Origin of the sequence: Acidovorax sp. (assembly GCF_016783915.1) — a bacterium.
Taxonomy (GTDB): domain Bacteria; phylum Pseudomonadota; class Gammaproteobacteria; order Burkholderiales; family Burkholderiaceae_C; genus Acidovorax.
Genome location: NZ_JADHVT010000003.1, coordinates 1 through 57,671 on the forward strand (window position 1 = coordinate 1; position 57,671 = coordinate 57,671).

Below are 57,671 nucleotides of genomic sequence, written 5' to 3' on the forward strand. Positions count from 1 at the left end.
CCTTCAACATTTGCCGGAACGATGCCGTCACCATAGGTTTTCTCCTGTCGTCCCGGTGGGGGAAGAGATGGGTTCGGTTGCCGGTGAGCGTGTGTAGGCTGCGCAGCAATGCAACGGCCTGGGCAGGCAAAGGGATCAGGTGTTCCTTACGCTTCTTCATCCTCTGCGCGGGGATACGCCATAACGCTTGATCCAAATCGAACTCGCACCATTCGGCCTCGATCACTTCTGATGGGCGGGCCAGGGTCAACCACATGAGGAAGAACGCGGCCTGGATTTGGTAGTAGCCGCCATGGCCTTCCACCGCGTTCAGCAATGCTCCAACCTCCTCGAAAGATAAAGGCCGCTTGTGCTGGGTCTTGTTCGCCGCCACAGCCTTGCGTACTGGGTACACCGGGTCTAGATCGGCGCGTAGTGTGGATACCGCGAGCTCGAACACGGAGGACATGGTTCGCTTGGCTTCGCAGGCCACGCTATTGCCGTTGCGGGAGTTGGCCCGCTCCAGGATGTCAAGAACATGCACGGACTGGACCTGTCGGATTGGCAGCGCTCCCACATGAGGAAACACGACGCGCTCCAGCATATTCAAGCGCCGAGCCTTGGTCACGTCTTGCCAATCTTGCCGTGCCACCCACTCACGGGCAACAGCTTCAAAGGTGTTGGCGTGGTCTACGCCAGTTTTGAGGCGTTCGAGCTTCTTTTGTTGGGCTGGGTGAACGCCTTGGGCAACCAGCTTGCGAGCGGCTTCCATGGCCTCTCTCGCTTCACGAAGGGACAGCTTCGGATAGCTCCCCAGAGCTACGCGGCTCTCCTTGCCAAGAAGACGGTACTTCCAGCGCCAAAGCTTGGCCCCGTTGGGCTTGACCTCCAGATAAAGCGCGTTGCCTGCAGAGAGTTTGTAGGGCGTGCTCTTGGGCTTGGCGGCGCGAAGGGCTGCATCACTGATGCCACGCCGGGCCTGACTTTTGGGGGCATCGGAAACGGCTGCAAAGCCAGCATCCATGCGGGTTTCGAGGTGGTTTGGGGGCATGATTTCTCCTTGGGGAGGGGGCATGCACCGTGCGTGCCCCCAGTCATGCCCCCATATATGGAAAATGCCCCCGAACGATCTAGTTCACCGGCGAACAACTTTCCCTATATCTATCAATGGGTTAGCCAACACCTTCGAACATTGGCGAACCCTGAAGAACAGCTCTTCCTGTTCAGACGTTAAAGAGGAAGTTCAGAACGTCGCCATCCTTGACCACGTATTCCTTGCCTTCGGCGCGCATCTTGCCAGCGTCCTTGGCACCCTGCTCGCCCTTGTAGGCAATGAAGTCCTCGAAGGCAATGGTCTGCGCCCGGATGAAGCCGCGCTCGAAATCGCCGTGGATCACGCCAGCTGCCTGGGGTGCGGTGTCGCCGATGTGGATGGTCCAGGCGCGCACCTCCTTTACGCCTGCGGTGAAATAGGTCTGCAGGCCCAGCAGCTTGAAGGCGCCGCGGATCAGGCGCGCCAGGCCGGGCTCCGTCTGCCCCATCTCGGCCAGAAACATGTCGCGGTCTTCGTCGCTCATCTCGGCCATCTCGGCTTCCATCTTGGCGCAGATGGCCACCACGGGCGCGTTCTGGCTGGCGGCGTAGTCCTTGAGACGATCCAGGAAGGGGTTGTTCTCGAAGCCGTCTTCACTCACGTTGCCCACAAACATGGCGGGCTTGGCCGTGATGAGGCACAGGGACTTGAGCAGGGGCTGCTCTTCCTTGGTGATCTCCACGGAGCGGGCCGGCTTGCCCTCGTTGAGTGCGGCCTGGATGCGGGTGAGCAGCGCCACCAGCTTGGCGGCATCCTTGTCGTTGCCCGACTTGGCAGCCTTGGTGTAGCGGTTGAGCGCCTTCTCGACAGTACCCAGGTCGGCCAGGCACAGCTCGGTCTGGATGACTTCGATGTCGGAGATCGGGTCCACGCGGCCAGCCACGTGGATCACGTTGTCGTCTTCAAAACAGCGCACCACATTCACGATGGCGTCGGTTTCACGGATGTGGGCCAGGAACTGGTTGCCCAGGCCTTCGCCCTGGCTAGCGCCGGCCACCAGGCCGGCAATGTCCACAAACTCGACGATGGCGGGAACGATGCGCTCGGGCGAGATGATCTCGGCCAGCTGCTGAAGGCGGGGATCCGGCACTTCCACCACGCCCACGTTGGGCTCGATGGTGCAGAAGGGATAGTTCTCGGCGGCAATACCAGCCTTGGTCAGCGCGTTGAAAAGGGTGGACTTGCCGACATTGGGCAGGCCCACGATGCCGCATTGGAGGCTCATGGCAGGGCTTTCTGGTGTTCTGGAGACAAACCCCGATTTTACGGGCCCGCCCAGCGCCCACTGCAGATAGCCCGAATCAGGCCGTCATTCAAACCGCAAATCGGCAGCAATGCGTTGCCCCACACGCAGCCACTGTCCTGCGCCGCTGCGCACAATGGCGTTCATGCCGAACGTGATGGCGCCTTCCAGCCGCTTGTCCTGGCGGTAGGTGCGCAGGGTGTCGCCCACCGACGGGTTGCTCTCGGCCGTGGCCGGGTCAATGTCGGGGATGGGGCATCGCGCGCAGGGCTTCACGGGTTGCAGGTGGATGTCGGTGGTGTCATCGCCCTGCACGTGGAGCAGGTCCACACGGTCCTCGTCGTGGGCATCCACCCCTGCCAGCACCACGTTGGGCCGGAACCGCTCGATGCCCACCGCCGCGTGACCACCCGCCGTGAGCCGCGCATTGAGCTCCTGCAGGGATGCCTCGCTGGCCACCAGCAGTGGAAACCCGTCGGCAAACTGGTTGGGGGCCTCCACCCCATTTGTCCATTCCAGGCTGGACAGGCGCTGGTGTTCCGGGTCAAACCGCACCAGGCGGCAGGGTTGACCGAGAAAATCAGTGAACCATTGGGCCGCCACGGCCCCCATGTCCCACGCGGGTACGGTGTCGCGCCAGACGGTCACCGTGGCCGGAGCCTCCACCGCGTCGATCGCCACATGCAGGGCCAGCATGCCGGGGGCACGGAGCACCATTTCATCGCTCTTGAGTTGAGGCCGAATCAGCGCCATGCGTGGCAGGCTGCGCTGGGTAATGAACATGCCCTGCGCATCGACCACCATCCAGGCACGGTCCAGGTCCAGACCCGTCTCTGTCAGCAATGCCTGCTGCACCTCAATGCCCGCACAGGATTTGACGGGGTACACAAACAGCCGCGCAATGATGCCGGACAGATCGGACTCGGAAGGGAAACTCACGCCAGGTGCTCCTGAAGAAGGGTGCCAGAAAGGCCAGACCGCAATTCTGCCCTCTCCTTGCAGGGGGTAAGACCCCTCCTACAATGCCTCTCATGGCCCCAACCTTTGATATCTGTATTCGTGGCGCCGGCATCGTGGGCCGCACCCTGGCGTTGTTGCTGGCGCGGGAACGACTGAAGGTGGCACTGGTCCCAGCCCCGGCCCCACACAGCGCGGCAGCCACAGACGTCAGGGCCTACGCCCTGAATGCCGCGTCGCGCAGCTTGCTCGAATCGCTGCGCAGCTGGCCCGACGCCGAGCACGCCACCGCCGTCAAGCACATGCAGGTGCAGGGCGACCAGGATGGCTGCGTGCATTTTGATGCCACGCCCCAAGGGCTGGAGGCGCTGGCGTGGATCGTGGATGTCCCGGCCCTGGAAGAAAGACTGACACAGGCCGTGCGGTTTCAACCGCTGGTGGAGGTGGTGGATACCCAGGTGGCCGCGCCACTGACCGTCGTGTGCGAAGGCCGCGCCAGCGCTACCCGGGCCGAGTTTGGCGTGCACTTTGACGTGATGCCCTACGCCCAGCACGCCATTGCCACGCGGGTGCGCTGCGAACATCCGCATGGACAGGTGGCACGCCAGTGGTTTTTGCCACAAGGCATCCTGGCTTTTTTGCCGCTGGAGGGAGCCCAGGGGAACTCTGTGGCCGTGGTGTGGTCCGTCCCTGAGGATCGGGTTTCCGCACTGATGGCATTGCCTGCCGACGTTTTTGCCCAGGAACTGCAGACTGCCAGCCAACAGACACTCGGCGAGGCCCACCTTATTGCGGAGCGCGCTACGTGGCCGCTGCAGCTGGCCAAGGCAGACCGATGGTGCGGCGTTGCCTCAACCAGTGGCACTGCTGCACGCAGCTGGGTGCTCGCGGGCGACGCAGCCCACAACGTGCATCCGCTGGCAGGGCAAGGGCTTAACCTGGGCCTGGCCGATGTGGCGGCCTTGGCCGAGGTGCTGCGCACGCGCGACTACTGGCGCAGCGTCGCCGACCTGCGGCTGCTGCGGCGCTACGAACGCCAGCGAAAAGCGGCTCTGGTTGCGATGGGCTTGGCCACCGATGGATTGCAGCAACTGTTTGCGCGCCCGGAGGCGCCCTGGCAGGCGCTGCGCAACTGGGGCATGAAGGGCTTTGAACGCAGCGGCCTGCTGAAGGATTTTGTGGCCCGCCAGGCCATGGGGATGCGCTGAACGCGCAAGTTTGATTGAACGGGAACATGATGAAATTGACCACTGCTTTGCTGACCGTCGTGGCAGCCACCCTGAGCCTGAGCGCCACGGCGCAAGAGGCTGCCATCCGCAAGGCATTGGCCGAGCGCATTCCTCAAATGGACAAGATTGATGAGGTGCGCGCCACGCCCATGAAGGGGCTGTACGAAGTGCGCATCGGTACCGACCTGTTCTACACAGACGCCAAGGGCGACTATGTGATCCAGGGTGAGCTCATCGACTCCAAGGCGCGCCGCAACCTCACCGAAGACCGCATTAGCAAGCTGACCGCCGTCAGCTTTTCGGCCCTCCCCTTGAAAGACGCCGTGACCATCGTGCGGGGGGATGGCAAGCGCAAGGTAGCCGTGTTTGAGGACCCCAACTGCGGCTACTGCAAGCGCTTTGAGCGCGACCTGCAGCAGATCAACAACGTGACGGTGTACCTGTTCCTGTACCCCATCCTGAGCCCGGATTCGGCCGAGAAGTCGCGCAACATATGGTGCGCCAAGGACCAGGCCACCGCATGGCAAGACCAGATGGTGCGTGACAAGCCAGCAGCTGCCGCCAGCTGCGACACCAGCGCGCTGCAGCGCAACCTGGCCTTTGGAAAGAAGCACAAGATCACCGGCACACCCACCTTGATTTTTGCCAATGGCACGCGCGTGCCAGGCGCGATCGGAGCCCAGGAGGTGGAAAAGCGCCTGGCAGAAGCCTCCAGCGACGCCCCAGCCGCCAACTGACCCCCCGCTGACCGACCCACCGACGACCCTGCGCAGCCCTCCCGCTGCACACACCATGCCACTTGCCCGCAAAGCCCCTGCCGCAGACGTTCACTACCGCATCGAACCCACGGACCTGCACGCGCATCTGTTCACGGTGACGCTCACGGTGCGGCGCCCCGCGGCGTCCCAAGAACTGTCGTTGCCGGTCTGGATTCCTGGCAGCTATCTGGTGCGGGAGTTCTCCAAAAATCTGCAGTCCCTGAAGGCCCAACAAGGCCAACGCGCGCTGCAACCAGTCCAGCTGGACAAGCACCGTTGGCAGGTGCAATGCACTGATAACAAGCCCTTGGCACTGACCTACCAGGTGTGTGCCTACGACAGCTCCGTGCGCACTGCCTGGCTGGACGCGTCACGTGGCTTTTTCAACGGCACCAGCCTGTGCCTGCGCGTGCACGGACAGGAGCAACAGCCCCACACGCTAGAGCTGGTGCGCACTGCAGCCACCGCCGCATGGGCAGCCGCCACGGGCTTACGGTCACTGGCGGTGGATAAACAAGGGTTCGGCCTGTATGCAGCGGCCGACTACGATGAACTGGTGGACTGCCCGGTGGAGCTGGGCCACTTCTGGGTCGGGCGCTTCAAAGCCGGTGGCATTGCCCATCAGTTTGTAGTGGCGGGTGCGGCTCCGTCGTTCGATGGCAAGCGCCTGCTGGCCGACACGCAAAAAATTTGTGAAACTGCCATCCGCTTCTGGCACCGCGAAGGCAAAGCGCCTTTCAAAACCTACGTCTTCATGCTCAACGCCGTAGGAGATGGTTATGGCGGGCTGGAACACCGCAACTCCACGGCGCTAATCTGCGGGCGGCGTGACCTGCCGCGTCAGGGCGAGGCAAGGGCCACTGAGGGCTACACCACGCTCCTGGGCCTCATCAGCCACGAATACTTTCACACCTGGAACGTCAAGCGCCTGCGGCCCGCCGAGTTCACGAGCTACGACTACACCCGGGAGAACTACACCGAGCTGCTGTGGTTCTTCGAGGGTTTTACCAGCTACTACGACGACCTGCTGCTGCGCCGCGCGGGGCTGCTGGACGACGCGACATACCTCAAGCTCATCACCAAAACCATCAACCAGGTGCTGCAAACGCCGGGCCGGTCGGTACAAACCGTGGCCCAAGCCAGTTTTGACGCGTGGGTGAAATACTACCGCCAGGACGAGAACACACCCAACGCCACCGTCAGCTACTACACCAAGGGCTCATTGGTGGCTTTGTGCCTGGACCTGGCCCTGCGGCGCGAGGGCAAAGCCACGCTGGACGATGTGATGCGCGCACTGTGGGAGCGCTGCGCGGGCGGCCCGATGACCGAAGCGGACCTGCGCGCCGTGCTCGAGGAGCTGACCGGTCGCCCATTCGACAAGGAACTGGCGCATTGGGTGCACAGCACCGTAGACCTGCCGCTATCGGAGCTTCTGGCAGCCCATGGCGTGGCACTCAAGGCCGACCGGCCACAACTGGCCCAGCGCCTGGGCCTGCGCGTGGCCGAGAACCACAGCGTGCAGATCAAGACCGTCCTGCGAAGCGGAGCCGCAGAGAAGGCGGGCATGTCTGCGGGCGACGAGTGGCTGGGCGTGGAGGTGCAAGGCCAGGGCTGGCGCATCAGCAAACTCGACGACGTCACTTTTTACGCGGGCAACCACACGAGCCTGTACGCACTGATTGCCCGCGACGGGCAACTCATGCGACTGCCATTGGAACTGCCTCCGGCCCAAGCGGCTGGAGTCCGCACCAAAGGCCGACGCAACACCGCCAGCGGATCCATGACCCCAGACACCATCAGCCTGACGGTGACAGACGCCGCAGCGCTAGGTCGCTGGCTGGCCTGACGGCAGCAAAGCACCACCGGCTTGGGTATATTGCAGCAGCTTCCATAACCAACCATAACCCCCAGGAGATTTCATGGCTTACGAAACCATCGAGGTGCGCGTTGAAGCGGACAAGGTCGGCATCATCACCCTCAACCGCCCCAAGCAGCTCAACGCGCTGAACGACCAACTCATGAATGAACTGGGCGCAGCCCTCAAGGCGTTCGACGCTGACGAGAAGATAGGCTGCATGATCGTCACCGGCAGCGAAAAGGCTTTTGCTGCGGGCGCGGACATTGGCGCCATGGCCAAGTACAGTTTTGCCGACACCTACAAGGGCGACTACATCACGCGTAACTGGGAAACCATCCGCTCCATCCGCAAACCCGTCATCGCAGCCGTCAGCGGCTTTGCATTGGGCGGCGGCTGCGAGCTGGCCATGATGTGCGACTTCATCATCGCCGCCGACAACGCCAAATTCGGTCAGCCCGAAATCAAGCTGGGCGTGATCCCTGGTGCCGGTGGCACGCAGCGCCTGCCCCGCGCCGTGGGCAAATCCAAAGCCATGGACATGGCCCTGACAGGCCGCATGATGGACGCAACCGAAGCCGAGCGCGCCGGACTGGTCAGCCGCGTGGTGCCTTACGACAAGCTCATGGACGAGGCGCTGGGCGCCGCCATCATCGTGGCGGGCTTCTCCCAACTGGCCGTGATGGCTGCCAAGGAATCGGTCAACCGCGCCTTCGAGGGCACGCTCGCCGACGGCGTGATGTTCGAGCGCCGCCTGTTCCACGCGCTGTTTGCCACGCAGGACCAGAAGGAAGGCATGGACGCGTTCATGAACAAACGCGCCGCGAACTTCACACACCAATAATTTTTGTTCTATAATTCTGGTTTCCGGTCGTATAGCTCAGTTGGTTAGAGCGCAGCATTCATAATGCTGATGTCGGTGGTTCAAGTCCACCTACGACCACCAAATACAAAAACCCACAGTGCGGCAACCCACTGTGGGTTTTTTCTTTGAGGCGAGCCCCAGAACCTGTTCCTGTGCCCATCGAGGTACGGAGCCACTTGACTTGCCAGAGGGATGTGCCACGCTGGCAACCCCGCCTAGAATTGTGCCTTCAGCCCCTGGATGTAAACCATGAACCGCTGCACCACACACTCTCCCAACCCCTACCCAGCCCATCGTGCGTCCCGCCTCCGGCAGGCTGCACTGCTGGCAGTAGTGGCATGCACGGCACTCTGCGCCGTGGCACCTGCCTCCGCCCAGATACAGCCAGGCCTGGGCCTCTCACGCCCCTTCCCCGAAGCCGCACTGCGTGGCACGCTGAGCATCAACACCACGTCCGAAGCAACACTCAATGGCAAGACCATTCGTATGGCCCCTGGCATGCGTCTGTTCAGCCCACAGAACACCTTGGTCATGGCACATACGGTGCTGGGTCAGTCCTTCAAGGTCAACTACGTGCTGGAGAACAGCACCGGCATGCTGCATTCCGCATGGATCCTGACCGAAGGCGAGGCAGCACAGCCCCGCAAGGGCAGCGACGCCGTCATCACGAACATCACGACCGGCTCGGGCGCCGCTCTGAAGTAACTCCTTTCCGGCGTGGCCGCTTAGCCACTGCGCCGTAGTGACATTCACAGTCTCCGCGCCTTGCAGAGCGCGGTGTTTGCTTGCTCTTTCGCGAAATTGCCATGGCCAAAAAAGTCTTCATCAAAACCTTCGGCTGCCAGATGAACGAGTACGACTCGGACAAGATGGCCGACGTGCTCAACGCAGCCCAGGGCTACGAGCCCACGCAGAACGTGGATGAGGCCGACCTCATCCTCTTCAACACCTGCTCGGTGCGCGAGAAAGCGCAGGAGAAGGTGTTCAGCGACCTGGGCCGCATCAAGCACCTGAAAGCGCGCGGGGTAAAGATTGGCGTGGGCGGCTGCGTGGCCAGCCAGGAGGGCGCCGAGATCATCAAGCGGGCACCTTACGTGGACGTGGTCTTCGGCCCTCAGACCCTGCACCGCCTGCCTGAGATGCTGAACCAGCGCGAGCGCCTGGACAAGCCCCAGGTGGACATCAGCTTCCCCGAAATCGAGAAGTTCGACCATTTGCCGCCCGCACGTGTCGAGGGCGCATCGGCCTTTGTGTCGATCATGGAAGGCTGCAGCAAATACTGCAGCTACTGCGTGGTGCCCTACACCCGTGGCGAAGAGGTGAGCCGCCCGTTTGACGACGTGCTGGTGGAAGTGGCGGGCCTGGCTGACCAGGGCGTCAAGGAAATCACCCTGCTGGGCCAGAACGTGAACGCCTACCTGGGCAAGATGGGGGGCACGGCCGAGATTGCCGACTTTGCGCTGCTGCTTGAATACGTGTCCGACATTCCGGGCATCGAGCGCATCCGCTACACCACCAGCCACCCCAACGAGTTCACGCCCCGTTTGATCGAGGCCTACGCCAAGCTACCCAAGCTGGCCAGCCACCTGCACCTGCCCGTGCAGCATGGCAGCGACCGCATCCTGATGGCCATGAAGCGCGGCTACACCGCTATGGAATACAAAAGCACGGTGCGCAAGCTGCGCGCCATCCGCCCCAACCTGGCCATGAGCAGCGACTTCATCGTGGGCTTCCCCGGCGAGACGGAAGACGACTTCAACAAGATGATGAAGCTGATTGACGACATCCACTTCGACAACAGCTTCAGCTTCATCTTCAGCCCCCGCCCCGGCACCCCGGCGGCGGGCCTGCACGACGACACGCCGCACGACGTGAAGTTGCGCCGCCTACAGCACCTCCAAGGCGTCATCAACGCCAACATCAAGTCCATCAGCGAAAGCCGTGTAGGAACGGTGCAGCGCATTCTGGTCGAAGGCACCTCCAAGCGCGACGCCACGGAGCTGATGGGCCGCACCGAGTGCAACCGCGTGGTCAACTTTGTGGGCCAACCCCGCCTGGTGGGGCAGATGGTCGATGTGACCATCACCGAGGCCAAGGCCTATACCTTGCGCGGCGCGGTGCTGACCCACGAAACCGCCGCACTGGCCGGCTGACGCGCGGGCACAGACACAGCGCGTACCGCCCCACCTGGCTGCAATGCCCACCCCGAGCACACCACCCACGGCACCGCCACCCTCAGAAGGCCTGCTGCATGGCCTCTCTTTCCAGCAACTGTTGCTGCTTGCGTTTGTGCTGATTGCAGTCTTGCTGGGGGTCAGCTCGCTGCGGGCCTTGCACACGCTGGAGCAGCTCATGGTGCTCAGCCGCCATGGCGCTGCCGAGGCCACCGCGCTGACCACGGCCGCGCAAGGCCTGAACCAACGCGGGCAAACCCTGGAGCGTGCGGCGCGGCAGTCCCTGGTGCTGCGCGATGCCCCCCTGCGCCGCAGCTTTGACGACATGGCGGTCGAAGCCATCACCGTGCTCGACCACCTGCAGGCCGCCGGCTTGCCCGCCGCGCAGACCGAGGCGTGGCGCACCCACATGGAGGCCGTCAAAGCCCTGCTGGACGCTCCACCTGACCGCGCTCTCGACAACGAACGCCTGGTCGCCGAAGAGTTTGTGGCCCTGGAGACCTTGCACAGCACCATGGTGCAGACCGTGCAGGACATCAATACCCAACGCAACCAGGCGCTGCAGGACGAGGTGGAGCAAAGCCGCCGCAGTGTGACGCACCAGTTGGTGAGCGCCATTGTGCTGGCGCTGGTGCTGGCGTTGTCGCTGGGCATCTGGCTGGCGCGGCCGTTCAAACGGCTGGAAGGCGCAATCCGTCAGCTGGGCGAAAACCAGCTGGACCAGCCAGTGCTGATCTCCGGCCCGGACGACGTGCGCCGACTGGGCCAGCAGCTGGAGTGGCTGCGACTGAGGCTGCTGGAGCTGGATGCCGACAAGGCGCGGTTCCTGCGCCATGTGTCCCACGAACTCAAGACTCCGCTGGCCGCGCTGCGCGAGGGTGTGGCGCTGCTGCAGGATGGCGTGACAGGCGAACTCACCGTGGGCCAGCGCGAAGTCGCGCAGATCCTGCACCACAACACGCTGCAGCTGCAAGGCGAGATCGAGGCCCTTCTGCGCTTCAACGCAGCCGCCTTCGAAGCGCGCCAGCTGCAGCGGCGTGACACCGACCTGCTGGCCCTGCTGGAGGCCCAGGTCGAGGCCCAGCGGCTCCAGTGGCAGGCCAAGGGCCTGACCGTACGGGTGGAGGGGCCGCCCGTGCGCATGCCCGTCGACGCCGACAAGATCACCTCCGCCGTCAGCAATCTGCTCTCCAACGCCATCCGCTTTTCTCCACCCCAGGGCACAGTGCGGCTGGTACTCTCTCACCCCCCCGGTCAGGTGCGTCTGGATGTCTTTGACCAAGGCCCAGGCGTGGACCAAGTGGACCGTGACCGCGTGTTTGAACCCTTTTACCGGGGTGTTCGCCAGCCGGATGATGCCGTGCGTGGCACCGGCATTGGTCTGTCCATCGTGCAGGAATACGTGCAGGCCCATGGTGGCCAAGTGCGCTTGGTGGAAGAAGGCGCACACTCCATCTTTCGCATCGAACTGCCCCATGCCACCTAGCCCCACCACCCTGCCTTCATACGCCCTGCGGTGGCCGCTGCTTGCGCTGACTGCGCTGCTGGCGGGCTGCGCCAGCACCCCGCCACCACCCGCCCCCGCCAAGCCGCCACCGGTGGCCATGATCATCGCCGTGCCCGTGGCCCCGGCGATTGAAGTGGGTTCCACCGAAACACACGGCACGGAGGCCGACACCAACGCTCCCGTTGCCTTGCTGCTGGCCCAGACAGACCGTGTGCTCAAGCTCCCCCCCGCCGAACTGGCCAAGGAAATTGCCCGGCTCAACGAAGCGGAGGACGGCACAGCCGATACGCCGCTGCTACTGGCCACGGCCCTTGCACAAACGCGCCAGGCGGTGGACACCGCCCGTGCGCTTGGCCTGGTGCAGCGTGTGCTCGGCAACACCAGCGCCGCGGCACAGCCCCTGCACCCCCTGGCCCGGCTGCTGGAGGCGCGGCTGCTGCAACAACGCCGACTGGAGGACCAGCTCGAACGCCAGGCCCAGCAGCTGCGCGACAGCCAACGCCGCAACGACCAGCTCAGCGAACGACTGGAGGCCGTGCGTGCCATCGAGCGCAGCTTGAGCACGCGCCCCACGCCGGCACTGTCACCCTCAGCCCCCGCCGCACCTGCAGCGAGCAATGGCGCAGCGCCGCGGCCCACCCCCTGACCTACTCACCCGTCATGGCCTCTTCCGCCCCCACCGGCGCCGCCCCACCCGCCCGCATCCTGGTGGTGGACGACGACGCCGACATGCTGCGGCTGCTGTCGCTGCGCCTGAACGCGGCCGGGCACGACGTGGTGGCCGTGGGCTCGGCCGAGGCGGCGCTGGCCCAGCTGGACATTGCGCGCCCGCAGCTGGTGCTCAGCGATGTGCGCCTGCCGGGGCGCGACGGCCTGGCACTGTTCGACGAAGTGCGCGCCCGCCACCCCTCACTGCCCGTGATCCTGCTGACCGCTCACGGCACCATCCCCGACGCGGTGGAGGCCACGTCGCGCGGCGTGTTCACTTACCTCACCAAACCTTACGACGGCAAAGAGCTTCTCGAAAAGATTGCGCAGGCCCTGGCGCTCAGCGCCCCAGCCGTTGCGCAGCCGCATGCCAATGACGACTGGCGGGCCGAGATCGTGAGCAGGTCGCACCGCATGACGGACCTGTTGTCCGAGGCGTACATGGTCGCCCAGTCCGACGCCAGCGTGCTGCTGCGCGGCGACAGCGGCTCGGGCAAGGAGCTGCTGGCGCGCGCCATCCACCGTGCCAGCCCGCGTGCGGCTCGCCCGTTTGTGGCGGTCAACTGCGGCGCCATTCCCGAGGCGCTGCTGGAGTCCGAGCTGTTCGGCCACGTCAAAGGCGCCTTCACCGACGCGGTGAGCAACCACAAGGGGCTCTTTCAAGCCGCAGACGGTGGCACCCTGTTGCTGGACGAGATTGGCGACATGCCCCCCTCCCTGCAGGTCAAGCTGCTGCGGGTGCTGCAGGAGCGTGCCGTGCGCCCTGTGGGCGCCAGCCAGGCCACCCCCATCGACGTGCGCATCATCTCGGCCACACACCGGGACCTGGAGGCCGCCATGGCCGCCGCCCAGTTCCGCGAGGACCTGTACTACCGGCTGAACGTGGTGTCGCTGGTGCTGCCCACCCTGGCCGAGCGGCGCGAGGACATTGCGCTGTTGGCCAACCACTTTCTGGACCGCTTGTCCCGCAAATACGACAAGCGCCTGTCGGGCTTTGCGCCCGAGGCGCTCAAGGCCCTGACGACGGCGGCTTGGCCAGGCAACGTGCGCCAGCTCTACAACGTGGTCGAGCAGGTGTGCGCCCTGTCCACCACCCCCCTGGTGCCGCTGACACTGGTGCAGCGCGCGCTGCGCACCCCGTCCACCCAGGTGCTGAGCTTTGCCGAAGCCCGCCAGCGTTTCGAGCGCGAGTACCTGGTGGGCCTGCTCAAGATGACCGACGGCAACGTGGCCGATGCGGCGCGGCTGGCGCAACGCAACCGCACCGAGTTCTACCGCCTGCTGCAAAAGCATGCGCTGACGCCTGGACAGTTCAAGCAGGATGCAGGCGATGCGGACGATGTCGTGGATGAGCGACACGAGTAAGTCCTTGATTCACAGGGTGTTTTGATCAAAGCACCCACCCCTTGTCGCCATCCGGCGACAAAAAGCGGGGGCTGATAGGCCCCCACAGGCCATTGCACAACTGCTTACACGCAGAGGCCACTCCAACCCGTTGATTTCAAAGCATTTTTTACAGCTGGCACAGGGTTTGCCCTATGCCTGGCATGCACGCAGTTTTTCCCTCCTTTTTTCGCCAGATCGGCAGGCGCGCAGGGCCCGCAATAGCCCTGGCCACCGCCCTGCTGGCCGGGGGCGCGCACGCACAGGGCTTTGACTTCGAGAGCGTGACCCGCCTCGCCCGCGACCGCGCCAGCCAACCCTACCGGCCGGTGAGCGACAAGCTCCCAGCCGAACTCGGCCAGCTCAACTACGACCAAGTGCGCGACATCCGCTGGCGCCCCGATCGCGCCCTGTGGCGGGCCGACAAGCTGCCCTTCGAGGCCATGTTCTTCCATTTGGGGCTGTACCAGAAAGAGCCGGTGCTGATCAACGAAGTGACGTCCCAGGGCGTGCGCCACATCCGCTACAGCCGCGCGGACTTCGACTACGGCAAAAACCAGGTGCGGCCTGATGCCTGGGGCGACCTCGGCTTTGCAGGCTTTCGGCTGCACAACCACCTCAACTCCAGCGCCTACAAGGATGAGCTGGTGGTCTTCCAGGGTGCCAGCTACTTTCGCGCGCTGGGTAAAGGCCAGCAGTACGGCCTGTCGGCACGTGGGCTGGCCATCGACACCGTAGGCGGTCGGGGCGAGGAGTTCCCCCGCTTCACCGAGTTCTGGCTGGTCAAGCCCGACACCAATGCTACGCAGGTCACGGTGTACGCGCTGCTCGACTCGCCGCGCGCCACGGGCGCCTACCGCTTTGACATCCAACCGGGCCCGCAGACCACCACCACGGTGCGCAGCCGCATTTTTGTGCGTGCCGCCTCCGGCAAACCGCCCATCGCCACACTGGGCGTTGCGCCGCTGACCAGCATGTTCTTCTTCGGCGAGAACCAGCCGCGCAAGGAGGACTTCCGCCCCGAAGTGCATGACTCCGACGGTCTGATGATCGCCACGGGCGAGGGCGAATGGCTGTGGCGCCCGCTGCAGAACCCGCGGCAGACGCTGGTCACTTCATTCGCCACCAAGAACCCCAAGGGGTTCGGCCTGATGCAACGCGACCGCCAGTGGGCCAGCTACGAGGACGTGGAAGCCCGCTACGAACGCCGCCCGAGCGCCTGGGTGCGCCCGCTGCATGACTGGGGCGCCGGCCGCGTGGAGCTGGTGCAGCTGAACACCCCGGACGAGACCCACGACAACATCGTGGCGTACTGGGTACCCGCCCATATGCCCGCGCCGGGCCAACCCCTCGAATTTGCGTACGAGCTGAGCTGGCAGGGCGAGGAGCAACAGCGCCCACCCAGCGCGTGGGCTACCCAGTCGCGCCGGGGCATGGGCTACACCAAGCTGTCCACCGAGGCGCTGCGCCAGCAGGCGCAATACGTGGTCGATTTCGAGGGCCCGGCTCTGAAGGCCCTGCCCGCAGACGCCACCGTGAAGGCGGTAGTGACCAGCGACGCCAACGGCAAGGTGCTGGAAAACATCGCCTACCGCAACCCCGCCACCGGCGGGTGGCGCATGACCGTTCGCATCCAGCGCCTGCAGGCCGACAAGCCCGTCGAGCTGCGCGCCTTTCTCCAACACGACAACCACGCTGTGAGTGAAACATGGACGCACATCAGTCTTCCCGAGTAAGCCCTCATGACCCCCACGGCACCCACGCACCCACAGGCCCTGCCGTGGTGACGCGGCGCGGCGCGGCCTGCCACCGGTCGGCCCCCAGCCGACGCAGCACGTTGCGCGAAGAGCGCCACCCCAACGCGGTGACGGCACCGCTCGTGCACCGGGGTTCCATGGTGCCCCTGCCCTGGCGCGGGTTCTGGAACAGCCTGGGCACTGCCATGCTGCTGCGCCTCACGGGCCGCACGTCTTCGCAGCCTGCCTCGACCCTGGCTGCACAAGCCCCCACCGAACCCACCGCCACCTGGCAAGGCGCAGCCCAGCGCCGCCGCTGGACGTTTGCGCTGCTCACCGTGCTGGCCACCGCCCTGGCCAGCACCCTGTTTGCCAGCGTGCAACCCGACTATGAAAACGCGTGGCTGGGCTACGGCCAGATTGCGTTGTTTGCGCTGCTGTCCGCTTGGGTGGTGACCGGCTTTTTGACCGGGCTGATGGGCTTTTGGGTGATGTTGCGCGGCGACCGGCATGCGTTGTCGGCACACAGCGTGGCAGATCACGCGATGGCTTCCGACGCCCGCACTGCCATCATCATGCCGATCTGCAACGAAGACGTGGCCACCGTGTTTGCCGGGCTGCGCGCCACCTGCGAGTCGGTGGCTGCCACCGGCCACGGCACCACGTTCGATGTGTTTGTGCTCTCCGACAGCAACGACCCCGCCATTGCCAGCGCCGAGCGCGCCGCCTGGGAAGAGCTGCGCAGCGCCCTGGCGCAGCACAGCCAGCAACCCCAGGTGCAGGTGTACTACCGCCTGCGCACACGCCGCACCCACCGCAAGGCAGGCAACGTGGCCGACTTCTGCCGCCGCTGGGGCAAGGACTACCGCTACATGGTGGTGCTGGACGCCGACAGCGTGATGAGCGGCGACTGCATCGTCTCCATGGCCAAGCTGATGGAAGCCAACCCCACGGCCGGCATCATCCAGACCGCTACGCAGGCCATCGGCCATGTAACGCTGCACGCCCGCGCGCAGCAGTTTGCCTCGCGCGTCACGGGTCGTCTGTTCACTTTGGGCATGCAGTACTGGCAGCTGGGCGAATCGCACTACTGGGGCCACAACGCCATCATCCGCGTGGCACCGTTCATGCAGCACTGCGCGCTAGCGCCCATCCCCGGCAAGGGGGGCCTGGCTGGCGGCATCATGTCGCACGACTTTGTGGAAGCCGCCCTCATGCGCCGCGCGGGCTACCACGTGTGGCTGGTGGGCGACCTGATCGGTAGCTATGAGCAACAGCCGCCTGACCTGCTGGCCGAGCTGCAGCGCGACCGCCGCTGGTGCCAGGGCAACCTGCAAAACGCGCGCCTGATGGCCGAGCCCGGCATCCACGCGGTGCACCGGTCCATGTTCGTCACCGGTGCCATGGCCTATCTGTCGGCACCGCTGTGGCTGGCCTTCATGACTCTCGGCACGGCGCTGTGGCTGTCGGGCGCCAAGCTGGTAGCGGACTGGCACATCCTGCCCGCCGAGCTGCTCGCCCTGTGGGTCTGGACCTTGTGCCTGCTGTTCTTGCCGCGCATCCTGGGCGTGGCCGCGGTGTTCATGCGCCGCGAGCAAAAGCAGTACGGCGGCGCTTTCAGCCTGCTCAAGAGCGCCGTGCTGGAGAGCGTGATGGCCATCCTGCAGGCGCCGGTGCGCATGCTGGCGCATTCGCTGTTTGTGCTGATCGCGTTGACCGGTCTGAAGCTGGAGTGGAAGTCGCCCCCGCGCGAAGCCCATGCCGTGCCCTGGCGCCACGCCGTGCGCCAGCTCGCTCCCATGAGCGCGGTGATCGCCCTGCTGGCTGCGGGCGTGGCGCTGATCGACAGCAGCGCGCTGTTGTGGCTGATGCCCGTGGGCCTGCCGCTGGCGCTGGCGATTCCGCTGGCGGTATGGACAAGCCAGATCGCACTGGGCCGGGCGCTGCGTGCACAGCGACTGCTGCTGATTCCCGAGGAGTCGTGGTCCCCTCCAGTACTGCGCCGTGCCTGGTTGCACGCCAGCCGGCTGGAACGGCCCGTGGCGTTGCAAGCAGCCTGAGGCACCGCGCAGAGCCACCATCCACCGACCCACAAAAAAAGCCGACGCATGTCGGCTTTTTTATTCACTCATATTTTCATAGCACTCCAGGCATATGGTTGTAGCACCTGGTGCCAAAAAGGCTTGAAAACCCTTCAGAAAGGCATCTTGGGCATGCCTCCGCCGCCCATGCCCTTCATGCCGCCCATCTTCTTCATCATCTTCATCAGGCCGCCGCCCTTCATCTTTTTCATCATGCCCTGCATCTGCTCAAACTCCTTGAGCAGGCGGTTGACTTCCTGCACATGCACACCCGCCCCGTTGGCGATGCGCTTCTTGCGCGTGGCCTTGATGAGTTCGGGCTTGCGGCGCTCCAGGGGCGTCATGCTCTGGATGATGCCTTCCTTGCGCTTGATGTCTTTTTCGGCCTTGTCCATATCCAGCGAACCCGCCTTGGCGGTCAGCTGGGAGGGCAGCTTGTCCATCAGGCTCGACAGCCCGCCCATCTGCTTCATCTGCTGGATCTGCGAGAGAAAGTCGTTCAGGTCGAACCCGTCACCGCTCTTGACCTTGGCCGCCAGCTTTTGGGCGGCCTCCATGTCCACCCCGGCCGTCACCTGCTCCACCAGCGCCACGATGTCGCCCATGCCCAGGATGCGGCCCGCATGGCGCTCTGCGTCGAACACTTCCAGGCCGTCGATCTTCTCCGAGACACCGGCAAACTTGATCGGAGCCCCTGTGATCTGGCGCACGGACAGCGCGGCACCGCCGCGCGAGTCGCCGTCCAGCTTGGTGAGCACGATACCGGTGAGCGGCAGCGCCTCCTTGAAGGCCTTGGCAGTGTTGATGGCATCCTGGCCCTGCATGGCATCCACCACGAACAACGTTTCGACCGGGTTCAGGGCGGAGTGCAGGTCCTTGATTTCCTTCATCAAGGCTTCGTCGATGGCCAGGCGGCCGGCCGTGTCCACCAGCAGTACGTCAAAGTAGTGCTTCTTGGCGTAGTCCAGCGCGGCGTGGGCGATGTCGAGCGGCTTCTGGTCGGGCGTGCTCGGGAACCACTCGGCACCGGCCTGCTTGGTCACGGTCTTGAGCTGCTCGATGGCGGCCGGGCGGTACACGTCGCCGGACACGGTCAGCACCTTTTTCTTGCGCTTTTCAATCAGGTGCTTGGCCAGTTTGGCCGTGGTGGTGGTCTTGCCCGCACCTTGCAGCCCGGCCATCAGGATCACGGCAGGCGGCTGGGCGGCCAGGTTGATGTCGGCCACGCCCTCGCCCATGGTAGCGGCGAGTTCGCGGTTGACGATGCTGACCAGCGTCTGCCCGGGCTTGAGGGAACCCAGCACCTCCTGGCCCAGGGCTTTTTCCTTGACGCGGGCGATGAAGTCGCGCACCACGGGCAGGGCCACGTCGGCTTCGAGCAGCGCCATGCGCACTTCGCGCAGCATGTCCTGCACGTTGGATTCGGTGATGCGGGCCTGGCCACGCATCTCCTTGACGAGGCGCGTGAGTTTGTCGGTAAGGGCGGAGGCCATAGGGGTGTTTCCGGTATTGGCTGCGCGCCGTCAACAAGGGCGTTGTGCGCGCGGCCCCGCCAGGGCGCTGGCGGTGGGCGAAAGGCTAAACTGTGCCCATGATTTTAACGAGTAGCTCTCCGGTCAGTTGGCTGCTGGCCCTGGCCGCTGCCGTGGCTTATGCTGTGCCTGCCGCCGCAGCCTCCCGCCTGGGGGCGGCAGCGGCGCGCAATGCACTGCTGGTGGCGTGGTTGCTGCATGGGGCCGTGCTGGTGTGGGGCCTATGGGGCGAAGCGCCCCGGTTCGGTTTTGCGCCCGCGCTGTCGATGACTGCATGGCTGGTGCTCACGGTGTATGCCGTGGAGCGGCAGTTGTTTCCGCAAATGCAGTCGCGCTGGGTGCTGGCAGGCCTGGGCGCCGCAGCCATTGTGCTGGCCATGCTGTTCCCGGGTCAGCCCCTGCATGTGACCGCTTCGGCCTGGCTGCCGCTGCACTTGGCGCTGGGGATTGCTTGTTATGGCCTGTTTGCAGCCGCCGTGGTGCACGCCTGGCTCATGACACGCGCCGAGCGCCATATCCGGCAGGCTGAAGACCCGCACAGCGGCATACCGCTGCTCACGCTGGAGCGACTGACCTTCCGGTTCGTGACGGCGGGGTTTGTGCTGCTCACCGCCACACTGCTCGCGGGGTGGCTGTTCGGCGAGACGCTGTATGGCCGGGCCTGGCGGTGGGACCACAAGGCCGTGTTCTCGATGCTCTCGTGGCTGACGTTTGCCACCCTGCTGCTGGGCCGCGCGCGGTTTGGCTGGCGGGGCCGCAACGCGGTGCGCGTGTTGTATGCGGGCTCTGCCCTGCTGCTGCTGGCCTATGTGGGCTCGCGTTTTGTATTGGAAGTTGTTCTGGGCCGCAGCACATGAAATACCTGGTCTTGTTGGTCGTCATCGCGGTGGCGGTGGGTATCTGGCGCAGTCGCCGCGCTCCTGATGCTGCTGCGCCCAAGGCGCCCGCCACTCCACCGACCCTGCCGCAGGACATGCTGGCCTGCGCGCATTGCGGTGTTCACATCCCCCAGGCCGAGGCTTTGATGCTGGGCAGCCAGGCCTATTGCAGTGCCGAACACCGGCGCCTGGGCCCGGCCTGAACGGCGCTGTGCCCGTTTTGACCATGCAAGCTGTGCCCGCAGGTTCCCTGCCGCCTTCGGCGGATGCACCCTTTGCACGGCTGTGGCTGGGTTTCCTCACCGGCCGCGTCATGGTGGCCCTGGCACTGCTGGTGTTGCAAGGCGCCGGGCAGCTCATCAACCAGGCGGTGGGCGCCACCGTACTGGCGGTTTGTGCGGCCTACCTCGCGGCCACCGTGGTACTGCGGGTGCTCTCGCGCAGAGGGCCACCCTCGCCCGGCGCCGGGCCCCAGTGGCTGCCCTCCATCGGAGTGGACCTGGCCGCGATCACCGCGCTGCAGTTGCTGCATGCGGGCACCATGAATTACACACCGCTGTTCGGCCTGCCCATCCTGATCGCAGCGGTCATGGGCACGCTGACGCTGGCCCTGGGCACCACCGCCGCGGTCACCCTGCTGCTGCTGGGCTGGGCCTGGTGGGTGGGCCAGTACAGCACGGGAGACGAAGGGCAGCGCTACCTGCAAAGCGCACTGACCGGCACGGGCTACTTCATCGTGAGCTACCTGGTGCACCAGCTCGCGACCCGCCTGGCGCGCGAACAAGAAGTGGCGCAACAAAGCCAGGTGGCGGCGCGCGTACAGACCCAGGTCAGTGCACTGGTCATCCAGAACCTATCCGATGGTGTGCTGGTGGTGGACGAGAGCGATGTGGTGCGCATTGCCAACCCGGCAGGTCTACAGCTGCTGGGCGGCATGGCGCTGACCGAGTTACCTTTTGCACTGACATCCACCGCGCCATGGCACCCCCTGGTCGTACTGGCACGACGCACCTTCCGGCACGAACAATCCCAGACGGCCGACGTCGATCTGCTGCATGAAGGCCAGAGCCCTACCGGCCTGCATGTGCGCACCTGGCTCACGTCCACCCGCAATGCGGCCTTGCAAACGCGCTCCGAGCGGCTGTGCGTGATGTTTCTGCACGACCTGCGGGAGATGGAAGCGCGGCTGCGCACCGAAAAGCTCGCGGCCATGGGCCGCATGTCCGCCGCTGTGGCCCACGAGATCCGCAACCCGCTGGCGGCCATCGTGCAGGCCAATGCCCTGCTAGAAGAAGACTTGCACGACCCGGCACAAAAACGCCTGGCACACATGGTGCAACAGAACGCCGACCGCCTGGCCCGCATCGCCGAAGAGGTGCTGGACATTGCCCGCGTGCAGCATCAGATCAGCCATGCACCTGCCTCAACCGTGGCGCTGGACGAGACCGTCGCCCAGATCTGGAACGACTGGCAGGCCCAGGACCCCGCCCGGCGGCGCGCCGTGGTGTCACTTGATACAGACACCACCCAGGTGGAGTTTGACGCCGAGCACCTGCGTCGCGTACTGGTCAACCTGCTGGACAACGCCCTGCGCTACATGGGCCCGGAGCCCGACTCGTTGTCAGTAACCACGCGCAACACGCCGTCTGGCCAGGTCAGCCTACAGGTGTGGAGCGACGGTGCCCCGATGGACAAATCCGTGGAGCGGCATTTGTTCGAGCCGTTCTTCTCCTCGGAGAGCCGTTCCAGCGGTCTGGGCCTCTATATTTGCCGGGAGCTGTGCCAGCGCCATGGCGCCTCCATCAGCTACCAGCGCTTGAACCGCCCCACCGCACGCGGAGACATCGGAGGCAACGCCTTCACCGTGGGCTTCCGCCGCACGACCCGCCCCGCCGATACTGCCACCTTGTTTGACACCATCGTGGTCTGACTGCCACCTCCATGAACGCCCCTGCCGCCTCCATCCTCGTCGTTGACGACGAACCCGATCTGCGCACCCTGTACGAGCTCACCCTGTTGCGCGAGGGGTACCGGGTCGAGACCGCTTCAAGCGTACAGGAGGCGCGCGAGCAGCTCAAGGCCCACCGCTTTGACGCAGTGATCACCGACATGCGGCTGCCCGACGGGTTTGGCATGGAATTGCTGCAGGACCTGCGCGACCAGCAGCGGCGCGAACGCTGCGTGGTCATGACCGCCTACGGCTCGGCAGAAAACGCGGTCGAGGCACTGCGCGCGGGGGCCTTCGACTACCTCACCAAACCCGTGGACCTCAAGCAGTTCCGCTCGGTCGTGGCCTCGGCCATCCAGGGTACTGGCGGTGTTCCGCCTCCCCGCGCAGCGCGCAGCAGCGGGTCGAGCCGCTCGGCCAATGCGACGGCAGGTACCGAATTCGGTGGCGCCAACTCCGCCATGGATCGCCTGGTGGGCGAGTCTGACGCCATCCGCAACGTCAAGCAGCGCGTGGCCAAGGTGTCCCGCGGCATGGCGCCGGTGCTGATTCATGGTGAGTCGGGCACCGGCAAGGAACTGGTGGCCCAAGCCCTGCACGCCAGCAGCCAGCGTGCAGACGGCCCCCTGGTCGCGGTGAACTGTGGGGCCATCCCCGAGAACTTGCTGGAAGCCGAATTTTTTGGTGCCCGCAAGGGCTCCTACACCGGCGCATCGCAAGACCGTGACGGCTACTTCCAGGCCGCACGCGGAGGCACGCTGTTCCTTGACGAAATCGGCGACCTGCCGCTGGCCATGCAATCGAAGTTGCTGCGCGCCATCCAGGAGCGCAGCGTGCGGCCGCTGGGCTCCACCCAGGAAGAGACCGTGGACGTGCGCATCGTGAGTGCCACCCACCGTGACCTGGCGGCCGACGTGCAGGCAGGCCGGTTCCGCCAGGACCTGTACTACCGGCTCAATGTGATCGAGATCGTCATCCCGCCGCTGCGCGAGCGCCGCGAGGACCTGCCAGCACTGTGCGCTGCGCTGCTCACCCGCATTGCCAACGAGTCGGGCATGCCAGTGCCCCAACTCACCGACCGGGCCCTGAACGCCATCGCCGCCCACCCACTGACCGGCAACGTCCGCGAGCTGGAAAACCTGCTGCACCGCGCAGTGGCATTGAGCGATGGGGACGAGCTGCAGGTGGACACACCAAGCGGAGCAGTAGATGCACAGATGGCACGCCCAGCGTCGCCCGCGCCTGCGTTTGCGCTTGCGCCAGAGGGATCGGCGGTATCCGCCCCCTTCTCTGCCGGACCCCATGCTTCGACCTCCGCCGATAGCCAGGGCCCTCAGCCCCTGGCCAACGGATGCACGGTGCCAGTGCCCAGCGACCTGCAGGCCTGGCTGGACCAGCAGGAGCGGGAGATACTGATCCGCGCGCTGAAAGAATCCGGGTTCAACCGCACGGCTACCGCTGCACGCCTCGGCATCAGCCTGCGCCAGATTCGCTACCGCATCGCCCGTCTGAACATCGCCGTGCCCAATGACCAAGACCCGCATGACGACCTGGGCTGACAGCGCACCAGCAGAAAACCCGACGCCCTGGGGGGGCGGCTGGCACCGGGCGGCCCAGCGGCTGGCATCTCCGAATCACGGGCAGCGCCCGGTGCATGCCTCGCAGGTCGATCTGATCGTGGTGCATTCCATCAGCCTGCCACCGGGCGAATACGGTGGCGGTGCCGTGCAACAGTTGTTCACCAACACCCTGGACTGGGATGCGCACCCCTACTACCAGGGCATCCGCGGATTGCAGGTGTCCGCGCATTTTTTCATCGAGCGCACCGGGGTGCTGTGGCAGTTTGTGGATTGTGACCTGCGCGCCTGGCATGCCGGGCAATCGTTCTACCGTGGGAGGAGCCAGTGCAACGACGATTCCATCGGCATTGAACTGGAAGGACTGGAGGGCCTGCACTTCGAGCCCGCACAGTACGAAGCCCTGGCCAGAGTCTGCCAGGACATTGCGCTTCGCTACCCCATTAAGCACATCGCGGGGCATGAACACATTGCCCCAGGGCGCAAACTGGACCCGGGCCCGGGCTTTGACTGGCCACGGCTGCAAAGGGCATTGGACTGGCCTGCGCAGCGACTCCCGCAGAGCACACAAACGGGACCGTCGCAGCCCAGCTGACGCGGCGCCTTCACTGTCGCACGGGCGCATCAATACAAATTTTTCTTTGTGCGTTTGCACATGTTTACCCAAGCAAGTGCCGCGCGGTCTGGCGCAGGAAATCCGCCGCCAAGGTCCGCCGCTGCGCGGTTTGGCATCCCATGCGTCGCATCCACAAGGGCTGGCCGCAGACACCGATAGCTGGCGTACCGGGGCTGGGAACATACTGTTTCCGTTTTGGGGGCTCATTCCGGCGGTACACTACCGGTAGTGTCTTGAACCGCCTCGACACACCATATATAGTGTGCGCCAGACTAAAGTCCGGCGCATCACACACACGCTGCGGCGGCACACCAGGCCGTACGCCCACCCCAGACAGCCCACAGAAGAGGACCCCATGCAAGCTGCTTTGAACACGCCTTCCACTGCCCATGCCGTTACTACCGATGCCCCCGCATCCCAGGCAGCGCCTGCGGCCACGGCCTCCAACACGTTTGCGCACTACCAGATCATTCGCCGCAACGGAGCCGTAGTGCCTTTCGAACCGCAAAAGATCGCGGTGGCCATGATGAAGGCCTTCCTGGCAGTCCACGGTACGCAAGGCGCGGCATCGGCCAGCGTGCGCGAGGTGGTGGACACGCTGACTCATAACGTCACGCGCGCCCTGATGCGCTCGCGCCCTGGCGGAGGCACCTTCCACATTGAAGACGTGCAAGACCAGGTGGAGCTCGGCCTGATGCGTGGCGGTCACCACGAAATTGCCCGCGCCTACGTCCTGTACCGCGAGCGCCGCACGCAAGAACGTGCCCGCCAAGCCGAACAGCAAACCCCCGCTGTGTCCATCCCGCTGCTGCAGGTGATCGATGGGGGCGAGCGTGTTGCGCTGGACCCGAAGCGCCTGCAGGCCCTGATCGAGTCGGCGTGCGTGAACCTAGGCGCCGACGTGAAGGCCGACCCCATCGTGGCCGAGACCATGCGCAACCTGTACGACGGCGTGCCCATGGATGAGGTTTACAAGGCCTCCATCCTGGCAGCCCGTACTCTCATCGAGAAGGATCCCGACTACACCTACGCCACCGCCCGCCTGTTGCTGCACACCATCGTGCGCGAGGTGCTGGGCCGCGAGGTGACGCAGGATGCGATGGGCCAGGCGTACATCGAGTACTTCCCACAATTCATCAAGAAGGGCGTGGACAACGACCTGCTGGATGAGCGCCTGATGCAGTACGACCTGCAACGTCTGGGCGCCGCGCTCAAGGCAGACCGCGACCTGAAATTTGACTACCTCGGCCTGCAGACCCTGTACGACCGCTACTTTCTGCACGTCAAGAAAACCCGCATCGAGCTGCCGCAAGCATTCTTCATGCGTGTGGCCATGGGCCTGGCGCTCAATGAAACCGACCGCGAAGCCCGCGCCATCGAGTTCTATGAAGTGCTCTCGTCGTTCGACTTCATGTCGTCCACCCCCACGCTGTTCAACAGCGGTACGCTGCGCTCCCAACTGTCAAGCTGCTACCTGACCACGGTGCCTGACGACCTCGATGGCATCTACGAGTCCATCAAGGAAAACGCCTTGCTGTCCAAGTTTGCCGGTGGCCTGGGCAACGACTGGACCCGCGTGCGCGCACTGGGCTCGCACATCAAGGGCACCAATGGCGAATCGCAAGGCGTGGTTCCCTTCCTCAAGGTGGTCAACGACACAGCCGTGGCCGTGAACCAGGGCGGCAAACGCAAGGGCGCCGTCTGCACCTACCTGGAAACCTGGCACCTGGACATTGAAGAGTTCCTGGAGCTGCGCAAGAACACCGGCGATGACCGCCGCCGCACGCACGACATGAACACGGCCAACTGGATCCCCGACCTGTTCATGCGCCGCGTGATGGAAAAGGGCACCTGGACCCTGTTCTCGCCCTCCAACGTGCCCGACCTGCACGACCTGTTTGGCGCCGACTTTGAAAAGGCCTACGTGGCCTACGAAGAAAAGGCTGCGCGCGGCGAGATCAAGCCCGCCAAGACCATTCAGGCCACGGATCTCTGGCGCAAGATGCTGACCATGCTGTTCGAGACCGGCCATCCCTGGATCACGTTCAAGGATGCCTGCAACGTGCGCTCGCCCCAGCAGCACGCCGGTGTGGTGCATTCGTCCAATCTGTGCACCGAGATCACGCTCAACACCAGCGACACCGAAACCGCCGTTTGCAACCTCGGCTCAGTCAACCTGCTGCAGCACATCAAGGACGGCCAGATCGACCACGACAAGCTCAAGAGGACCATCACGGTCGCCATGCGCATGCTCGACAACGTGATCGACATCAACTACTACGCAGTCAAGAAGGCACGCGACTCCAACCTGCGTCACCGTCCGGTCGGCCTGGGCGTGATGGCCTTCCAGGACAGCCTGTATGAACTGCGCATCCCCTACGCTTCGCAAGAGGCGGTGGAATTCGCCGACAAGTCGATGGAAGCCATCTGCTACTACGCCTACTGGGCGTCCACCGAGCTGGCCAAGGAGCGCGGCAAGTACTCCAGCTACAAGGGCTCGCTGTGGGATCGCGGCATCCTGCCCTTTGACACGCTGGACATGCTCTCGCAAGCCCGTGGCGGCTATGTGGAAGTGGACCGCTCGTCCACGCTGGACTGGGACGCCCTGCGCAACAAGATTGCAAGGGACGGCATGCGCAACTCCAACTGCGTCGCTATTGCCCCCACGGCCACCATTTCCAACATCATTGGCGTCGATGCCTCGATCGAGCCTTCATTCGGCAACCTGTCGGTCAAGTCCAACCTGTCGGGCGAGTTCACGGTCATCAACGGCGGCCTGGTGCGTGACCTCAAGCGCCTGGGCCTGTGGGATGACGTGATGATCATGGACCTCAAGCACTTCAAGGGTTCGCTGCACCCCATCGACCGCGTGCCACAGGACATCAAGGCGCTGTACTCCACAGCCTTCGAAGTCGAACCCCAGTGGCTGGTGGAGGCCGCATCACGCCGCCAGAAGTGGATCGACCAGGCACAGAGCCTGAACATCTACATGGCCGGCGCATCGGGCAAGAAGCTCGATGACACCTACAAGCTGGCATGGGTGCGCGGCCTCAAGACCACGTACTACCTGCGCACCCAAAGCGCTACGCACGTCGAAATGAGTACCGTGAACACACGCCAGCTCAACGCGGTTTCGTCGGGCAATGACAGCGGCGCATCGGCTGCTTCAGCAACGGCACACGTCAAGCAAAGCCCGCTGGAGGCCGCTGCCGCAGCAGCCTCTCAGCAGGCCGCAGCCGTACCGGCCACGGACGTCAAGTTCTGCGCCATCGACGATCCTGGCTGCGAGGCCTGCCAGTAAGAACTTTGCCAGCAACGCTTCGGGCTCGCCCGAGGCGTTGCTCCGGTGCTGTGAAGCAACAAAACCTTGCTGCACAACGCTTCAGTGCTTTCCTTTTCGCAGCACTGCTTTCATAATCCGAACACTGGAAAATCTATGTTGACCTGGGACGAAGAAGTCAAGCCCTCATCGCAAAATCAACTGGACGGCGGTCTGCACAACAACCGCCAGGTGGGACAACCGCCTCTGCCTTTCCAGACACCTTCGCTGCAACCAGTGGGCACCACGGCACCAGCAGCAAGCACCACCACTGCCCCCGTCGCCGCCGCTGCACACCGCCGTGTCAATGCAGCCGACAAGCGCATCATCAACGGCCAGACCGACGTCAACCAATTGGTGCCTTTCAAGTACAAGTGGGCGTGGGAAAAGTATCTCGCCACTTGCGCCAACCACTGGATGCCCCAAGAGGTGAACATGACGCGCGACATCGCGTTGTGGAAAGATCCCAACGGACTGACCGAAGACGAGCGCCGCATCATTAAGCGCAACCTGGGCTTCTTCGTCACCGCCGATTCGTTGGCTGCCAACAATATCGTGTTGGGCACCTACCGCCACATCACGGCACCTGAATGCCGTCAGTTCCTGCTGCGCCAGGCGTTCGAAGAGGCGATCCACACCCATGCCTACCAGTACATCGTGGAATCGCTGGGCCTGGATGAGAGCGAGATCTTCAACGCCTACAACGAAGTCCAGTCGATCCGCGACAAGGACGAGTTCCTGATTCCCTTCATCGAAGCGATCATGGATCCGTCTTTCAAAACGGGTACCCCCGAGACCGACCAGACCCTGCTCAAGTCGCTGATCGTTTTCGCGTGCCTGATGGAAGGCCTGTTCTTCTACGTTGGCTTCACGCAAATCCTGGCGTTGGGTCGCCAGAACAAGATGACGGGCGCCGCCGAGCAGTACCAGTACATCTTGCGCGACGAGTCAATGCATTGCAACTTCGGGATCGACCTGATCAATCAGCTCAAGCTCGAAAACCCTCACCTCTGGACCGCAGAGTTCAAGGCCGAGATCAAGGCACTGTTCCTCAAGGCCGTGGAGTTGGAATACCGCTACGCTGAAGACACCATGCCCCGTGGCGTGCTGGGCATGAATGCCTCCATGTTCAAGGGCTACCTGCGCTACATCGCCAACCGCCGCGCCACGCAGATCGGGCTGGAGACGTTGTTCCCCAATGAAGAGAATCCGTTCCCATGGATGAGCGAGATGATCGATCTCAAGAAGGAACGCAATTTCTTCGAGACCCGGGTTATTGAATACCAGTCCGGTGGTGCGCTGTCCTGGGACTAGCGCCTTTTTTGCAGGCCACACCACCATGGATTTTTACACCACGCCCAGCACCGACAGCGCGGCAGAGCGCTGCCCTGCGGGGCGTTCCCGTGTTCATGGAGATGGAGTTTTCATCCATCTCCATGGATCGCTTTCTGTCCACTGCAGACAGGAAGTGCTCTTTGCAAATTGACCCAAGGAGAACATGATGGCAACTGCGAAAAAACCGGCCGCTAAAAAGGCTGCTCCCGCGAAGAAGGCTGCAACGGCCAAACCCGTAGCCGCGAAGAAGGCTGCACCTGCCAAGAAGGCAGCAGCACCGGCAAAGAAAGCCGCTCCTGCTAAGAAGGCCGTAGCTGCTAAGAAGGCTGCACCTGCCAAGAAGGCAGCAGCACCGGCAAAGAAAGCCGCTCCCGCCAAGAAGGCCGTAGCTGCAAAGAAGGCTGCACCTGCCAAAAAGGCAGCAGCACCGGCAAAGAAAGCCGCTCCCGCCAAGAAGGCCGTAGCTGCGAAGAAGGCTGCACCTGCCAAGAAGGCAGCAGCACCGGCAAAGAAAGCCGCTCCTGCCAAGAAGGCCGTAGCTGCGAAGAAGGCTGCACCCGCCAAGAAGGCAGCAGCACCGGCAAAGAAAGCCGCTCCCGCCAAGAAGGCCGCAGTAGCCAAGAAGGCCGCAGCACCTGCCAAGGCAGCCCCCGCAAAGAAAGCTGCCCCGGCCAAGAAGGCCCCCAAGGCGCCTGCCCCTGCGGCCGCTGCCCCTGCAGCACAAACCACGCTGAACCCTCAGGCAGCCTGGCCTTTCCCTACGGGCAACAAGCCCTGATCCTGGCGCGCCACGCGCTCAACCCGGTGCTCGCGCACCGGGTTTTTTTTCGCCTATACCCCCAGTGTGTGCACCCCAAAAAGGCTCACAGCGATCACACCGTGCAGCGCAGCGCCACGCTGCGTCACACATCCTGACGGACCTATCCCAGTGGGTCAAAATCGAGTGTGTAGTTCTGCGGGCCCCGCTGCGCAATCTTGAGCGCACCAACCCGGTTGCCCAGCTCGGCACAACGCACGAGGGGCCAGCCTTTTTCCAGACCAAACAGCAGCGCGCCGCGCCAGGCATCGCCGCAACCCGTGGGGTCTACCACTGCTACAGGTTTAACGGGTGGCACATGGGTTTTCTCGCCATCCACCCAGACCTCACAGCCTTCGGCGCCCAGCGTCACCACCAGGCCCTGCACCTTGCGAGAGATATCAGCCAACGACCAACCTGTTCGGTCACAGAGCATTTTTCCCTCATAGTCATTGACGGTAACCCAGGTGGCCTGGTCGATGAACTGCGCCAGCTCCTGCCCGTTGAACATGGGCAAACCCTGGCCAGGGTCAAACACAAACGGGATGCCCGCCGCAACGAACTGGGCCGCATGCTCCAGCATTGCATCACGCCCGTCAGGCGCAATCATCCCCACGCTGACACGGCCGTCCGGACTCACACGGTTGGCATGGGCCTGCATCATTGCGCCAGGGTGAAAGGCCGTGATCTGGTTGTTGTCACGGTCCGTCATGATCATGGCCTGCGCGGTGTAGGTGTCCTGCACCTGCCCGACGTGTCGGGCGCTGATACCTAGCGACTGCAGTCGCTGCAGATAGTCAGCACCGTCACTGCCCAACATGGCCATGGGCAACGGCTCCCCACCCAGCAGCTTGAGGCTGTAAGCAATGTTTCCGGCACACCCCCCAAAGTCGCGGCGCAACGACGGGACAAGGAAGGACACATTCAGGATGTGGAGCTGGTCCGGCAGGATCTGCTCTGCAAAACGCCCCTCGAAAGTCATGATGGTGTCGAACGCCAGGGAACCACAAATGAGGGCGGCCATAGATAGTGAAGCTCGGTAAGTTGTTGGGAGGAAAATCAGGGATAGAACGCAAGCAACCGGTAGCCCGCTACGCGCGCACCGCCCGTGGTCACAAGCACCGACACAGAGGTGCCCCACTCGCCTTTGGCTGGCAGCTCCACCGGAGCCGCCATGTCAGTAGGCAACAGAACCCGCCGCAACACAGGCTGGTCCTGCGCATCGGTCAGGGTCAGCTCCACCGCAGGCATGGCCAGCGGGATGGTGGCGGTGCTCTTCATCGTCAGCGCCAGCTGGTAACTGTCACCCCGGGCTTTGTTGAAGGAAGAACTGTCGATGACCACATCGGCAATCTGGCGTACCGGTGCAAGTTCGCAGTGCAAAGGCTCGCACAGTTTCGCCAGCCAGGGCCGGGTGCGCACGTCCAGGGCTGCAATGCGGTCGCGCTCCTGCACCGCAATCTGCAAAGCCAGCCCTAACAGCGAGACAACGAACACCAGCCCCAAGACCATCCGCACCACCGGCTTGCGCCAGAACGCCTTGCGGCGGGCTGCCACCACAAAACTGACCTCGGGGTCTGACTCCTGGGCGTCGGTCTCATCGTCGTCATCGACAACGTGTCCAGGGCGTGCCTGCAGGATGGCGGCATACGAATCGTCCTTCACCAACTCCATAGCCGGAGCCTCCGGCACAACCGCCTTGGACACAAAGTCCACAGAGGGCAACGTGGCGGCTGGAGTGGTGGGCCCAGCAACAGGTACAGGAGCAGGTTTCTGTGCATCGCCTGAGAGTCCGGCACCGGCACTGGCATCGGATGACGGAGCGAAAGCAACAGACGCTACCGGGGGCTGCGCAAGCTCTGCGGAGTGGCTCGCGCCCCCTGTGGCATCTACATCCATGGATGCATTCAGCTCTGCCTCGGAATCGCGAAGTTCTGCAAAAGGCAGTTCATAGCCTGCCGGGCTGAGGGGGGCGGGAACCATTGGCACAGCTCCACCAACGAAACCGCCAGATCCCTTGGCGACATCCTGCGCCGCAGCTCCTGATTGCGTCGTGACAGCGGAATGCCCTTGCCCGGTCACATGAACGGCTGGAGATGGAGCACCCGTGCGGGGCGCTGTGTCCGATATCACTACCGACTCTGGCGCATCCGAGGGCGCCGTAACGGATGGCGATGCCCCAGCATCCACCGCAGGCGCAGTCCGTGGCGCACTGTGGGCTCTCCATGCAAAGGGTGCGGCAACCTCCTCGCCCAAGACATCCGAAGATGTTTCAGTGCAGGCTGCGGCGGTAAGAAAAGCAGGTACCGCAGGACTGGGGATATCGAGGACCGGAGCAGCAGGTGCATCACTGACCATGCCGTACGGATGCGCGTCACCGGCGAGGGTGGCAGCGACCTCGGTGGCGACATCTGAAGCACTGCGGATGGTGGGAGCGTCTGCCTTGACAACATCCTGTGGGGCAGGCGGAGCGACGGGGGACGACTTGCCTCCACCCCAGGCCCCCAGTGCGTCCGGCTTGCGCGCTGCCGGTGCGGTGGGCGCACGCAGGTCCGTGAGCGATACATCGGGCAGCAACGCCGCCGGCGCCACAGGCAGCAAATGGGCCGAGGCATCGAATACCTCCTTGCATTGGCCGCAGCGCACCCATCCTTCCGAGATGCGCAATTGGTCCGCCACGACCTTGAAGGTGGTGGCGCAGGACGGGCAGCGAGTGATCTGGCTCATCAGCAATAGATTGTAGAGGCCATGCCACGGCCGCCAGGGCTGCGCTCGAGCACGCTCAGCGATGCGCGGTCATCAGGATCCAACCGTCTTCCGCATCCGCTACTTCCAACGGAAGCCAGGGGGCGTAAGCCTCCTTGAGCTCATCCGCCTGGCGCTCCAGGATGCCTGCCAACACCAGGTTTCCGCCTGCGGCCACATAGCTGCACAACAACGGGGCCAACACACGCAATGGAGTCGCCAGGATATTGGCCAGCACGGTCTGGTACTCGCCTTGCGCCTTGTCAGGCAGGCCCGCTCTCAGCGTGACTTGGTTCGCCTGGGCATTTTGCAACGTGGACTCCACTGCCGCCGGGTCGATATCCACCGCATCAATGTCCGTGGCACCGAACTTGGCGGCACCGATGGCGAGGATGCCAGACCCACATCCGTAATCCAGCACCCGCCCCAGCAGATTGCCCTGCTCAGGTTGCGTAGCGCCATGGCGCGCAATCCAGCGCAGACACATGCGCGTCGTGGGGTGGGTGCCGGTGCCAAACGCCAGGCCCGGATCCAGCCGGATGCTGCGCTTTGCCTCGGCCGGGAGCTCGTGCCAGGTAGGAACGATCCAAAAATCCGGTGTGATGTCCACGGGCGCAAATTGCGATTGCGTGAGCCGCACCCAGTCCTGCTCGGGCACGTGGGCAATCCCCAGCACCTGGCAGCCAACAAAAAAATCCTGAACGACCAGCAACTGCTGTGCTTCGCGGGCCGCCACCTCGGACGGAAACAAAGCGACCACGCGGCTGCGTTGCCAGCCATCCTTGGGCGGGGGCATGCCAGGCTCGCCAAACAGCGCCTGTTCAGCGTCGGTCTGGGCGTCGGCGTCTTCCACCGACACGGAGAGCGCATCCAGCGCGTCCAGCGCATCGCTGACCGCCTCTATCCCGTCCTCGGGACACATCAGACTCAGCTCAAACATAGGCGTCTCTCAGAAAAAGTGAAATGCTGGCACCCGTTGCCAGGAGCCAGCATGTGAATGACCTGCGGTGTGCCAGCTCAGCGTTTGTGCTGCGACAGCCACTCTTCCAGATAATGGATGTTGGTGCCGCCGGCCATGAACTTGGCGTCCACCATCAGCTCGCGGTGCAGGGGCACGTTGGTGTTGATGCCTTCGATCACCGTTTCGGACAGTGCCGTGCGCATGCGGGCCAGGGCCTGTTCGCGCGTGTCGCCGTGCACGATGATCTTGCCGATCATCGAGTCGTAGTTGGGCGGCACGAAGTAGTTGGTGTACGCATGCGAGTCCACGCGCACGCCAGGGCCGCCTGGTGGATGCCATGTGGTGATGCGCCCAGGCGACGGGATGAACTTGTAGGGGTCTTCGGCGTTGATCCGGCACTCGATGGCATGGCCCCGGATCTCGATCTGGCGCTGGGTGAATGGCAGCTTCTCTCCTGCCGCGACCATGATCTGCGTCTTCACGATGTCCACGCCAGTGATCCACTCGGTCACGGGGTGCTCCACCTGCACGCGGGTGTTCATCTCGATGAAGTAGAACTCGCCGTTCTCGTAGAGGAACTCGAACGTGCCCGCTCCACGGTAGCCGATCTTCTTGCAGGCCGCCACGCAACGCTCACCAATCTTCTCGATCAGCTTGCGAGGGATGCCAGGGGCCGGCGCCTCTTCAATCACCTTCTGGTGGCGGCGCTGCATGGAGCAATCGCGCTCGCCCAAATACACCGCATTGCGGTGCTTATCGGCCAGGATCTGGATCTCGATGTGGCGTGGGTTCTGGAGGAACTTCTCCATGTACACCGCAGGATTGCCAAACGCGGCACCCGCCTCTGCCTTGGTCATCTGCACGGCGTTGACCAGCGCAGCCTCTGTGTGCACCACGCGCATGCCACGGCCACCGCCACCACCTGCGGCCTTGATGATCACGGGGTAGCCCACGGCCTTGGCGATGCGGCGGATCTGCACTGGATCGTCGGGCAACTCGCCCTCAGAGCCAGGCACGCAGGGCACTCCCGCACGGATCATGGCTTGCTTAGCCGAGACCTTGTCGCCCATGATGCGGATCGACTCGGGCGTGGGGCCGATGAACTGGAAGCCACTCTTTTCCACGCGCTCGGCAAAGTCGGCGTTCTCCGACAGAAAACCATAGCCGGGGTGAATGGCTTCGGCGTCGGTGACTTCGGCGGCCGAGATGATGGCCGGCATGTTGAGGTAGGACAGCGGCGAGGGCGCGGGGCCGATGCAAACGGCCTCTTCGGCCAGCTTGACATACTTGGCGTCGCGGTCAGCCTCGGAATAGACCATGACGGCCTTTACGCCCAGCTCATGACAGGCGCGCTGGATACGGAGAGCGATCTCTCCGCGATTCGCAACAAGAATCTTCTTGAACATGAGCGCCTTATTCGATGACGAACAGCGGCTGTCCGTATTCCACGGCTTGGCCGTTCTCGCCCAGGATGCGGGTGACGGTGCCCGACTTGTCGGCTTCGATCTCGTTGAGGATCTTCATGGCCTCGATGATGCAGATGGTCTCGCCTTCCTTGACCTGGCTGCCCACCTCGACAAAAGCCTTGGCGCCAGGGCTGGACGAGCGGTAGAAGGTGCCCACCATGGGCGACTTGACGATGTGGCCGGTAGGTGCTGCGGCTGCGGGGGGGGCGGGCAATTCCGCCACGGGCGCGGCAGCAGGCGCAGCGGCAGGGGCTGCAACCGGGGCGGGCACATACTGCTGAACCACAGCACCACCGCTCTTGACGATGCGGACTTTGCCCTCGGCCTCGGTGATTTCGAGTTCGGACACGTTCGACTCGGACACGAGATCGATGAGGGTTTTGAGTTTTCGCAGATCCATGGAAGCTCCAACGGCTATAAAACTGAATAGGGCGCGAATTTACTCCAATTTCACCCTATCGCAGTCTTCCACGCGCATTTTTCATGAACTTCAACATAGAAAAGTGCCACCTCACGGAGAGAAGGGCGCGCTCCAAAGCCCCCAGAAGGCGACTGCTTAATCGGCACGAACCCTCAGCCCAAACCCGCCCAAAGCTGCAAGTCCTGGGCGGTCACCTGCCCCATTTTACGATGTAGCACCTTCCCCTCCCCACCAAGGACCACGGTGAACGGCAGGCCTCCGGTCAGGTTGCCCAGCGATCGCCCCAGGTCCGTGCCGCCCAAACCGGCCAGTCCTACCGGGAAGTCCAGTGGAATGCGCGTCAGAAACTTGCGCACCGCCGAAGGTTGGTCAATGGCCAAACCCAGCACTTGCCAACCTTTGGCGGATTGTTCGCGATAGAAGGCGTTGAGCATGGGCAACTCCTCCACACAAGGCGGGCACCAAGTGGCCCAAAAGTTGAGCAGCAAAGGCTTGCCCGCCAATGACTTCATGGCCAAGGTACCCCCGGTGGGGGTGTCAAATTCCAGACCCCAGAGCGCCTGCTCAGCCCCCGGCTCCACGGCATGGGGCTGGAACTTCCACCATGCCAAACCCGCGCCCCCCAAAGCGGCAGCGCCTGCCACCCCGGCATACAAAAACCGCCTGCGCGCAGCAGTGGGCGGGACGGCGCCAGGAGTCACAGGTTCGGGAGATTCAGCAGGCTGGGTCATGGGGTCGTGGTTTCCTGGATCAAGCGGCGCACTGCCGTTATGTCACCGCGCGGAGTGCGGCCTTTGGTATCAGGTTTGAGAGCGCCCCGCAGATCGTCAAGATCGTAGATCAGCAGGTGCACACCAATCATTTCATTGAGTTCGGGCGATTTGCTGCCCAGGCTCAGGGCCTCTACCGATTCGCCATGAAATCCTGTAACCGTGCGGGGTTCGTAGTCAACATGATGATCGATCAGCGCAATCTCTGCCGATTTGGGGTCATCGCAGAACAACTGCAGGTAAATGTCCGACAGGCGTGTGGCCGTGCCGTGCCAGACCGCACCCGCCAGATACGGCCGGAAAGCCGCCATGCGCTCCATCCACACCAGGGCCAGTTGGCGCAAAGCCTGCAGCTCGCGCGGCTGAGTGTCGGCACAAAAGAGCTGGATGTACTCGCGCACAGCCTCTTCCACCAGATCGTTGTCCGGCAGCGGGGTACGGGCTGGCAGACCCATCTGCCGCAGCGCACGGCGCTTGGCAGGGCCCCATTCCAGGCCCTCTTCCACTACCAGGCGGGCCGTGGTGTGGGCGATTTCTTCGCTCAAAGGTGTGTGCATGGCAGACAGGGGCAACAAATGAACCCGCATTGTGGCGTGAAGCCGTGACACTGCGGGTGATAACCCCAGCCCCCCCAGCGACCCCAACACCCGTTGACCTGAAAGACTATTGTTTTGAGAGCATCTCAGGCAGATGGAACCGGCGCCAGCTGCCACTTTAGCCTTGAACGGTACACGGGACCCCGGCTTTAGAATCTGCGCCCATGCATATACACATACTGGGCATCTGCGGCACGTTCATGGGAGGCCTGGCAGCCTTGGCGCGCGAGGCGGGCCACAAGGTGACGGGCTGCGACGCTGGGGTCTATCCGCCCATGAGCGACCAGCTCCGCGCATTGGGCATCGACCTGATCGAGGGCTTTGGGGCCGACCAGCTCGCGCTCCAGCCCGACATGTTCGTGGTGGGCAATGTTGTCAGCCGGGTACGGCTAGCCGACGGCTCCCCCAAGTTTCCGCTCATGGAAGCCATTCTGGACGCGGGACTGCCCTACACCAGCGGCCCCCAATGGCTGGCCGAGCATGTACTGCAGGGTCGCCATGTGCTGGCAGTGGCGGGCACCCATGGCAAGACCACGACCACGTCGATGCTGGCGTGGATTCTCGAGTCCGCGGGACAACAACCCGGCTTTCTGATCGGCGGGGTGCCATTGAACTTTGGTGTGTCCGCACGCCTGGGGACACCGAGGCGCCCAGCCCCCACCACCGCGCCCCAGGGAGCAGCGCCACTGTTTGTGATCGAGGCCGACGAATACGACACCGCCTTTTTCGACAAACGCAGCAAATTCGTGCACTACCGGCCGCGCACCGCGGTGCTGAACAACCTGGAGTTCGACCACGCGGACATCTTTGACGACCTCGCCGCCATTGAGCGTCAGTTCCACCATCTGGTGCGCACTGTGCCGCCGTCGGGGCGCGTAGTGGTCAATGGCCTGGAAGACAGCCTGGTACGCGTGCTGCACACCGGCTGCTGGAGCGAAGTGACCAGCTTTGGCGCCGCAGTCAGCGACTTTCACGCCGTGGGCGACCCGCAGGCCTTTGATGTGGTGCACCAGGGGCAAACCGTGGCGCGCGTGGAATGGACGCTGACCGGCGTGCACAACCAGCTCAATGCGCTGGCCGCCATGGCAGCGGCCCACCACGTGGGCGTTGCGCCCGGGCAGGCCGCCGCAGCCTTGGGCAGTTTTCAGAACGTCAAGCGGCGCATGGAGCTGCGTGGCATGGTGGGCGGCGTGGCCGTGTACGACGACTTTGCCCACCACCCCACCGCATTGCGCACCACCCTGGACGGCCTGCGGCGCAGCCTGGGCGCCTCAGCACGCATCCTGGCGGTTTTCGAACCCCGCAGCAACACCATGAAGCTGGGCGCGATGAAAAGCCAGCTGCCCTGGGCGCTGGAGCCCGCCGACCTGGCTTTTTGCCACACGGCGGGGCTGGACTGGGATGCTGCGCAGGCGCTGGCACCGCTGGGCGTCGGCCCCGGCCAGAGGGCCCAGACAGCCCCGGACATCGATACGCTGGTGGCCCAGGTCACCCAGGCCGCGCGCCCGGGCGACCATGTAGTGTGCATGAGCAATGGCGGCTTTGGCGGCATCCATGCCAAGCTGCTGCAAGCACTGCAAAAATAATAGCTGTCAGCGCATATTTCACTAGCACCAGCAGTCGATTTCTATTGAATGGCGGTCAGAACGTGACCGCCATGCCCGGCACATCCACCCGCACGATGGGCTTGGCAAGGGCGGCACTGGTGGCGCGCGCAAAGTCGCGGGACCATACCGGATCCTGCATCAGCGCAGTACCGGCAGCACGGGCCACCGTCAGCACCTTGTCGGCCAGCAGCACCTTGCCACTGGCACGCAGAGGCTCGCAGTCCAGCGCGATGAACTGGTCGTCGAGCCAGCGCCGCCCGGCCTCGTGGGCCATGGGCTCGGCGCCCTCCAGGGTAAAACGGTATTCTTGGTCTGCGGCCAGTTTGACCGACACTTCGCTGTGCATGATGAATCGCCTTTCTGCGTTTTTTGCGGTAACTCAGGCTTGCAGCTGCACATGATGTGCAGCGAGAGGCGCAGGTTACAAGTTTAGACCCTCCGATCGACCCAGCGCTCAGCGGGCACGACGCGCCTTCACGGCGTCCGACAGCTCGGCCAGCGCTTGGAGCGAGGCGTCCCAGCCCAGGCAGGCGTCGGTGATGCTCTTGCCATATTCGAGTGCCAAGGGGTCGTCCTTGCCGGGCGTGAACTTTTGCGCACCTGCCGTCAGGTGGCTTTCGATCATCAGGCCGAACACGCTGCGCGAACCGCCAGCCACCTGCACAGCGACATCGCGGGCCACATCGAGCTGCTTTTCGTGCTGCTTGCTGCTGTTGGCGTGGCTGCAGTCCACCATCAGTGTGGCGGGCAACTTGGCGGCTTCGAGGTCCTTGCAGGCAGCGGCCACGCTGGCGGCGTCGTAGTTGGGCATCTTGCCGCCGCGCAGGATCACGTGGCAGTCTTTGTTGCCCTTGGTGTTGACGATGGCGACCTGGCCATTCTTGTGCACCGACAGGAAATGGTGGCCCCGGCTGGCCGACTGGATGGCGTCGGTGGCAATGCGGATGTTGCCGTCCGTGCCGTTCTTGAAGCCAATGGGCGCCGAGATGCCAGAGGCCAGCTCGCGATGTACCTGGCTTTCGGTGGTGCGGGCACCAATCGCGCCCCAGCTGATGAGGTCGCCGATGTACTGGGGCGAGATCACGTCGAGGAACTCGCTGCCGGCGGGCATGCCCAGGCGATTGATCTCGATGAGCAGTTGGCGTGCAATGCGCAGGCCTTCGTCGATGCGGTAGCTCTCGTCCAAGTAGGGGTCATTGATGAGCCCCTTCCAGCCCACGGTGGTACGTGGCTTTTCGAAGTACACACGCATCACGATTTCCAGCGTGTCGGCGTACTGGGTGCGCACGGCCATCAGGCGACGGGCGTACTCGACAGCGGCGGCGGGGTCGTGGATAGAACAAGGGCCAATCACCACCAGCAAGCGATCATCCTTGCCAGTCATGATGTTGTGGATGTTCTTGCGGGTCTGGGTGATCAGCGTCTCGACCGGCGTGCCGCCGATCGGGAAGAAGCGGATCAGATGCTCGGGAGGAGGCAACACGGTGATGTCCTTGATACGTTCGTCGTCGGTCTGGCTGGTTTTTTCGACGCTGCGGTACCAGGCATCGCTGGTGGGATTGGTAGTGGCCGTCATGGTTGCTTCCTCGTGGAGTCGGTTGGAGTGGATGGAAAAACGGGAGGGCTGAAAAACAAAAACCGCCGGGCTTTGCAGCGTCGGCGGTTGGTATGGGGAGGTTGTGTGTGCTTGCGCGTTTTCCTCTCATCCGCCGGGGACCGAGATAAAAAACCAAAAGTAAAACGCGCTGCGAACTTGCATGGCAATCAATGTAGCACAGGAGTGCGGAGGTTCAGCCCCCAGGGTTGTTGCAAATGCACGACACGCATCCGCCCAGCACGCATCGGACCGGGACGATTCATCGGCGTCCACCCCGAAACCAGGCACGCACGCGTTGCAATGCCGAGGGCTTGCGTAGCGGCTGCACATCCTGCAGGTCGCTCGCCGGGTCGCTCTGGTGCTCGTACATGTCGATGAGCAGCAACGCCTCGCCCAACGTGCGCCAAGCCAGAAGCTCAAACTGATCAAAGCTGGCGCTCTCCTTGGTGCTGCGCCGCTCCAGCATCAATTGCCAGTCTGCAATGGCGTTGCGCAGCTCCCGCAGCGCACGCTGGTAGGCGCCAAACTCGTACAGCGCATGCCACGCTGAACCCAGGCCAGTCAAAAACAGCTGGTGTTCGCGCGCACTGTGCGACAAGGTCACCACGCGGCGCGTGATCTCGGTGGTGTCCGTGCTGGTGCGGCGGATGCGAACTGCCTCGTCGATCTGCGAGGACAACGCACCAAGGCTGTCGCGCAGCTGGCGCGAGTCCTCATCGGCAACGCCCTCGCGCAAAAAGCGGCTGATGTCTCCAAACGACTGGAGCGTCAGCAATTGACTGGGGCGCGTGGCAGGCATGGTGTCACCCATTGTGCGCCGGCCAACGCGCAGTACAAGCCCTGAAAAGCGGGTGAAAACGCGAAGTCACGCACCCACGCCAGCTCAGCCAACAGGGCTGATAACGCAACCCTCAGGCCGTACCGCCCACCGTCAGGCCTTCAATGCGCAGCGTAGGTTGCCCCACACCCACTGGCACGCTCTGGCCTTCCTTGCCACAGGTGCCCACGCCGCTATCAAGGCGCATGTCGTTGCCGATCATGGTCACCTTCTTGAGCGACTCGGGGCCGCTGCCAATGATGGTGGCGCCCTTCACGGGATATTGGATCTTGCCGTTTTCCACCCAGTAGGCTTCGCTGGCCGAGAACACAAACTTGCCCGAAGTGATGTCCACCTGCCCGCCACCAAAGTTGCTGGCGTACAGGCCCTTCTTGATGCTGGCGATGATCTCCTGCGGGTCCTTGTCGCCACCCAGCATGTAGGTGTTGGTCATGCGCGGCATGGGGATATGGGCGTAGCTCTCGCGACGGCCGTTGCCGGTGGGCGCGACGCCCATCAGGCGCGCGTTCAGCGAGTCCTGGATGTAGCCCTTGAGGATGCCGTCCTCGATCAGCACGTTGCGCTGGCTGGCGTGGCCTTCATCGTCCACGTTGAGCGATCCGCGGCGGTCGGCAATGGTGCCGTCGTCCAGCACCGTGACCCCCTTGGCCGCCACGCGCTGGCCGATGCGTCCGCTGAATGCGCTCGAACCCTTGCGGTTGAAGTCACCTTCCAGCCCGTGGCCAATCGCCTCGTGCAGCAGGATGCCGGGCCAGCCCGAGCCCAGCACCACGGTCATCTCGCCAGCAGGGGCTGGGCGCGACTCCAGGTTCACCAGTGCCGCATTCACCGCCTCATCGACATACTTGCCCATCTGCTCATCGTCGAAATAGGCCAGGCCAAAACGGCCACCACCACCGGCCGAGCCCATCTCGCGGCGGCCGTTCTGCTCGGCGATCACCGTGACCGACAGGCGTACCAGCGGCCGCACATCGGCCGCCAGGGTGCCATCGGCACGCGCCACGAGCACCACGTCGTATTCGCTGGCAAGCCCTGCCATGACCTGCGCCACGCGCGGGTCCTTGGCGCGGGCGCGCTGCTCCAGGCGCTCCAGCAACGCCACCTTCGCGGTGCTGTCCAGCGAAGCAATCGGATCCACGCCTGGGTACAGACTGCGGCCTGCCGCTACTTTTTTGGGAGCTACCCGTGCTTTACCCGCCTGTGCAGCGGACGAAATAGACCGCACAGTACGTGCAGCATCCAGCAGCGAGGACTCCGAGATGTCGTCAGAGTAGGCAAAGGCCGTTTTCTCGCCGCTCACAGCGCGCACACCCACACCCTGGTCAATGCTGAAAGAACCCGTTTTGACGATACCTTCTTCCAGGCTCCAGCCTTCGCTGCGGGTGTACTGGAAGTACAGGTCCGCATCGTCCACCTGGTGGGTACGGATCTCGGCCAGGGCCCGGGCCAAATGGCTTTCATCCAGGCCGAAGGGGGTCAGCAGCAGTTCACGGGCAACATCAATGCGCTGGCTGGTGGCCGCACGCTGGGGCGCGGCAGTGGTAGAGCGGGAAGTCATCAAGGCATTTTAGGCGCGTGACCAGCCCTTGCCCGGGATGGCCCCACATGCCCCTATGCGCCTCCTGCGCCTCAAGTCCGCTTCGCAGCTTCAGGCAGCCGTCTGGTCATCCAGCCCTGCCTGTGCCGCGTGGGCCTGCACCGACTCGATGCCCGCATCCCGGGCCTTGGCGCCGGAGTACATCTGGCTTTGGCCAATCACCTGTCCATTGCCTGCCTTGAGGGTGAAATACGGCGCGCCGTTCTTGGCGCTGAGCCGGCCAAAACGGCCGTCGTTCGGGGCATTCTTGCGCACCGCCTCGATACCACCCAGCGCGCTGGCGCGAGACTCGTACATCTCGCTGGTCAGGATGACCTGACCGTTGGCGGCCAGCAGGTTGAAGACAAATTTGTCGTTTTTCGACTTCTTGAGCTCGAACTTCGCCGCCATGGGAAAACCCTCCGGATGCTGAGCGGCCAAAACACGGTTGGCCAGCCGGTTTGTACCCCGAGGGCGTGCTGCAGGCAACCACGCCCACAAGGCCCTACAGCGCAGCAGGGAGAGGGTCTTTGGTTTCCTGCTTCTGGGATCGAGCCACCGACATCAGGATGCCCAGCGCCAACCCCAGAGTGACCATGGCGGTGCCGCCGTAGCTGATGAAAGGCAAGGGGACGCCCACCACCGGAAGAATGCCGCTCACCATGCCCATGTTCACAAAGGCATAGGTGAAGAAAATCATCGACACCGCCCCCCCCATGAGGCGGCCAAACAAGGTGTTTGCACCTGCCGCAATGGCCAGCCCCCGCCAGACCAGCAGCAGAAAACACACCAGCAAGAACAGGTTGCCAGCCAGGCCAAACTCTTCGGAATAGGCGGCAAAGATGAAGTCGGTGGTGCGTTCAGGAATGAACTCCAGATGGGTCTGCGTGCCCGCCATGAAGCCCTTGCCCCACAGGCCACCCGAGCCAATGGCGATCATGCCCTGGATGATGTGAAAACCCTTGCCGAGCGGGTCTCGGGTGGGGTCCAGCAAGGTGCAGATACGCTGCTGCTGATAGTCATGCAGCACCACCCAGCGCACGCCATCCGCGCACAGCTGGTCGCCCAGCAGCACCAGGGTGGCAATGCCCAGACCGCCGATCAGCACCGGCGGCAGGATCAGCCTCCAGGACAGGCCCGCAAAGAAGATCACGGAGAGCCCCGCCGCCAGCACCAGCAGCGAGGTACCCAGGTCGGGCTGCTTCATGACCAGGCCGACCGGGACAACCAGCAGCAGGCCCGCCGCCGCAAAGTCCAGCGGGCGCAGCGCGCCTTCGCGCTTCTGGAACCACCAGGCCAGCATCAGCGGCATGGCGATCTTGAGGATTTCGCTGGGCTGGATGACGATACCCACATTGATCCAGCGCGTAGCCCCTTTTTTGGTGATGCCAAACAGCGCCACAGCCACCAGCAGTGCCACCCCGGTCAGGTACAGCGGCACGGCGCAGGCCATGATCTTCTGGGGCGGAACCTGGGCCACCATGAACAGGATGGCGCCCGCAATCAGCATGTTGCGCCCGTGGTCCACAAACCGCGTGCCGTGGTCATAACCCGACGAATACATGGCCAGCAACCCCGCGCTGGCCAGCATCAGCACCAGCAACAGGAGAGGAAGATCAAAACCCCGAAACAGGGGCGCCAGACGCTGGGTGAGCGTGGGCTTTTCAAAAACGACGGCCATTCCCCGATTATCGGGTGGATGCCGGGTGCTCACCCCGCCTGCCGGAAGGCCATCACAGCCTGGTTGCGCAGTGTTCGCAGCAGCCCCAGCGCCTTGTCGTCCACCACAATGCCCCCCGCAGTGGCCTGGTCGGCATAGATCAGCGCAAAGGGTTGCCCCTTGATCTGCAAAGGCAACAGCAGGAAAGATGGTGCATTGAGCCCCTTGCGGTACCAATCAGGCAAACGCGCCTGCATGCGAGGCTCGTTGGCGTCGTTGATCAGCGTGTCGGCGCCACGCAGGCATACCGCAGCAAACAGGTCGCCCTGGGTTTTGAGCGGTATTTTCATGGCGCGCACCGCAGACTCGCTGCCCTCGCCCAGGCCAAAACGACCGGTCAGCGCCTCCGCTTTGGCGTCACGCAGGCAAAACACCATGCGCCGAAACCCCAGCGCGCGGAACATGGTTTCCAGAATCATGCGCAGCACGTCATTGAGCTGAAAGCTCTCGACCATGGCATTGGTGATGTCCTGAATGCCCGCAGCCAGCACCTCGTTGACCTGGGCCACAGACACCGCACCACCGGCCTGGGATGCAAGCACAGCGGGCAGGGGCTTGGTCTCACTGATCCGCAACTCATGCGCACCCAGGGCATCGTCAGGCGCGGACTGCGCGCCTGCGGCCGGTGGCAGCTTGAGCAGCCGGGCGGCTGGCGTGTCAGGCGCCACGCGCAGGTCGAGGGCGTCGGCCAACGCCACCAGCTTATGGCGCGCGCGCAGTGTGGCTTCGGCAATGGCTTCGGCTGACAAAGCCAGAGTGCGTGCGTAGCGTGTGCCCACCTGGCCCAGCTGCCCCTCCAGCTGGGCGGGTTCGCAGAACAGCAGGGTGCTGGCCACCTCGTTAGCGGCCATGGCGGCCCAGCGCAAGCGTTCCACCCCCTGCTCCGGCGCGCGCTGCATGGGCGAGCCCAGCGGCTTGCGCATGCAGCGCTGCAGGGTGTCGGGCAGGCTCCAGACACGCGCCACCCCCACGCCCAGGTCCTCAAACCCCAGTCCCAGCACCTGTACAGAGGCAGCCTCTTCGCCGCCCTCCATGCGCCCCGAGGCCACCAGGCTGCGCACCTGCCGGGCCTCTTCGGGAAAGTAGAACTCGCACAGCATGCGCCCCAGGTTCTGGAACATCGCGCCGATGAAGGCCTCTTCTGCCGCCTGGCTGGTGCTGCACAGCTCGGCCGCGACCGAGCCCGCCATCATGGCGCGCAAAAATTCCTCGCGCATCTGGCTGGCGTGGGCCTTGTCCTGCATGTGGTCCAGCAACACCAGGCTCAGCGCCATGTTCCGCACTGCATTGAAGCCCACCAGGCTCACCGCGCGCGACACGGTGCTGATGGTGCCCCGGCTGGCGTGGGCGTAATGCACGCTATTGACCAGACGCAGCAGCTTGTTAGTGAGCGCCACGTCCTTCAGGATCTCGTGGGTCAGGTCACTGATGCTGTCGTCTTCCGAATTGGCCACACGCTGGATGCGCGCCACAGAATCCGACAAGGCCGGAAAGTCGCTCTTGTGGCGCATGCGCCGCAGCAGAAAGTCGAGTGTGGCGTTGCTGGCGGCCGATGGTGCACTGGCCGGTGCCGCCCATGCGCGCAGTGCATCCCGAAAATCAGCCGCCGTGGCATAGCGCTGCGCCGGGTCACGCGCCATGGCGCGCTGCAAAATGGCACGCAAACCGTCGTCCACGCCGGGCCCCATATCGGCGGGCAGCGCCAGGTTTTCGTTGGCAATGCGGTACAACGCCTGCCAGGTGTCCTTCTGGTGAATGAGCGGGTGCCCGGTCAGCAATTCGATGAGCACCAGCGCGGCGGAATACACGTCCATCGCGGGGGTGGGCGCAGCACCGGCGGCCGCCTCAGGGGCCATGTAGGCGGGCGTGCCGCTTGCAAGCTGGGCGTCCGGTGCGGACTGCACAGGTGCCGCCATGCCGAAATCCATTACCCTCGCGTGGCGCTGGGCGTCAATCATCACGTTGGAGGGCTTGAGGTCACGGTGCACGATGCCCGCCAGGTGGGCGGCGTGCAGGCCATCGAGCACATCCACCATAAGCGCCACGGCGTCGTGCGGCGTGCAGCGCCCTTGCTGGGCGAGGTGCTCTGCCAGCGTGTGGCCCGGTACGTACTCGAACACGATGTACGGCTGCGAACCCTGCACATCGGCCTCGAACACCGGCACGATGCAGGGGTGGGCCAGGCGACCTACATGGCGCGCCTCGCGCAGCCACTGCTCCAGCACGGACGGATCCTGATCCTGCATGGGACGCATTAGCTTGATGGCCACCTCGCGCTGCAGGCGCGGGTCCAGCGCCAGCCACACGGTGGCCTGGGCGCCCCGGCCCAGTTGTTTCTTCAGCTCAAAACGCCCCAGTGAAGCAGGAGGCTTGTCGCCTGATCCGAGCGCCCATCGTCTGGCAGTGGAAAGCGGGGCAAAATCGGCCATGGTGCAGGTGCAAAACAAGGCGCCGCACAGTGTGGCGCATCTATAGCCCACATCTTATGCCCGCGCGAGCCCGGCTAACGCAGTGATTCCCCTGCCCCGATCACTTTCTGACCCATGACCACCACACACCTGCTGTACCTGCACGGTTTTCGCTCGTCGCCCGCATCGGCCAAGGCCCGCCAGACCGCTGCCCATGTGGCAGCGCGCCACCCCACCGTGACCTTCTGGCGCCCCCAGTTGCCGCCATCACCCCGGGCCGCCATGGGGCTGGTGGCGCGGGGCATTGCCGATTGGCCCCGCGAATCCATGGCCGTGGTTGGCTCGTCGCTGGGCGGGTTCTACGCCAGTTGGGTGGCCCAGCACGCGGGTTGCCCGAGCGTGATGCTCAACCCCGCCGTGGACCCCGCGCGCGACCTGGCCCGCTACATTGGAGAGCAGACTACCTGGCACAACCCCTCCGAGCGGTTTTACTTTCTGCCCGAGTACATCGGCGAGTTGCAGGCCCTGGACGTGCGGGATCGCTCGCCCGCAGCCCCGGAGCTCGCCATCATTGCCAAGGGCGACGAAGTGCTGGATTGGCGCGAGATGGTGGGGCGCTACCCGCACGCCGAGCAGGTGGTGCTGGAGGGCGGCGACCACGCGCTGGGCAACTATGGGGACTACCTGCCCCTGCTCAGCCAATTCCTGCGGCTGGCCTGAGCGCGCTGCAGCAGTCCGTCGCACATCCGGTCAAGGCTTGAGGTGTGACGAAAGCCGCCGCCCCTGCTCGCGCCAGCGCGCATAGTCCGCCGGGTAAGCTGCACGGTATCGCTTGAGTTGAAACGCCGCCTCGTCATCCAGCCCTAGCATCGTTGCGCTCTCGATCAGCGGCTCGATCACCCGGGGCTCCGGTGAAAAGTGCAGCAGCTTGTTGGCCACAGCAAAGACCTGGCCGGCGTTGCCGGGCGAAAGCTCTATCGTGGTCAGCAGCGCAAAATCGACCTGGTCCGTGAAAAACGGTGTGTCGCCCACTTTGCGCACGGTGTCATTGCGCAGGGACGGCGGCCGGTCGGCGAGCGGCTTGTACAGCTGGCTGACGCGGTAAAAGTCCCACCCCACGTAGGACCCCAGGGCCAGCGCAGCCAAAATGATGGCGGCCACGAACCGCCGCGCACCGAGAGATGTTGCCCAGCCGGGCAACTGCCAGCGCCACAACAACGCGATTGCCAGCACCGTGACCAGCTGGAACGGCCCGTACCACAGCGGAAACTCCAGCAGGCTGTGCAGACCCACCAGTACCAAGATGCCCCAGGCCAGCTGCCGCGCTGGATCGGTCTCGCGCCAGGGCTTTTCGCGCAGCACCCACACGACCAACGCTCCACAAACGGTCAGCGCCACCGGCACACCCAGCTCCACAGCCAGGTGCAAGGGCAGGTTGTGGGCGTTGTCCAGCAGCGCGCAAAACCGCTCACCTGGAAACTGAGTGATGTAGTGCGCGTAGTCCAGCTCGCCCCAGCCCCAACCCGCCCAGGGCTTTTGTGCGATCAGGTGCAGCACATTGGCCCACAGCACACTGCGGCTCGTGCAACCTGGCTCTTCGTCCAGAATGCGCACAAAAAGGCCGTCGGACGCAAACCCTGTCCAGTCCAGCAGCAAACGGGGCAGCAGCCAGGCCGCTGCGCCATACAAAAACAGACCAACCAGTCCAAACCCCAGCGCCAGACGCCCCCACGACCCGCGCCAGCACCACATCAGCCCCAGCAGCAAAAGCCACTGCGCAGCCCCAGTGCGTGATGCCGTGGCAGCACTCGAAATCGCCAACAACGCCAAACCCCAGGCCACCAGCAAACCCGCCAACCAGCCGGGCCAGGCCTTCACACCCTGCGGGGCCGTGGCGATGCCCGAGTGTTCCAGACTTGCCTGCACCTGGGCCAGCGTCCAAAGCAGCACCCAAACGCCCAGGCTCAGCAGCGTTGCCTGCTGGTTGCGCTGGCGCAGGTTGCCAATGGCCTGCCCCAGGGTAGAGGGCTGCACCCCCGGCAGGCCGGGGTCGCCCAGAAAGTATTGCAGCAGCCCGATGACCGCAGTCAACAGAGCGGCTACCAAGAGGCCGGCCGCCAACATCCGGCTCGACACCAGAGGTCGCGGAGCCGGGGCATCCCCCGCCTCCAGATCCCGCGCCAGCGAACCGCCGGAGCGAGCCAATGCCAGGAGCACCAGCACCGCGCCGCAGCTCCACGACGCCAGCAAGGGCCAGAAGTTGTTGATGGGCGCCTGTGTGAAACAGAACAGGAAAGGCAGCGCCAGAGCCAGCAGTGTCAGCGGCGTGGCAATGGCAGCAAAGGGCATGGGATGGCGGGTGGGGCAGAAATGGCGCGCCGTGGATCATATGCGCCGCTGCCCGGGTACCCGATGGCGCCCATGGGACAATCCACACCATGCACGCATTGTTTGAAGAAGCCGGCAAATTCATGGCCGGTCGTATCCTGTCCGAAGCCGATACATCCGCCCAGGTCGAGCTCGACTCCGGCAAACGGGTCAAGGTCAAGGCCGCCAATATCCTTCTGAAGTTCGAAAAGCCTGCCCCCGCCGAGCTGATCGCCCAGGCCCAGGCCGTGGCCGAGACCATTGAGTTGGACCTGGCCTGGGAATTCGCGCCCGAAGACGAGTTCGGCTTTGCCGACCTCGCGCGCGACTATTTTTCGGCCAACGCCACCCTGGCCCAGCAGGCCGGTGCGCTGTTCCGCCTGTACGACGCGCCCCACTACTTCCGACGCGCGGGCAAGGGTCGGTTCAAGAAGGCATCGGCCGAGATCCTGCAGCAGGCGCTGGCCGCCATCGAAAAGAAAAAGGCCCTCTTGGCGCAGATCGACGAATGGGCCGCGCAACTGGGCCGGGGCGAATGCCCCCAGCCCATCCGCGACCAGCTTTACAAGATCCTGTTCAAGCCCGACAAGAACGCGCCCGAGTACAAGGCCGTGGTCGAGGCCAGCCGCGCCACGCACACCGCGCCGCTGGACCTGCTGCAAAAAGCCGGGGCCATCGACTCGGCCTACCAGTTCCACTGGAAGCGCTTTCTGTTCGAGAACTTCCCCAAGGGCACGGGCTTTCCGGCTGTCACGGCGCCCGCCATTGCGGACGAACTGCCGCTGTCCACCGCGCAGGCGTATTCCATCGACGACTCGCAGACCACCGAAATCGACGATGCGTTGTCCGTCCAAGGCCTGGGCACGGGCACCGTGGTGCTGGGCATCCACATCGCCGCACCCGGCCTGGCCATCCAACCCGGCAGCGCCATCGACCAGCTGGGCCGTGCCCGCTTGTCCACGGTGTACATGCCGGGCTACAAGATCACGATGCTGCCCGACGACGTGGTGCAGACCTACACGCTGGACGAGGGCCGCGCCAACCCGGCCGTGTCGCTGTACGTCACCATCGACGAGGCCACGCTGGAGTTCAAGGGCTCGGAGACCAAGCTCGAGCGCGTGCACGTGGCCGCCAACCTGCGCCACGACCAGCTCGACAGCGTGGTGACCGAAGAATGGCTCAGCAACCCAGCGTTTGAGCACCAAAACGACCCTCAGCGCTTGTCTGAACTGCGCCCGCAGCTATCATTTTTGTACCGCTTGGCCAAGGAGCTCAAGGCCCGCCGTGAAGTCGTGCGTGGCAAGCCGGAGAACTTCAACCGGCCGGACTACAACTTCCGACTGGTGGGCAACAACGGTGCAGAGCCCACGGGCGACGAGCAGGTGCAGATCAGCGTGCGCCAGCGCGGCGCGCCGCTGGACCTGATCGTGGCCGAGGCCATGATCGTGGCCAACAGCACCTGGGGCAGCTGGATGGCCGAGCTGGGCGTGCCCGGCATCTACCGCAGCCAGGCCAGCATGGCGCCGGGCGTGAAGGTGCGCATGGGCACCAAGGCGCTGCCGCATGCGGGCATTGGTGTCAAAGCCTACTCTTGGGCCACGTCGCCGCTGCGCCGCTACACCGATCTGGTCAACCAGTGGCAGATCATTGCCTGCGCCCGCCACGGCAAGACCGCCGCGCTGGCCGCGCCGTTCAAGCCCAAGGATGCCGACCTGTTCTCCATCATCAGCAGCTTTGACGGCGCCTACAGCGCCTACAACGGCTACCAGGCAGGCATGGAACGTTTCTGGACGCTGAAATACGTGGAGCAGAACGGCATCACCGAGCTGAACGCCACCGTCTTCAAGGAAGGCCCGGGCGGCAGCTTTTTGGTGCGGGCCGACGACATCCCGCTGGTCTTCCCGGTGCTGGGCGCACAAAACCTCCCGCGCGGCGCGCGCCTCAAGGTCAAACTGGGCGAGGTGGACGAGATCACCCTCGACATCCATGGCACCGTGATCGAGCGCCTGGATGATCCGGCTGACACCAGCGACGACGGCCCGGTGGACGATGCCGAGGACGACGACACCGTGGCCGGGCCGATTGCCATTGCGGTGGACGTGAACGAGGCACCCGCCGAAGCCTCTGCGGCCGCCCCGTCCGCCTGACGCGCGACGAGACAGACGCCCTGATAATCGCCGGCGATGAAACTCCCTGCCTTCCTCCGCACCTTCAGCACGCTGCAGCTGGCGCTGGGCGTCTCCATCGCCGTGCACGCCGCGCTCATCTCGGTGCGCTTCATCGACCCCGAGGGCTTCAACCGCGTGTTCCAGGACACGCCGCTCGAAGTCATCCTGGTCAACGCCAAATCGAACGAACGCCCCGACAAGGCCCAGGCGATTGCCCAAGCCAACCTGGCAGGTGGCGGTGATGCGGAAAAAGGCCGGGCCACCAGCCCCTTGCCCTACACCGCATTGACGACAGTGGGTGACGACTACGAAGAAGCCCAGCGCAAGATGGACGCCATGCAGGAGCAGCAGGCCCAGTTGCTGGCCCAGTTGCTGGCCCAGTTGCGCAAGCAGCTGGCCACCATGCCCGCGCCCGATCCACGCCAGGCCAGCCAGAGTGCGGAACAAGCCAGCGAGCAGGAAAAGCGCCGCCAGCTCGTCAAGCTCCTGGCCGAGATCGAAAAACGCATCAACGAAGAAAACTCGCGCCCCAAGAAGCGCTACATCAGCCCCGCCACCCGCGAAGAAGCCTACGCCGTGTACTACGACGCGCTGCGCCGCAAGGTGGAGGACAAGGGCACCGAGAACTTCCCGGAGCAAGGCGGCCGCAAGCTCTATGGCGAGCTGACGATGATCGTCACCGTCAATCACGATGGCCGTGTGCTGGGCACCGAGATCGTGCAAGGCTCGGGCAACGGTACGCTGGACCGCCGCGCCGAAGCCATTGCCCGCGCCGCAGGGCCCTTTGGAGCCTTTGATGCCGAGATGCGCAAGAAGGCCGACCAGATCGCCATGGTGGCGCGCTTCAAGTTCACCCGCGACCAGACCCTGGAAACCGTTGTGAAGTAACTCCCGGCGGGTGCGCAGCGAGACCCTTCTGGCAGGCCGCCAAGGCCTCCACGCCCACCTGCCCGCCCCACAGAACACACCGCACGGCCGCCCGTACCGCCAGCTCCACGCCGCCCTAGCCACCCATGACATCCCCCGCCTCCCCTGCCGACCTGTACTGCGTGATGGGCAACCCGGTCGCCCACAGCCGCTCGCCCGCCATCCACGCCCGTTTTGCCGAGCTGACCGGTGAACACGTTGCCTACGAACGCCGCCTGGTGCCCATGGATGGGTTTGCCCAAGGCGTGCGCGCGTTCGCAGCAGAGGGCGGGCGCGGCTGCAACGTCACCGTGCCCTTCAAGACCGACGCACCAGGCCTGGCGACCGAGTGCAGCGAACGCGTGCAGCTGGCGGGCGCAGCCAACACGCTCACCTTTCGCGCCGACGGCAGCATCTACGCCGACAACACCGACGGCCTGGGCTTGGTGGCCGACATCACGCACAACGCAGGGGTATCGCTGGCCGGGCGCGACGTGCTGCTGGTGGGTGCCGGTGGCGCAGCCGCTGGCGTGCTGGGCCCGCTGCTGCTGGCGGGCGCCCGCCACATCACAGTGGCCAACCGCACACTGGCCAAGGCGCAGATGCTGGTGCAGTCGCACAGCGCCCTCGCCGCGCTACAAAAAGCAGAGCTATCGGCGCAAGACCCACTAGCGCTGTCGGCCGATTTTGATGTCATCGTCAACGCCACAGCCAGCAGTCTCTCTGGCGGCGGTGTACCTGTGCCCTCCAGCGTGCTGCGCCGGGGCGCCCTGGCCTACGACATGATGTATGGCCCCGCCGCGCAAGGCTTCCTCGACTGGGCACGCCAGCACGGCGCAGTGCCCCGCGACGGCCTGGGCATGCTGGTGGAACAGGCCGCAGAGGCCTTCTTGCTATGGCGCGGCGTGCGTCCGCCCTCGGCCCAGGTGCTGCGCGAGATGCAGCAACCCACCGCCACTGCATAAGCCCCCCGAGGACGCCCCGATGAAAGCCGTGCTGCGCTGGCTGGGACTGCTGGTGATCGCCTTCGTGGCGTTGCAGCTGTTCTTCGTGCTGCGCATTGCCGCCATGGTGGCGATCAACCCCCAATCCACCACCTTCCAGCGCTCCGAAGCCTGGACGCTGCTGGCCAGCAAAGGCCATGTGCCCTGGCGCCAGCAATGGGTGCCCTATGCTGACATCTCTGACCACCTCAAACGCGCCGTGATCGCCTCGGAGGACGACGGCTTCGTCAACCACGAAGGCGTGGACTGGAATGCCATCGAAAAAGCCTGGGAGCGCAACGCCAAGGCAGAGGCCCTGGCGAACAAGGCCCAGGCCCGCGCCCCCGAGCGCACGGTGCGTGCGCCCAAGATCCGGGGCGGCTCCACCATCACCCAGCAGCTGGCCAAGAACCTGCTGCTGTCTGGCGAACGCACCCTGCTGCGCAAGGGGCAGGAGTTCGTGCTCACGCTGGCGCTGGAGCAGCTGCTCTCCAAACAGCGCATCCTGGAGATCTACCTCAACAACGTGGAATGGGGTGAGGGTGTGTTCGGTGCCGAGGCCGCCGCGCAGCACTACTTTCGCAAGAGCGCCAGCCGCCTGAGCACCGCCGAAGCCGCGCGCCTGGCCGTGATGCTGCCTGCGCCCAAGCGGTTTGAGAAGACGCCAGGCTCGGCGTATCTGGCGGGGCGCACGCGCACGATCCTGGGACGGATGGGCGGCGCAGAGCTGCCCTGATACCGGTCGCGGGCAGCGCCAAAAGCAGACCCCCCTCGTTCACATTCCCCGCGGTGCCTCGCGCCGCTGCAGCCACAGCACGGACGCCCCGTCCGGCCGCAGCGTGACCTGCAGCTGCGGAGCCCCTATACCCCCCCCGACCGGGCTACGCACCGTATAGCGCTGCAGCAGCATCGCCGCCAGCAGCGTCATCTCCAGCATCGCAAAATGCTGCCCAATGCACACGCGCGGCCCCAGGCCGAACGGAATCCACGCGCCCCGAGGAATGGCCGGAGCGCCGTCCAGAAACCGCTCAGGCACAAAACGGTCCGGCTCGGCAAACCAGCGCGCATCGCGGTGCAGCACCCAGGGGGTGATGCGCAGCATGGCGCCTTGGGGCACCGGCACGCCGCCCAGCGTGATGGGCGCCGTGGTGCGGCGACTCATCAGCGCGGCGATCGGGGGGTAAAGGCGCAGCGCTTCCTTCAACGTGGCGCTCAGCCAGGGCAGTTCGGCCACATGCTCGGGGCCGGGCGTGCCGCCCTGCAGCACGGCATCGACCTCGGCCTGGGCGCGCTCGGCGGCCTCGGGGTTCTGGGCCATGAGCAGGGTCCACCACAACAGCGTGGTGGCGCTGGTTTCGTGCCCGGCCTGGAAGCTGACGATGCACTGGTCAAACACCTCTTGCGCAGACAAGGCCTCACCGGTTTCCTCGTCGCGCAGGGCCAGCAGCATCTGCAGCAGGTCCGTGCGTGCAGGGGCACCGGGTGCAGCCACCTCGGCCTGGCGGGCATGGATGTGGCGCCACACCAGCCCCTTCAACGACCGGATCGCGCGCCGCTTGATGGACTTGCCGGGCAAGGGTAACCAGTCGGGCAACGTGAAGGGCATGAACATTTCGCGGAAGGCGGCTTCCGACAGCGTTTGCGTGGCCCAGGCGGCATCGCGCGCATCAGCCTGGGCCGATTCGCTGAACAGCGTGCGCAGGATCACGTCCATGGCCACATCCGTCCAGAGCGCATCCACGGCCACCAACGCACCGGGCTGGCCCGCAGGCACGGCAGCGTCGAGCGCGCTGCGGGCGGCATCGGTCATCAGCTGTGCGTAGCCTGCCACCCGCTTGGGAGTGAAGGCGGGCATCAGCATCCGGCGCTGGCGCTGCCAGGTGTCGCCTTCGGTCACCAGCACACTCTGGCCAAAAACTTCTTCGAACACCGCGATGCCGCGCTCCCAGCGAATGAGCTGGTCGGCATGGGTGATGAGCGCCTCGCGCACCAAGTCGGGGTGCATCAGGTCCCACGCGTCTTCGTAACCCAGGCGCATGCGGGTGAGGTCGCCATGCTCGCGCTGCAGCCGGGTAACAAAACCCAGGTAGTCGGCCCGCATGGCGCGCAGCAGCGGCAGGCCCCACCAGCGGCTCCGCGGGCCGCGCGGCGTTGCAGGCGTTGGGTGAAGAGTGAGAGAAGAAGCAGAGGTCGTGGTGGCTGTGGACGGGTTCATGCCCCGCATGCTGCGGCGCAGTCACGAGTCGGTATTGAACGATTGCGACAAGGCACGTCGCCTACACTCGCGCCCCATGGCAAGCTTGGCCCCCCTCTCCCCAAGGCACCCCGCCGGGTTGATCCCCTCCGGCGAGCTGTGGCTGCCGCGCGCCAGCCTCACGGCCTGCCTGCGCGCGGCCATGGCGCGTAGCACGGTGGGCCATGCGCTCAGCGATGCGCAGCGCATCAACCGGTTCCCCGCATCCCCCTTGTGCAGCCTGAGCTGGTGGTTTGAAGGCCGCAGCGAGGCCCTGGTGCCCGAGCGCCCCGACACCATGCCCACGGAGCACAGCCCACGCGAGGCCTACCCCGGCCGCTGGGTGCTGGCCGGCCCGCAAACCCGCCCCACCTCCAGCTACTGCGCCGGGCCCACGCACGCCATGATGGTGATGTTCATGCCCGACGCACTGCATCAGCTCACCGGCGTGGCACCCGGCGCCCTGACCGATCGCATGGTGGACGCACAGTCCGTGTTGCCGCCCGACTGGCTGGCACTGTGCGAAACGGTGCAGAACCTGCCCGACAACGCAGCCCGCATGCAATGCCTGGAAGACTTCCTGGAACCACACTGGCAGGCCTGCCGCCCCACCCAACCACTGCCCACTCAGCGCTACGGCGACTGGGCTGCGCACCTGGCACAGCGTGCCGCCCTGTCCGCCCCCGGCCGCAGCCTGCGCCAGCTGGAGCGGCGCATCAAGCGCTGGGCCGGGCTGCCGATGCGCGAGCTGCGTGGCTTTGGCAAGGCCGAGCAGGCGTTCTTCGACACCATCGCGGCCGATGCTGTGCAGGGTTCGGTCAAATGGGCCGACGTGGCGGCGGGCGCCGGGTTCTCGGACCAGTCGCACCTTTGCCGCGTCACGCGCCGCATCACGGGCTATGCGCCACAGGCGCTGTACAACGGCATCTATGGCGATGAAGCTTTCTGGGCGTATCGGATCTGGGTGTAACGCTGCCCAGGTCCTTGCCTGGCATGCTGGCCCGGCGCCCGTATCATCCCCGCCATGCTTGCCAAGTTGATGAGTTTCCTTCTGCTGGGGATCGTGCGGTTTCTGACCGGCTCCCAGGCCCGCTGGTATGGCTGTCCGCCCAAGGCCGAGCAGCGCATCTATTTCGCCAACCACCAGAGCCACGCCGACATGGTGCTGATCTGGGCCGCGCTGCCCGAGGAGCTGCGCAGCATCACGCGACCCATTGCCGCCAAGGACTACTGGACCAAGACGCCGTTCCGCCAGTGGATCACCACCGCCGTGTTCAACGCCGTGTATGTGGACCGCCAGGCAACGCCAGCACGGCCGGTAGCGCCGGTGGCCACTGAGCCCACAGGGGCGACAGCCGCACCGAGCGATGCAGACACTGCAGCAGCCGGCGGCCCAGACCCATCGCCCGAAGCCTCGCCGCGCGCTCCTACCCCCGAAGAGCTGCGCGCCGCCCTGCCAGAGTCCGACCCGCTGGCGCCGCTGGTGCGAGCGCTCGAGAGCGGCGACTCCATCGTGATCTTTCCGGAAGGCACGCGCGGCCATGGCGACGAGCCCCAGTCGTTCAAATCCGGCCTGTTCAAGCTGGCGCAGATGTTTCCGCAGGTGGTGCTGGTGCCCGCCTGGATCAACAACGTGCAGCGCGTGATGCCCAAGGGCGAAGTGGTGCCCGTGCCCATCCTGTGCTCGGTGACCTTCGGCGAACCCATCCAGCTCGAGGCGGGCGAAGAGCGCCGGCCATTCCTGGACCGCGCGCGCCGCGCCGTGATCGCACTGCGGGAAGTCTGAGCATGACAAGCCCGAAGCCCCTGCACTCGCCTAACGCTGCTCCCGAAAGAGCGCGCTGACATGAACCAATTTCTGCGCAACCTCACCGCCACCCAGCAAATCGGGGCCTTGTTCCTGGTCGTATTCGGCATCTTGTCCATCGTCACCGTGTGGGCCTTTGTGCGCAACTTGCGCGAGCATGCCAGCGACGACCCCGAAGCCGAAGCGCAGGCCCTGGAAGCCAAGCGCTTCTGGGGGCTGCTCAAGACTTCCTGGGTCATGGCCACGGTGTTCTGGATCGGCTGGGTGCTGGGCGAAACGGTGGCCACCGTGCTGTTTGCCATCGTGGGCTTTTTTGCGCTGCGCGAATTCATCACCCTGTCGCCCACGCGCCGGGGCGACCACCGCAGCCTGGTGCTGGCGTTTTTTGTGGTGCTGCCCTTGCAGTTCTGGCTGGTGGGCAGCAAGCACTTCGATCTGTTCACCGTGTTCATCCCTGTGTACGTGTTCCTGGCGCTGCCGGTGGTGAGCGCACTGGCCAATGACCCCCAACGGTTTCTGGAGCGCAACGCCAAACTGCAGTGGGGCATCATGGTCTGCGTGTACGGCATGAGCCACGTGCCTGCGCTGCTGCTGCTCGACTTCCCCGGCTACCGCGACAAAGGTGCGTTCCTGGTGTTCTTCTTGGTGTTTGTGGTGCAGACCTGCATGCTGGTGCAGCACCTGCTGGGGCGGCGCTTTCCGCACAAGCCTGTGGCACCCCAGGTAAGCCAGAGCTTTCAATGGACAAGCTGGCTAACCGGCGTGGCCGCCGGAGGCCTCGCAGGCGGTCTGCTCACCTTCATCACCCCGTTCAAACCCGGCCAGGCGTTGGGCATGGCACTGCTGGCCTGCGTGGCGGGCAGCCTGGGGCACCTGGTGATGAAGGCGTTGAAGCGCGACCGCGGCATCACCAGCTGGGGCATGCAGGGCATG

General features: G+C 64.5%; 48 protein-coding genes and 1 tRNA gene (1 of these 49 running past the window's edge). 29 read left to right on the forward strand and 20 right to left on the reverse strand.

Annotated elements, in window-relative coordinates; genetic code table 11:
- The 3 genes from ISS20_RS01200 to ISS20_RS01210 all read right to left on the reverse strand — a co-directional run.
- Positions 1-1,030 (reverse strand): integrase arm-type DNA-binding domain-containing protein (locus tag ISS20_RS01200; RefSeq protein ID WP_291432941.1); only part of this gene is annotated, 1,030 nt, incomplete at its 3' end.
- Positions 1,031-1,202: 172 nt separating this feature from the next.
- Positions 1,203-2,297, reverse strand: coding sequence for a redox-regulated ATPase YchF (gene ychF, locus ISS20_RS01205; RefSeq protein WP_056746891.1), 1,095 nt, complete (start codon positions 2,295-2,297; stop codon positions 1,203-1,205).
- A gap of 84 nt (positions 2,298-2,381) precedes the next feature.
- Positions 2,382-3,254 (reverse strand): MOSC N-terminal beta barrel domain-containing protein, encoded by an 873-nt coding sequence (locus ISS20_RS01210; protein ID WP_291432944.1) that lies wholly within the window; start codon positions 3,252-3,254, stop codon positions 2,382-2,384.
- Positions 3,255-3,346: 92 nt separating this feature from the next.
- Here ISS20_RS01210 and ISS20_RS01215 point away from each other — a divergent pair, with 92 nt between their 5' ends.
- From ISS20_RS01215 to mdoH, 12 genes are all read left to right on the forward strand, one after another.
- Positions 3,347-4,480, forward strand: a complete 1,134-nt coding sequence (locus ISS20_RS01215; protein ID WP_291432946.1) for an FAD-dependent monooxygenase — start codon at positions 3,347-3,349, stop codon at positions 4,478-4,480.
- A 29-nt stretch (positions 4,481-4,509) separates the two neighbouring features.
- Positions 4,510-5,238: a DsbC family protein gene (locus ISS20_RS01220; protein WP_291432947.1), complete on the forward strand. Its 729-nt coding sequence runs from the start codon at positions 4,510-4,512 to the stop codon at positions 5,236-5,238.
- Positions 5,239-5,293: 55 nt separating this feature from the next.
- The gene (locus ISS20_RS01225) at positions 5,294-7,105 is read left to right on the forward strand and encodes a peptidase M61 (protein ID WP_291432948.1); all 1,812 of its coding nucleotides are present in this window, start codon (positions 5,294-5,296) and stop codon (positions 7,103-7,105) included.
- A 73-nt stretch (positions 7,106-7,178) separates the two neighbouring features.
- Complete coding sequence (locus tag ISS20_RS01230) at positions 7,179-7,958, forward strand: enoyl-CoA hydratase (protein ID WP_291432949.1); 780 nt, start codon at positions 7,179-7,181, stop codon at positions 7,956-7,958.
- Positions 7,959-7,983: 25 nt separating this feature from the next.
- Positions 7,984-8,060 (forward strand) — tRNA-Met (locus ISS20_RS01235).
- Positions 8,061-8,312: 252 nt separating this feature from the next.
- Positions 8,313-8,684, forward strand: a complete 372-nt coding sequence (locus ISS20_RS01240; protein ID WP_291433079.1) for a hypothetical protein — start codon at positions 8,313-8,315, stop codon at positions 8,682-8,684.
- A gap of 101 nt (positions 8,685-8,785) precedes the next feature.
- Complete coding sequence (gene miaB, locus ISS20_RS01245) at positions 8,786-10,132, forward strand: tRNA (N6-isopentenyl adenosine(37)-C2)-methylthiotransferase MiaB (protein WP_291432950.1); 1,347 nt, start codon at positions 8,786-8,788, stop codon at positions 10,130-10,132.
- Between the two features lie 43 nt (positions 10,133-10,175).
- Positions 10,176-11,639: an ATP-binding protein gene (locus tag ISS20_RS01250; RefSeq protein WP_291432951.1), complete on the forward strand. Its 1,464-nt coding sequence runs from the start codon at positions 10,176-10,178 to the stop codon at positions 11,637-11,639.
- The gene (locus ISS20_RS01255) at positions 11,629-12,306 is read left to right on the forward strand and encodes a hypothetical protein (RefSeq protein ID WP_291432952.1); all 678 of its coding nucleotides are present in this window, start codon (positions 11,629-11,631) and stop codon (positions 12,304-12,306) included. Before ISS20_RS01250 ends, ISS20_RS01255 begins: the two co-directional genes overlap by 11 nt.
- A 14-nt stretch (positions 12,307-12,320) precedes the next feature.
- Positions 12,321-13,733: a sigma 54-interacting transcriptional regulator gene (locus ISS20_RS01260; protein ID WP_291432953.1), complete on the forward strand. Its 1,413-nt coding sequence runs from the start codon at positions 12,321-12,323 to the stop codon at positions 13,731-13,733.
- Between the two features lie 182 nt (positions 13,734-13,915).
- Positions 13,916-15,487: a glucan biosynthesis protein G gene (locus tag ISS20_RS01265; RefSeq protein ID WP_291432954.1), complete on the forward strand. Its 1,572-nt coding sequence runs from the start codon at positions 13,916-13,918 to the stop codon at positions 15,485-15,487.
- On the forward strand, positions 15,460-17,547 hold the full coding sequence (gene mdoH / locus ISS20_RS01270; RefSeq protein ID WP_291432955.1) for a glucans biosynthesis glucosyltransferase MdoH: 2,088 nt from the start codon (positions 15,460-15,462) through the stop codon (positions 17,545-17,547). Before ISS20_RS01265 ends, mdoH begins: the two co-directional genes overlap by 28 nt.
- 134 nt (positions 17,548-17,681) lie before the next feature.
- Here the strand turns inward: mdoH and ffh are convergent, their stop codons facing one another.
- The gene (gene ffh / locus ISS20_RS01275) at positions 17,682-19,061 is read right to left on the reverse strand and encodes a signal recognition particle protein (protein ID WP_291432957.1); all 1,380 of its coding nucleotides are present in this window, start codon (positions 19,059-19,061) and stop codon (positions 17,682-17,684) included.
- Between the two features lie 98 nt (positions 19,062-19,159).
- On the opposite strand from ffh, the gene ccsA reads away from it, so the two are divergent.
- The 8 genes from ccsA to ISS20_RS01315 all read left to right on the forward strand — a co-directional run bounded on the left by ccsA (position 19,160) and on the right by ISS20_RS01315 (position 29,551).
- Complete coding sequence (gene ccsA, locus ISS20_RS01280; RefSeq protein ID WP_291432959.1) at positions 19,160-19,957, forward strand: cytochrome c biogenesis protein CcsA; 798 nt, start codon at positions 19,160-19,162, stop codon at positions 19,955-19,957.
- Positions 19,954-20,181 carry a PP0621 family protein gene (locus ISS20_RS01285; RefSeq protein WP_291432961.1) on the forward strand — a complete coding sequence of 76 codons (228 nt, stop codon included), beginning with the start codon at positions 19,954-19,956 and terminating at the stop codon, positions 20,179-20,181. Before ccsA ends, ISS20_RS01285 begins: the two co-directional genes overlap by 4 nt.
- Positions 20,182-20,204: 23 nt before the next feature.
- The gene (locus tag ISS20_RS01290) at positions 20,205-21,908 is read left to right on the forward strand and encodes a HAMP domain-containing sensor histidine kinase (RefSeq protein ID WP_291432963.1); all 1,704 of its coding nucleotides are present in this window, start codon (positions 20,205-20,207) and stop codon (positions 21,906-21,908) included.
- A gap of 11 nt (positions 21,909-21,919) precedes the next feature.
- Positions 21,920-23,485 (forward strand): sigma-54 dependent transcriptional regulator, encoded by a 1,566-nt coding sequence (locus tag ISS20_RS01295; protein ID WP_291432965.1) that lies wholly within the window; start codon positions 21,920-21,922, stop codon positions 23,483-23,485.
- Positions 23,469-24,098: a 1,6-anhydro-N-acetylmuramyl-L-alanine amidase AmpD gene (gene ampD, locus ISS20_RS01300; protein ID WP_291433081.1), complete on the forward strand. Its 630-nt coding sequence runs from the start codon at positions 23,469-23,471 to the stop codon at positions 24,096-24,098. The genes ISS20_RS01295 and ampD overlap by 17 nt, the downstream gene beginning before the upstream one ends.
- A 376-nt stretch (positions 24,099-24,474) precedes the next feature.
- Positions 24,475-27,420, forward strand: a complete 2,946-nt coding sequence (locus ISS20_RS01305) for a ribonucleoside-diphosphate reductase subunit alpha (RefSeq protein WP_291432967.1) — start codon at positions 24,475-24,477, stop codon at positions 27,418-27,420.
- A gap of 135 nt (positions 27,421-27,555) precedes the next feature.
- On the forward strand, positions 27,556-28,752 hold the full coding sequence (locus tag ISS20_RS01310; protein ID WP_291432970.1) for a ribonucleotide-diphosphate reductase subunit beta: 1,197 nt from the start codon (positions 27,556-27,558) through the stop codon (positions 28,750-28,752).
- 187 nt (positions 28,753-28,939) lie between these two features.
- On the forward strand, positions 28,940-29,551 hold the full coding sequence (locus ISS20_RS01315) for a histone (protein WP_121942059.1): 612 nt from the start codon (positions 28,940-28,942) through the stop codon (positions 29,549-29,551).
- Between the two features lie 142 nt (positions 29,552-29,693).
- On the opposite strand, the gene ISS20_RS01320 is transcribed toward ISS20_RS01315, so the two are convergent.
- From ISS20_RS01320 to ISS20_RS01350, 7 genes are all read right to left on the reverse strand, one after another.
- The gene (locus ISS20_RS01320; RefSeq protein ID WP_291432974.1) at positions 29,694-30,593 is read right to left on the reverse strand and encodes a carbohydrate kinase family protein; all 900 of its coding nucleotides are present in this window, start codon (positions 30,591-30,593) and stop codon (positions 29,694-29,696) included.
- 35 nt (positions 30,594-30,628) lie between these two features.
- A complete protein-coding gene (locus ISS20_RS01325) occupies positions 30,629-32,296 on the reverse strand; it encodes a DUF3426 domain-containing protein (RefSeq protein ID WP_291432976.1) in 1,668 nt (555 codons plus the stop codon).
- A 55-nt stretch (positions 32,297-32,351) separates the two neighbouring features.
- The gene (prmA, locus tag ISS20_RS01330) at positions 32,352-33,254 is read right to left on the reverse strand and encodes a 50S ribosomal protein L11 methyltransferase (protein WP_291432978.1); all 903 of its coding nucleotides are present in this window, start codon (positions 33,252-33,254) and stop codon (positions 32,352-32,354) included.
- A 77-nt stretch (positions 33,255-33,331) separates the two neighbouring features.
- On the reverse strand, positions 33,332-34,681 hold the full coding sequence (gene accC, locus ISS20_RS01335; protein ID WP_055395037.1) for an acetyl-CoA carboxylase biotin carboxylase subunit: 1,350 nt from the start codon (positions 34,679-34,681) through the stop codon (positions 33,332-33,334).
- 7 nt (positions 34,682-34,688) lie between these two features.
- Complete coding sequence (gene accB / locus ISS20_RS01340) at positions 34,689-35,141, reverse strand: acetyl-CoA carboxylase biotin carboxyl carrier protein (protein WP_056066347.1); 453 nt, start codon at positions 35,139-35,141, stop codon at positions 34,689-34,691.
- A 173-nt stretch (positions 35,142-35,314) separates the two neighbouring features.
- Positions 35,315-35,893 carry a TlpA disulfide reductase family protein gene (locus tag ISS20_RS01345; RefSeq protein WP_291432990.1) on the reverse strand — a complete coding sequence of 193 codons (579 nt, stop codon included), beginning with the start codon at positions 35,891-35,893 and terminating at the stop codon, positions 35,315-35,317.
- Positions 35,890-36,489 carry a hypothetical protein gene (locus tag ISS20_RS01350; protein ID WP_291432992.1) on the reverse strand — a complete coding sequence of 200 codons (600 nt, stop codon included), beginning with the start codon at positions 36,487-36,489 and terminating at the stop codon, positions 35,890-35,892. The genes ISS20_RS01345 and ISS20_RS01350 overlap by 4 nt, the downstream gene beginning before the upstream one ends.
- A gap of 203 nt (positions 36,490-36,692) precedes the next feature.
- Between ISS20_RS01350 and mpl the strand changes: the two genes are divergently transcribed.
- Positions 36,693-38,114, forward strand: coding sequence for a UDP-N-acetylmuramate:L-alanyl-gamma-D-glutamyl-meso-diaminopimelate ligase (mpl, locus tag ISS20_RS01355; RefSeq protein WP_291432994.1), 1,422 nt, complete (start codon positions 36,693-36,695; stop codon positions 38,112-38,114).
- A gap of 55 nt (positions 38,115-38,169) precedes the next feature.
- On the opposite strand, the gene ISS20_RS01360 is transcribed toward mpl, so the two are convergent.
- The 7 genes from ISS20_RS01360 to ISS20_RS01390 all read right to left on the reverse strand — a co-directional run bounded on the left by ISS20_RS01360 (position 38,170) and on the right by ISS20_RS01390 (position 46,295).
- Complete coding sequence (locus ISS20_RS01360; protein WP_291432995.1) at positions 38,170-38,481, reverse strand: hypothetical protein; 312 nt, start codon at positions 38,479-38,481, stop codon at positions 38,170-38,172.
- Positions 38,482-38,589: 108 nt separating this feature from the next.
- Positions 38,590-39,711 carry a 3-deoxy-7-phosphoheptulonate synthase gene (locus ISS20_RS01365; RefSeq protein WP_291432997.1) on the reverse strand — a complete coding sequence of 374 codons (1,122 nt, stop codon included), beginning with the start codon at positions 39,709-39,711 and terminating at the stop codon, positions 38,590-38,592.
- 280 nt (positions 39,712-39,991) lie between these two features.
- Positions 39,992-40,531, reverse strand: coding sequence for a hypothetical protein (locus ISS20_RS01370; RefSeq protein WP_291432999.1), 540 nt, complete (start codon positions 40,529-40,531; stop codon positions 39,992-39,994).
- A gap of 112 nt (positions 40,532-40,643) precedes the next feature.
- On the reverse strand, positions 40,644-42,128 hold the full coding sequence (gene tldD, locus ISS20_RS01375) for a metalloprotease TldD (RefSeq protein ID WP_291433001.1): 1,485 nt from the start codon (positions 42,126-42,128) through the stop codon (positions 40,644-40,646).
- Positions 42,129-42,218: 90 nt separating this feature from the next.
- A complete protein-coding gene (locus ISS20_RS01380) occupies positions 42,219-42,557 on the reverse strand; it encodes a YegP family protein (protein WP_291433003.1) in 339 nt (112 codons plus the stop codon).
- A gap of 94 nt (positions 42,558-42,651) precedes the next feature.
- Positions 42,652-43,827 (reverse strand): rod shape-determining protein RodA, encoded by a 1,176-nt coding sequence (rodA, locus tag ISS20_RS01385; protein WP_291433004.1) that lies wholly within the window; start codon positions 43,825-43,827, stop codon positions 42,652-42,654.
- A 29-nt stretch (positions 43,828-43,856) separates the two neighbouring features.
- Positions 43,857-46,295: a serine/threonine protein kinase gene (locus ISS20_RS01390; RefSeq protein WP_291433006.1), complete on the reverse strand. Its 2,439-nt coding sequence runs from the start codon at positions 46,293-46,295 to the stop codon at positions 43,857-43,859.
- 114 nt (positions 46,296-46,409) lie between these two features.
- On the opposite strand from ISS20_RS01390, the gene ISS20_RS01395 reads away from it, so the two are divergent.
- Positions 46,410-46,994 (forward strand): YqiA/YcfP family alpha/beta fold hydrolase, encoded by a 585-nt coding sequence (locus ISS20_RS01395; RefSeq protein WP_291433008.1) that lies wholly within the window; start codon positions 46,410-46,412, stop codon positions 46,992-46,994.
- Between the two features lie 30 nt (positions 46,995-47,024).
- Here ISS20_RS01395 and ISS20_RS01400 read toward each other — a convergent pair whose 3' ends face one another.
- Positions 47,025-48,623, reverse strand: coding sequence for a Wzy polymerase domain-containing protein (locus ISS20_RS01400; RefSeq protein ID WP_291433010.1), 1,599 nt, complete (start codon positions 48,621-48,623; stop codon positions 47,025-47,027).
- An 89-nt stretch (positions 48,624-48,712) separates the two neighbouring features.
- Here ISS20_RS01400 and ISS20_RS01405 point away from each other — a divergent pair, with 89 nt between their 5' ends.
- The 4 genes from ISS20_RS01405 to mtgA all read left to right on the forward strand — a co-directional run bounded on the left by ISS20_RS01405 (position 48,713) and on the right by mtgA (position 53,434).
- Positions 48,713-50,788, forward strand: coding sequence for an RNB domain-containing ribonuclease (locus ISS20_RS01405; protein ID WP_291433012.1), 2,076 nt, complete (start codon positions 48,713-48,715; stop codon positions 50,786-50,788).
- Positions 50,789-50,824: 36 nt separating this feature from the next.
- The gene (locus ISS20_RS01410; protein WP_291433014.1) at positions 50,825-51,697 is read left to right on the forward strand and encodes an energy transducer TonB; all 873 of its coding nucleotides are present in this window, start codon (positions 50,825-50,827) and stop codon (positions 51,695-51,697) included.
- Between the two features lie 125 nt (positions 51,698-51,822).
- Positions 51,823-52,680 carry a shikimate dehydrogenase gene (gene aroE / locus ISS20_RS01415; RefSeq protein WP_291433015.1) on the forward strand — a complete coding sequence of 286 codons (858 nt, stop codon included), beginning with the start codon at positions 51,823-51,825 and terminating at the stop codon, positions 52,678-52,680.
- Between the two features lie 19 nt (positions 52,681-52,699).
- Positions 52,700-53,434, forward strand: a complete 735-nt coding sequence (mtgA, locus tag ISS20_RS01420) for a monofunctional biosynthetic peptidoglycan transglycosylase (protein ID WP_291433017.1) — start codon at positions 52,700-52,702, stop codon at positions 53,432-53,434.
- Positions 53,435-53,473: 39 nt separating this feature from the next.
- Here the strand turns inward: mtgA and ISS20_RS01425 are convergent, their stop codons facing one another.
- On the reverse strand, positions 53,474-54,913 hold the full coding sequence (locus ISS20_RS01425) for a cytochrome P450 (protein ID WP_291433019.1): 1,440 nt from the start codon (positions 54,911-54,913) through the stop codon (positions 53,474-53,476).
- Between the two features lie 76 nt (positions 54,914-54,989).
- Here ISS20_RS01425 and ISS20_RS01430 point away from each other — a divergent pair, with 76 nt between their 5' ends.
- The 3 genes in view from ISS20_RS01430 to ISS20_RS01440 are tightly spaced (at most 60 nt apart) and all read left to right on the forward strand, a layout consistent with a single transcriptional unit that may run on beyond the window.
- On the forward strand, positions 54,990-55,901 hold the full coding sequence (locus ISS20_RS01430) for a helix-turn-helix domain-containing protein (RefSeq protein WP_291433021.1): 912 nt from the start codon (positions 54,990-54,992) through the stop codon (positions 55,899-55,901).
- Between the two features lie 54 nt (positions 55,902-55,955).
- Positions 55,956-56,717, forward strand: a complete 762-nt coding sequence (locus ISS20_RS01435) for a lysophospholipid acyltransferase family protein (RefSeq protein WP_291433024.1) — start codon at positions 55,956-55,958, stop codon at positions 56,715-56,717.
- A gap of 60 nt (positions 56,718-56,777) precedes the next feature.
- Positions 56,778-57,671, forward strand: partial view of a phosphatidate cytidylyltransferase gene (locus tag ISS20_RS01440; protein ID WP_291433026.1) — the 5' portion only. 99 nt of this gene lie beyond the right edge of the window; 894 of the gene's 993 nt are visible here — the first part of the coding sequence; it begins with the start codon at positions 56,778-56,780; its stop codon lies beyond the right edge, outside the window.

Excerpts from the sequence above, each read along its gene's own strand:
- ychF (WP_056746891.1), bottom strand. The coding sequence starts at position 2,297 with ATGAGCCTCCAATGCGGCATCGTGGGCCTGCCCAATGTCGGCAAGTCC.
- ISS20_RS01215 (WP_291432946.1), top strand. The coding sequence starts at position 3,347 with ATGGCCCCAACCTTTGATATCTGTATTCGTGGCGCCGGCATCGTGGGC.
- ISS20_RS01220 (WP_291432947.1), top strand. The coding sequence starts at position 4,510 with ATGAAATTGACCACTGCTTTGCTGACCGTCGTGGCAGCCACCCTGAGC.
- ISS20_RS01225 (WP_291432948.1), top strand. The coding sequence starts at position 5,294 with ATGCCACTTGCCCGCAAAGCCCCTGCCGCAGACGTTCACTACCGCATC.
- ISS20_RS01230 (WP_291432949.1), top strand. The coding sequence starts at position 7,179 with ATGGCTTACGAAACCATCGAGGTGCGCGTTGAAGCGGACAAGGTCGGC.
- miaB (WP_291432950.1), top strand. The coding sequence starts at position 8,786 with ATGGCCAAAAAAGTCTTCATCAAAACCTTCGGCTGCCAGATGAACGAG.
- ISS20_RS01250 (WP_291432951.1), top strand. The coding sequence starts at position 10,176 with ATGCCCACCCCGAGCACACCACCCACGGCACCGCCACCCTCAGAAGGC.
- ISS20_RS01255 (WP_291432952.1), top strand. The coding sequence starts at position 11,629 with ATGCCACCTAGCCCCACCACCCTGCCTTCATACGCCCTGCGGTGGCCG.
- ISS20_RS01260 (WP_291432953.1), top strand. The coding sequence starts at position 12,321 with ATGGCCTCTTCCGCCCCCACCGGCGCCGCCCCACCCGCCCGCATCCTG.
- ISS20_RS01265 (WP_291432954.1), top strand. The coding sequence starts at position 13,916 with ATGCACGCAGTTTTTCCCTCCTTTTTTCGCCAGATCGGCAGGCGCGCA.
- mdoH (WP_291432955.1), top strand. The coding sequence starts at position 15,460 with ATGGACGCACATCAGTCTTCCCGAGTAAGCCCTCATGACCCCCACGGC.
- ffh (WP_291432957.1), bottom strand. The coding sequence starts at position 19,061 with ATGGCCTCCGCCCTTACCGACAAACTCACGCGCCTCGTCAAGGAGATG.
- ccsA (WP_291432959.1), top strand. The coding sequence starts at position 19,160 with ATGATTTTAACGAGTAGCTCTCCGGTCAGTTGGCTGCTGGCCCTGGCC.
- ISS20_RS01285 (WP_291432961.1), top strand. The coding sequence starts at position 19,954 with ATGAAATACCTGGTCTTGTTGGTCGTCATCGCGGTGGCGGTGGGTATC.
- ISS20_RS01290 (WP_291432963.1), top strand. The coding sequence starts at position 20,205 with ATGCAAGCTGTGCCCGCAGGTTCCCTGCCGCCTTCGGCGGATGCACCC.
- ISS20_RS01295 (WP_291432965.1), top strand. The coding sequence starts at position 21,920 with ATGAACGCCCCTGCCGCCTCCATCCTCGTCGTTGACGACGAACCCGAT.
- ampD (WP_291433081.1), top strand. The coding sequence starts at position 23,469 with ATGACGACCTGGGCTGACAGCGCACCAGCAGAAAACCCGACGCCCTGG.
- ISS20_RS01305 (WP_291432967.1), top strand. The coding sequence starts at position 24,475 with ATGCAAGCTGCTTTGAACACGCCTTCCACTGCCCATGCCGTTACTACC.
- ISS20_RS01310 (WP_291432970.1), top strand. The coding sequence starts at position 27,556 with ATGTTGACCTGGGACGAAGAAGTCAAGCCCTCATCGCAAAATCAACTG.
- ISS20_RS01315 (WP_121942059.1), top strand. The coding sequence starts at position 28,940 with ATGGCAACTGCGAAAAAACCGGCCGCTAAAAAGGCTGCTCCCGCGAAG.
- ISS20_RS01320 (WP_291432974.1), bottom strand. The coding sequence starts at position 30,593 with ATGGCCGCCCTCATTTGTGGTTCCCTGGCGTTCGACACCATCATGACT.
- ISS20_RS01325 (WP_291432976.1), bottom strand. The coding sequence starts at position 32,296 with ATGAGCCAGATCACTCGCTGCCCGTCCTGCGCCACCACCTTCAAGGTC.
- prmA (WP_291432978.1), bottom strand. The coding sequence starts at position 33,254 with ATGTTTGAGCTGAGTCTGATGTGTCCCGAGGACGGGATAGAGGCGGTC.
- accC (WP_055395037.1), bottom strand. The coding sequence starts at position 34,681 with ATGTTCAAGAAGATTCTTGTTGCGAATCGCGGAGAGATCGCTCTCCGT.
- accB (WP_056066347.1), bottom strand. The coding sequence starts at position 35,141 with ATGGATCTGCGAAAACTCAAAACCCTCATCGATCTCGTGTCCGAGTCG.
- ISS20_RS01345 (WP_291432990.1), bottom strand. The coding sequence starts at position 35,893 with ATGACCCAGCCTGCTGAATCTCCCGAACCTGTGACTCCTGGCGCCGTC.
- ISS20_RS01350 (WP_291432992.1), bottom strand. The coding sequence starts at position 36,489 with ATGCACACACCTTTGAGCGAAGAAATCGCCCACACCACGGCCCGCCTG.
- mpl (WP_291432994.1), top strand. The coding sequence starts at position 36,693 with ATGCATATACACATACTGGGCATCTGCGGCACGTTCATGGGAGGCCTG.
- ISS20_RS01360 (WP_291432995.1), bottom strand. The coding sequence starts at position 38,481 with ATGCACAGCGAAGTGTCGGTCAAACTGGCCGCAGACCAAGAATACCGT.
- ISS20_RS01365 (WP_291432997.1), bottom strand. The coding sequence starts at position 39,711 with ATGACGGCCACTACCAATCCCACCAGCGATGCCTGGTACCGCAGCGTC.
- ISS20_RS01370 (WP_291432999.1), bottom strand. The coding sequence starts at position 40,531 with ATGCCTGCCACGCGCCCCAGTCAATTGCTGACGCTCCAGTCGTTTGGA.
- tldD (WP_291433001.1), bottom strand. The coding sequence starts at position 42,128 with ATGACTTCCCGCTCTACCACTGCCGCGCCCCAGCGTGCGGCCACCAGC.
- ISS20_RS01380 (WP_291433003.1), bottom strand. The coding sequence starts at position 42,557 with ATGGCGGCGAAGTTCGAGCTCAAGAAGTCGAAAAACGACAAATTTGTC.
- rodA (WP_291433004.1), bottom strand. The coding sequence starts at position 43,827 with ATGGCCGTCGTTTTTGAAAAGCCCACGCTCACCCAGCGTCTGGCGCCC.
- ISS20_RS01390 (WP_291433006.1), bottom strand. The coding sequence starts at position 46,295 with ATGGCCGATTTTGCCCCGCTTTCCACTGCCAGACGATGGGCGCTCGGA.
- ISS20_RS01395 (WP_291433008.1), top strand. The coding sequence starts at position 46,410 with ATGACCACCACACACCTGCTGTACCTGCACGGTTTTCGCTCGTCGCCC.
- ISS20_RS01400 (WP_291433010.1), bottom strand. The coding sequence starts at position 48,623 with ATGCCCTTTGCTGCCATTGCCACGCCGCTGACACTGCTGGCTCTGGCG.
- ISS20_RS01405 (WP_291433012.1), top strand. The coding sequence starts at position 48,713 with ATGCACGCATTGTTTGAAGAAGCCGGCAAATTCATGGCCGGTCGTATC.
- ISS20_RS01410 (WP_291433014.1), top strand. The coding sequence starts at position 50,825 with ATGAAACTCCCTGCCTTCCTCCGCACCTTCAGCACGCTGCAGCTGGCG.
- aroE (WP_291433015.1), top strand. The coding sequence starts at position 51,823 with ATGACATCCCCCGCCTCCCCTGCCGACCTGTACTGCGTGATGGGCAAC.
- mtgA (WP_291433017.1), top strand. The coding sequence starts at position 52,700 with ATGAAAGCCGTGCTGCGCTGGCTGGGACTGCTGGTGATCGCCTTCGTG.
- ISS20_RS01425 (WP_291433019.1), bottom strand. The coding sequence starts at position 54,913 with ATGAACCCGTCCACAGCCACCACGACCTCTGCTTCTTCTCTCACTCTT.
- ISS20_RS01430 (WP_291433021.1), top strand. The coding sequence starts at position 54,990 with ATGGCAAGCTTGGCCCCCCTCTCCCCAAGGCACCCCGCCGGGTTGATC.
- ISS20_RS01435 (WP_291433024.1), top strand. The coding sequence starts at position 55,956 with ATGCTTGCCAAGTTGATGAGTTTCCTTCTGCTGGGGATCGTGCGGTTT.